The sequence below is a fragment of the Mesorhizobium sp. M0601 genome (assembly GCF_040320845.1).
Lineage (GTDB): Bacteria > Pseudomonadota > Alphaproteobacteria > Rhizobiales > Rhizobiaceae > Mesorhizobium.
Map to the genome: position 1 here is coordinate 1 of NZ_JAMYQK010000037.1, position 55,495 is coordinate 55,495.

General features: G+C 60.0%; 58 protein-coding genes and 3 pseudogenes. 27 read left to right on the top strand and 34 right to left on the bottom strand.

The window, feature by feature from the left end; all coding sequences use genetic code 11:
• Together NKI41_RS25725 and NKI41_RS25730 are read left to right on the top strand one after the other, a co-directional pair.
• A pseudogene (locus NKI41_RS25725) lies at positions 1-161 on the top strand (S-(hydroxymethyl)glutathione synthase); the annotation flags it as partial.
• Between the two features lie 732 nt (positions 162-893).
• A complete protein-coding gene (locus NKI41_RS25730) occupies positions 894-1,577 on the top strand; it encodes a response regulator (protein WP_023679211.1) in 684 nt (227 codons plus the stop codon).
• Between the two features lie 423 nt (positions 1,578-2,000).
• Here NKI41_RS25730 and NKI41_RS25735 read toward each other — a convergent pair whose 3' ends face one another.
• The 4 genes from NKI41_RS25735 to NKI41_RS25750 form a co-directional block, all read right to left on the bottom strand.
• A complete protein-coding gene (locus NKI41_RS25735) occupies positions 2,001-2,144 on the bottom strand; it encodes a hypothetical protein (protein ID WP_352616137.1) in 144 nt (47 codons plus the stop codon).
• Positions 2,145-2,293: 149 nt separating this feature from the next.
• Positions 2,294-2,755, bottom strand: a complete 462-nt coding sequence (locus NKI41_RS25740) for an RrF2 family transcriptional regulator (RefSeq protein ID WP_352616139.1) — start codon at positions 2,753-2,755, stop codon at positions 2,294-2,296.
• Positions 2,756-2,813: 58 nt separating this feature from the next.
• Complete coding sequence (locus tag NKI41_RS25745) at positions 2,814-3,278, bottom strand: group III truncated hemoglobin (RefSeq protein WP_352616141.1); 465 nt, start codon at positions 3,276-3,278, stop codon at positions 2,814-2,816.
• 176 nt (positions 3,279-3,454) lie between these two features.
• Positions 3,455-4,000 carry a PTS sugar transporter subunit IIA gene (locus NKI41_RS25750; protein WP_352616282.1) on the bottom strand — a complete coding sequence of 182 codons (546 nt, stop codon included), beginning with the start codon at positions 3,998-4,000 and terminating at the stop codon, positions 3,455-3,457.
• Positions 4,001-4,415: 415 nt separating this feature from the next.
• On the opposite strand from NKI41_RS25750, the gene NKI41_RS25755 reads away from it, so the two are divergent.
• From NKI41_RS25755 to NKI41_RS25765, 3 genes are all read left to right on the top strand, one after another.
• Positions 4,416-4,829 carry a DUF5602 domain-containing protein gene (locus tag NKI41_RS25755; protein ID WP_352616284.1) on the top strand — a complete coding sequence of 138 codons (414 nt, stop codon included), beginning with the start codon at positions 4,416-4,418 and terminating at the stop codon, positions 4,827-4,829.
• Positions 4,826-5,350 (top strand): plastocyanin/azurin family copper-binding protein, encoded by a 525-nt coding sequence (locus NKI41_RS25760; protein ID WP_352685610.1) that lies wholly within the window; start codon positions 4,826-4,828, stop codon positions 5,348-5,350. The genes NKI41_RS25755 and NKI41_RS25760 overlap by 4 nt, the downstream gene beginning before the upstream one ends.
• Before the next feature lie 109 nt (positions 5,351-5,459).
• The gene (locus NKI41_RS25765; RefSeq protein WP_352685611.1) at positions 5,460-6,290 is read left to right on the top strand and encodes an ATP-binding protein; all 831 of its coding nucleotides are present in this window, start codon (positions 5,460-5,462) and stop codon (positions 6,288-6,290) included.
• A gap of 17 nt (positions 6,291-6,307) precedes the next feature.
• On the opposite strand, the gene NKI41_RS25770 is transcribed toward NKI41_RS25765, so the two are convergent.
• Positions 6,308-7,159, bottom strand: a complete 852-nt coding sequence (locus tag NKI41_RS25770; RefSeq protein ID WP_352616148.1) for a LysR family transcriptional regulator — start codon at positions 7,157-7,159, stop codon at positions 6,308-6,310.
• A 19-nt stretch (positions 7,160-7,178) separates the two neighbouring features.
• Here NKI41_RS25770 and NKI41_RS25775 point away from each other — a divergent pair, with 19 nt between their 5' ends.
• The 9 genes from NKI41_RS25775 (at position 7,179) to NKI41_RS25815 (ending at position 14,589) form a co-directional block, all read left to right on the top strand.
• On the top strand, positions 7,179-8,108 hold the full coding sequence (locus tag NKI41_RS25775) for a gluconate 2-dehydrogenase subunit 3 family protein (protein ID WP_352685612.1): 930 nt from the start codon (positions 7,179-7,181) through the stop codon (positions 8,106-8,108).
• Positions 8,109-8,134: 26 nt separating this feature from the next.
• Positions 8,135-9,904 (top strand): GMC family oxidoreductase, encoded by a 1,770-nt coding sequence (locus NKI41_RS25780; RefSeq protein ID WP_352685613.1) that lies wholly within the window; start codon positions 8,135-8,137, stop codon positions 9,902-9,904.
• A gap of 122 nt (positions 9,905-10,026) precedes the next feature.
• Positions 10,027-10,434 carry a c-type cytochrome gene (locus NKI41_RS25785; protein ID WP_352616154.1) on the top strand — a complete coding sequence of 136 codons (408 nt, stop codon included), beginning with the start codon at positions 10,027-10,029 and terminating at the stop codon, positions 10,432-10,434.
• A gap of 36 nt (positions 10,435-10,470) precedes the next feature.
• On the top strand, positions 10,471-10,692 hold the full coding sequence (locus NKI41_RS25790; protein ID WP_352616156.1) for a hypothetical protein: 222 nt from the start codon (positions 10,471-10,473) through the stop codon (positions 10,690-10,692).
• Positions 10,689-11,060, top strand: coding sequence for a DUF488 domain-containing protein (locus NKI41_RS25795; protein WP_352616158.1), 372 nt, complete (start codon positions 10,689-10,691; stop codon positions 11,058-11,060). Before NKI41_RS25790 ends, NKI41_RS25795 begins: the two co-directional genes overlap by 4 nt.
• 146 nt (positions 11,061-11,206) lie before the next feature.
• A complete protein-coding gene (fsa, locus tag NKI41_RS25800) occupies positions 11,207-11,863 on the top strand; it encodes a fructose-6-phosphate aldolase (protein ID WP_352616159.1) in 657 nt (218 codons plus the stop codon).
• A 252-nt stretch (positions 11,864-12,115) separates the two neighbouring features.
• Positions 12,116-13,651 (top strand): FAD-dependent oxidoreductase, encoded by a 1,536-nt coding sequence (locus NKI41_RS25805; protein ID WP_352685614.1) that lies wholly within the window; start codon positions 12,116-12,118, stop codon positions 13,649-13,651.
• A 79-nt stretch (positions 13,652-13,730) separates the two neighbouring features.
• Complete coding sequence (locus NKI41_RS25810) at positions 13,731-14,027, top strand: hypothetical protein (RefSeq protein ID WP_352616161.1); 297 nt, start codon at positions 13,731-13,733, stop codon at positions 14,025-14,027.
• A 433-nt stretch (positions 14,028-14,460) separates the two neighbouring features.
• Positions 14,461-14,589 carry a hypothetical protein gene (locus NKI41_RS25815; protein ID WP_352685616.1) on the top strand — a complete coding sequence of 43 codons (129 nt, stop codon included), beginning with the start codon at positions 14,461-14,463 and terminating at the stop codon, positions 14,587-14,589.
• Between the two features lie 181 nt (positions 14,590-14,770).
• On the opposite strand, the gene NKI41_RS25820 is transcribed toward NKI41_RS25815, so the two are convergent.
• From NKI41_RS25820 to NKI41_RS25830, 3 genes are all read right to left on the bottom strand, one after another.
• The gene (locus NKI41_RS25820) at positions 14,771-15,391 is read right to left on the bottom strand and encodes a Tim44/TimA family putative adaptor protein (RefSeq protein WP_352685617.1); all 621 of its coding nucleotides are present in this window, start codon (positions 15,389-15,391) and stop codon (positions 14,771-14,773) included.
• A 49-nt stretch (positions 15,392-15,440) separates the two neighbouring features.
• Positions 15,441-17,036 (bottom strand): cytochrome c oxidase subunit I, encoded by a 1,596-nt coding sequence (ctaD, locus tag NKI41_RS25825; RefSeq protein ID WP_352685619.1) that lies wholly within the window; start codon positions 17,034-17,036, stop codon positions 15,441-15,443.
• A gap of 102 nt (positions 17,037-17,138) precedes the next feature.
• Positions 17,139-17,801, bottom strand: a complete 663-nt coding sequence (locus tag NKI41_RS25830; RefSeq protein WP_352685621.1) for a 5-formyltetrahydrofolate cyclo-ligase — start codon at positions 17,799-17,801, stop codon at positions 17,139-17,141.
• Positions 17,802-17,931: 130 nt separating this feature from the next.
• Between NKI41_RS25830 and NKI41_RS25835 the strand changes: the two genes are divergently transcribed.
• Together NKI41_RS25835 and NKI41_RS25840 are read left to right on the top strand one after the other, a co-directional pair.
• Positions 17,932-18,777 (top strand): LysR family transcriptional regulator, encoded by an 846-nt coding sequence (locus NKI41_RS25835; protein WP_352685623.1) that lies wholly within the window; start codon positions 17,932-17,934, stop codon positions 18,775-18,777.
• A 68-nt stretch (positions 18,778-18,845) separates the two neighbouring features.
• Positions 18,846-19,391: a DUF488 domain-containing protein gene (locus NKI41_RS25840; RefSeq protein WP_352685624.1), complete on the top strand. Its 546-nt coding sequence runs from the start codon at positions 18,846-18,848 to the stop codon at positions 19,389-19,391.
• An 8-nt stretch (positions 19,392-19,399) separates the two neighbouring features.
• Here NKI41_RS25840 and NKI41_RS25845 read toward each other — a convergent pair whose 3' ends face one another.
• From NKI41_RS25845 to NKI41_RS25865, 5 genes are all read right to left on the bottom strand, one after another.
• Complete coding sequence (locus NKI41_RS25845; RefSeq protein WP_352685626.1) at positions 19,400-19,963, bottom strand: GreA/GreB family elongation factor; 564 nt, start codon at positions 19,961-19,963, stop codon at positions 19,400-19,402.
• A gap of 161 nt (positions 19,964-20,124) precedes the next feature.
• A complete protein-coding gene (rnk, locus tag NKI41_RS25850) occupies positions 20,125-20,589 on the bottom strand; it encodes a nucleoside diphosphate kinase regulator (RefSeq protein ID WP_352685628.1) in 465 nt (154 codons plus the stop codon).
• Positions 20,590-21,667: 1,078 nt separating this feature from the next.
• Complete coding sequence (locus tag NKI41_RS25855) at positions 21,668-21,895, bottom strand: hypothetical protein (RefSeq protein ID WP_352685630.1); 228 nt, start codon at positions 21,893-21,895, stop codon at positions 21,668-21,670.
• Positions 21,896-21,965: 70 nt separating this feature from the next.
• Positions 21,966-23,306 (bottom strand): ATP-binding response regulator, encoded by a 1,341-nt coding sequence (locus NKI41_RS25860; protein WP_352616179.1) that lies wholly within the window; start codon positions 23,304-23,306, stop codon positions 21,966-21,968.
• 10 nt (positions 23,307-23,316) lie between these two features.
• A complete protein-coding gene (locus NKI41_RS25865) occupies positions 23,317-24,456 on the bottom strand; it encodes an FIST N-terminal domain-containing protein (RefSeq protein WP_352685632.1) in 1,140 nt (379 codons plus the stop codon).
• A gap of 351 nt (positions 24,457-24,807) precedes the next feature.
• On the opposite strand from NKI41_RS25865, the gene NKI41_RS25870 reads away from it, so the two are divergent.
• Positions 24,808-25,125, top strand: coding sequence for a hypothetical protein (locus tag NKI41_RS25870; protein ID WP_023679214.1), 318 nt, complete (start codon positions 24,808-24,810; stop codon positions 25,123-25,125).
• Here NKI41_RS25870 and NKI41_RS25875 read toward each other — a convergent pair.
• The 3 genes from NKI41_RS25875 to NKI41_RS25885 form a co-directional block, all read right to left on the bottom strand.
• A complete protein-coding gene (locus NKI41_RS25875) occupies positions 25,122-25,583 on the bottom strand; it encodes a phasin (protein WP_352616184.1) in 462 nt (153 codons plus the stop codon). The two genes, NKI41_RS25870 and NKI41_RS25875, sit on opposite strands and share 4 nt — an antisense overlap.
• Before the next feature lie 457 nt (positions 25,584-26,040).
• Positions 26,041-26,799, bottom strand: coding sequence for a hypothetical protein (locus NKI41_RS25880; protein WP_352685634.1), 759 nt, complete (start codon positions 26,797-26,799; stop codon positions 26,041-26,043).
• Positions 26,800-26,825: 26 nt separating this feature from the next.
• Positions 26,826-28,775 (bottom strand): CHASE2 domain-containing protein, encoded by a 1,950-nt coding sequence (locus tag NKI41_RS25885; RefSeq protein ID WP_352685636.1) that lies wholly within the window; start codon positions 28,773-28,775, stop codon positions 26,826-26,828.
• Positions 28,776-28,984: 209 nt separating this feature from the next.
• Here NKI41_RS25885 and NKI41_RS25890 point away from each other — a divergent pair, with 209 nt between their 5' ends.
• Positions 28,985-30,526 (top strand): caspase family protein, encoded by a 1,542-nt coding sequence (locus tag NKI41_RS25890; protein ID WP_352685638.1) that lies wholly within the window; start codon positions 28,985-28,987, stop codon positions 30,524-30,526.
• Positions 30,527-30,582: 56 nt separating this feature from the next.
• Here the strand turns inward: NKI41_RS25890 and NKI41_RS25895 are convergent, their stop codons facing one another.
• A complete protein-coding gene (locus tag NKI41_RS25895; RefSeq protein WP_352616192.1) occupies positions 30,583-30,975 on the bottom strand; it encodes a hypothetical protein in 393 nt (130 codons plus the stop codon).
• 212 nt (positions 30,976-31,187) lie between these two features.
• On the opposite strand from NKI41_RS25895, the gene NKI41_RS25900 reads away from it, so the two are divergent.
• Positions 31,188-31,637, top strand: a complete 450-nt coding sequence (locus tag NKI41_RS25900; protein ID WP_352616194.1) for a hypothetical protein — start codon at positions 31,188-31,190, stop codon at positions 31,635-31,637.
• A 1,014-nt stretch (positions 31,638-32,651) separates the two neighbouring features.
• On the opposite strand, the gene NKI41_RS25910 is transcribed toward NKI41_RS25900, so the two are convergent.
• Positions 32,652-34,337 (bottom strand): winged helix-turn-helix domain-containing tetratricopeptide repeat protein, encoded by a 1,686-nt coding sequence (locus tag NKI41_RS25910; protein ID WP_352685642.1) that lies wholly within the window; start codon positions 34,335-34,337, stop codon positions 32,652-32,654.
• Between the two features lie 89 nt (positions 34,338-34,426).
• On the opposite strand from NKI41_RS25910, the gene NKI41_RS25915 reads away from it, so the two are divergent.
• The 3 genes from NKI41_RS25915 to NKI41_RS25925 all read left to right on the top strand — a co-directional run bounded on the left by NKI41_RS25915 (position 34,427) and on the right by NKI41_RS25925 (position 36,790).
• The gene (locus NKI41_RS25915; protein WP_352685644.1) at positions 34,427-34,798 is read left to right on the top strand and encodes a hypothetical protein; all 372 of its coding nucleotides are present in this window, start codon (positions 34,427-34,429) and stop codon (positions 34,796-34,798) included.
• Between the two features lie 149 nt (positions 34,799-34,947).
• Entirely contained in the window at positions 34,948-35,178 is a 231-nt protein-coding gene (locus NKI41_RS25920; RefSeq protein ID WP_352685646.1) for a hypothetical protein, read from the top strand.
• 1,324 nt (positions 35,179-36,502) lie between these two features.
• The gene (locus NKI41_RS25925) at positions 36,503-36,790 is read left to right on the top strand and encodes a hypothetical protein (RefSeq protein ID WP_023679221.1); all 288 of its coding nucleotides are present in this window, start codon (positions 36,503-36,505) and stop codon (positions 36,788-36,790) included.
• A gap of 35 nt (positions 36,791-36,825) precedes the next feature.
• Here the strand turns inward: NKI41_RS25925 and NKI41_RS25930 are convergent, their stop codons facing one another.
• The 14 genes and pseudogenes from NKI41_RS25930 to NKI41_RS25995 all read right to left on the bottom strand — a co-directional run bounded on the left by NKI41_RS25930 (position 36,826) and on the right by NKI41_RS25995 (position 49,995).
• Entirely contained in the window at positions 36,826-37,656 is an 831-nt protein-coding gene (locus tag NKI41_RS25930; RefSeq protein ID WP_352685648.1) for a BtpA/SgcQ family protein, read from the bottom strand.
• A complete protein-coding gene (locus NKI41_RS25935; RefSeq protein WP_352685650.1) occupies positions 37,653-38,561 on the bottom strand; it encodes a ribokinase in 909 nt (302 codons plus the stop codon). Before NKI41_RS25935 ends, NKI41_RS25930 begins: the two co-directional genes overlap by 4 nt.
• A 3-nt stretch (positions 38,562-38,564) precedes the next feature.
• Positions 38,565-39,335: a glutamine amidotransferase gene (locus NKI41_RS25940; protein WP_352685652.1), complete on the bottom strand. Its 771-nt coding sequence runs from the start codon at positions 39,333-39,335 to the stop codon at positions 38,565-38,567.
• A gap of 27 nt (positions 39,336-39,362) precedes the next feature.
• Positions 39,363-40,451 (bottom strand): phosphotriesterase family protein, encoded by a 1,089-nt coding sequence (locus tag NKI41_RS25945; protein WP_352685654.1) that lies wholly within the window; start codon positions 40,449-40,451, stop codon positions 39,363-39,365.
• Between the two features lie 4 nt (positions 40,452-40,455).
• Positions 40,456-41,460, bottom strand: coding sequence for an ABC transporter permease (locus NKI41_RS25950; protein WP_352474303.1), 1,005 nt, complete (start codon positions 41,458-41,460; stop codon positions 40,456-40,458).
• Positions 41,457-42,254 carry an ATP-binding cassette domain-containing protein gene (locus NKI41_RS25955; protein WP_023721835.1) on the bottom strand — a complete coding sequence of 266 codons (798 nt, stop codon included), beginning with the start codon at positions 42,252-42,254 and terminating at the stop codon, positions 41,457-41,459. Before NKI41_RS25955 ends, NKI41_RS25950 begins: the two co-directional genes overlap by 4 nt.
• A 74-nt stretch (positions 42,255-42,328) precedes the next feature.
• Positions 42,329-43,267: an ABC transporter substrate-binding protein gene (locus NKI41_RS25960; protein ID WP_352685656.1), complete on the bottom strand. Its 939-nt coding sequence runs from the start codon at positions 43,265-43,267 to the stop codon at positions 42,329-42,331.
• A 116-nt stretch (positions 43,268-43,383) separates the two neighbouring features.
• On the bottom strand, positions 43,384-43,995 hold the full coding sequence (locus tag NKI41_RS25965) for a cupin domain-containing protein (RefSeq protein WP_352685658.1): 612 nt from the start codon (positions 43,993-43,995) through the stop codon (positions 43,384-43,386).
• A 1,179-nt stretch (positions 43,996-45,174) separates the two neighbouring features.
• A complete protein-coding gene (locus tag NKI41_RS25970) occupies positions 45,175-46,368 on the bottom strand; it encodes an arabinose transporter (RefSeq protein WP_352685660.1) in 1,194 nt (397 codons plus the stop codon).
• Positions 46,369-46,395: 27 nt separating this feature from the next.
• Positions 46,396-46,740 (bottom strand): lipocalin-like domain-containing protein, encoded by a 345-nt coding sequence (locus NKI41_RS25975; RefSeq protein WP_352685662.1) that lies wholly within the window; start codon positions 46,738-46,740, stop codon positions 46,396-46,398.
• Positions 46,741-46,882: 142 nt separating this feature from the next.
• Positions 46,883-47,899 carry a zinc-dependent alcohol dehydrogenase family protein gene (locus NKI41_RS25980; protein WP_352685664.1) on the bottom strand — a complete coding sequence of 339 codons (1,017 nt, stop codon included), beginning with the start codon at positions 47,897-47,899 and terminating at the stop codon, positions 46,883-46,885.
• 25 nt (positions 47,900-47,924) lie between these two features.
• Complete coding sequence (locus NKI41_RS25985) at positions 47,925-48,320, bottom strand: (R)-mandelonitrile lyase (protein WP_352685666.1); 396 nt, start codon at positions 48,318-48,320, stop codon at positions 47,925-47,927.
• Between the two features lie 18 nt (positions 48,321-48,338).
• On the bottom strand, positions 48,339-48,809 hold the full coding sequence (locus tag NKI41_RS25990; RefSeq protein ID WP_352685668.1) for a cyclophilin-like fold protein: 471 nt from the start codon (positions 48,807-48,809) through the stop codon (positions 48,339-48,341).
• A pseudogene (locus NKI41_RS25995) lies at positions 48,806-49,995 on the bottom strand (MFS transporter). Before NKI41_RS25995 ends, NKI41_RS25990 begins: the two are co-directional and overlap by 4 nt.
• A gap of 151 nt (positions 49,996-50,146) precedes the next feature.
• Here NKI41_RS25995 and NKI41_RS26000 point away from each other — a divergent pair.
• The 3 genes from NKI41_RS26000 (at position 50,147) to NKI41_RS26010 (ending at position 52,601) form a co-directional block, all read left to right on the top strand.
• On the top strand, positions 50,147-51,040 hold the full coding sequence (locus NKI41_RS26000) for a LysR family transcriptional regulator (protein ID WP_352685670.1): 894 nt from the start codon (positions 50,147-50,149) through the stop codon (positions 51,038-51,040).
• Positions 51,041-51,418: 378 nt separating this feature from the next.
• Positions 51,419-52,078 carry a L,D-transpeptidase gene (locus NKI41_RS26005; RefSeq protein WP_352474291.1) on the top strand — a complete coding sequence of 220 codons (660 nt, stop codon included), beginning with the start codon at positions 51,419-51,421 and terminating at the stop codon, positions 52,076-52,078.
• 10 nt (positions 52,079-52,088) lie between these two features.
• A complete protein-coding gene (locus NKI41_RS26010) occupies positions 52,089-52,601 on the top strand; it encodes an OmpA family protein (RefSeq protein ID WP_352474289.1) in 513 nt (170 codons plus the stop codon).
• Between the two features lie 337 nt (positions 52,602-52,938).
• Here the strand turns inward: NKI41_RS26010 and NKI41_RS26015 are convergent, their stop codons facing one another.
• On the bottom strand, positions 52,939-53,688 hold the full coding sequence (locus tag NKI41_RS26015; RefSeq protein WP_352503435.1) for an SDR family oxidoreductase: 750 nt from the start codon (positions 53,686-53,688) through the stop codon (positions 52,939-52,941).
• 303 nt (positions 53,689-53,991) lie between these two features.
• Between NKI41_RS26015 and NKI41_RS26020 the strand changes: the two genes are divergently transcribed.
• Together NKI41_RS26020 and NKI41_RS26025 are read left to right on the top strand one after the other, a co-directional pair.
• On the top strand, positions 53,992-54,240 hold the full coding sequence (locus NKI41_RS26020) for a zincin-like metallopeptidase domain-containing protein (protein WP_352685672.1): 249 nt from the start codon (positions 53,992-53,994) through the stop codon (positions 54,238-54,240).
• A gap of 302 nt (positions 54,241-54,542) precedes the next feature.
• Entirely contained in the window at positions 54,543-55,052 is a 510-nt protein-coding gene (locus NKI41_RS26025) for an amidase family protein (protein WP_502901243.1), read from the top strand.
• Here NKI41_RS26025 and NKI41_RS33345 read toward each other — a convergent pair.
• Positions 55,050-55,272: pseudogene (locus tag NKI41_RS33345) on the bottom strand (methylmalonyl-CoA mutase); the annotation flags it as partial. The gene NKI41_RS26025 and the pseudogene NKI41_RS33345 sit on opposite strands and share 3 nt — an antisense overlap.
• Between the last annotated feature and the right edge of the window lie 223 nt (positions 55,273-55,495).

Below are 55,495 nucleotides of genomic sequence, written 5' to 3' on the forward strand. Positions count from 1 at the left end.
TCTCCTCGATCATCGAGTCCGGTGTCGATCCGAGCCGCATGGACGGCATAAGGTCACAGCTGAAGTCGATCGGGCTCGAACCTTATGATTGCCTCAATCCAGGACTGATGGACTATATCGCCACCTGGACGGCCAAGAGATCCGGCGCGTTGCCGGCCTAACGACTGATCAGACACTTTGGGGGCCGGACGAAATCGCCCGGTCCCCAGGCGTTGGAACGAACGCAGGCGAGCGCGTAGACGGACACGCTTCGTAAGTCATTGCTGACGTGCTGTCAGCCTCGGGGGGCGCTGGGCTCAACGGGAATACGCTGAAATTGGTCCAACCGGATCGTACAGCTTCAAGATCAGCGACTGCGATCAGTTGGTTCTGGCTTGGCGCGGCCCAGATCGTGGACTAGCTTGGATATCGCGGGCAAAGTCGCGCCCAAAGCGCGATGGCGGCAAGGTGGTGCTCCTTACCAGTACGATATCGAGCGCCTAGCGGGGCTTGAACGGCAGCACCATCAGCTTGCTGCGTTTTGTACAGGAAACCAGCCCGTATACCAGCGCGACCCCAGACCAGCCGATACCATCGGTGCGGCCGCGAACAGGGCGGGCGTCGGGGAAGCGTCGTGTGGCGGCCGGCAACAGTGCGAAAGCCGGCGGTCACTGGCTGTCACGCGAAGCCGGAAGTCGGTCACGACCTGTCTCTGTTTCAATCGATCCGTCGCCGGCACATTCGGCCGATTTGGGCCACCGGGCAAGGTATTGCATTTCAGAACGGCCACATCTGCCGCGTGGCGCCGCGGAAATCATACGCACATTCTGCTTTAGCCGGCCAAGATGGCAATGTACTATTTGCCAATAAGCTGGCCATGGTTGCAGGACTATTCTAGGCCAGACCAAACCGAAATGAAGCTGATGACCGATCGCGCCAGGTTCCTGATCATTGACGACCATCCGCTGTTTCGCGAGGCGCTGCATAGTGCCGTGCAGATGGCCTATCCGGAGGTCGACACGGTGGAGGCGCGCTCGATTGCCGAGGCGCTCGAGCTTCTGACGGATGCCAAGCCGTTCGACTTGGCGCTGCTCGATCTCAGTATGCCCGACGTGCATGGGTTTGACGGGCTGCTGCAGCTCAGGACGCGTTATCCGCGCCTGCCGGTGGTCATCGTCTCCGGCTATGAGGAACCAAAGATCATTTCCGAGGCGCTGTCCTACGGTGCGGCCGGCTTCATCCCGAAATCGGCGCGCAAGAGCGACCTTGCGGCCGCCATTCGCTCGGTGATGGAAGGCGCGATCTATGTTCCCGAGACTTATGAAGGCCGGCCGCGCGACGCCGACAGCACCGACCGCGCCGAGATGGTGCAGCGCCTGGCTACGCTGACGCCGCAGCAGCTCAAAGTGCTGCAGATGCTGCGCCAGGGCCTGCTCAACAAGCAGATCGCCTATGAGCTGCAGGTCGGCGAGACCACAGTCAAGGCGCATGTCTCCGAAATCCTGCGCAAGCTCAACGTCTACAGCCGCACCCAGGCGGTGATCGAGGTCTCGAAGCTCGACAATGCCGAGCTGTTTCGCGATCCGGCGGGGTTTTGAGAGGGCTCGCTAACAAGCGCACTGTCACCCTAGTCGACCGCACTCGTGTCACCGCAATCAGACTAAGCGACGGCTCTCACGTTCCTGACACCAGCTAAGCAACCCGCGCCTCTCTCCTTCGTCATCGGCTTCCCGCTCGGTGCGGTGAAAACGCTCGTGTCGCCGACCAACCCGCAGCAGGAAATAAAAAGTGGGTATGCGGACCACTATCTGGCACCTCCGTGGCAAGAGTTGGGTTCGTCTCGGTCAGGCACATTCCAGCGGATGAGCGTTTCCGAATTGGGTACTGCCAGTGCAGGTCGCGAAGACCTCTCTAATCTTTAATAGTCAATACCAGCTGTTAGCTCGTGGGCGCCGCGGCATTGCTTGCGGCGCCCAAGTCACGAGCTGCTTTCTCGATTGCGCCACAGCCCTCATTGCGAACTAGACAAATATCATGACTACGATCGCGCCGATCACGATAAGGACAAGGCCGCCGACCAGCATCGGCAACAGACTGTTGTCCGGGTCGATGCCCGATTCAAACTGTTTCGTTATCTGCTCATGGTTCTTCTTTGGTTCAGCCATGGCTCGTCTCCGTGCGGGAAAAATCGAACATACGTCCGGTCTGTGGCGGCCGCATGCGCCGTCCTCACATTGATTACGCGATAAGATAGTGCGGCTCTTGATCCTTCGCGGCGCAATATTTTGTCTCCGATCGTAGAGAGATGTCGACCTTACTCGCCGCTTTGCACCACGCCGGAAACTTGGAGTGGTGACGGCTTGCCAAGGAAATCCTGAGGCATCAGCGTGACGTCGGCCAGCGTGTAGCGGTCAAGGGTGCTCTGGAAGGAGGCGATCGCTTCGCTAAACATACCTGAAAGCTTGCAGGAGCCGGTGAGCACACATTGGTTTCCGGTGGCGAAGCACTCCACAACCGCGAAATCCGGCTCGGTCAGCCGTATCACATCGCCGATTCGGATCATCTCGGGCTGGCGGCCTAGAACAAGACCGCCGGAACGACCGCGGACCGCCTTCAGGTAACCGCCGCGTGTCAGGGTATTGGCGACTTTGTTGAGGTGTGTCTTCGACACCTTGAAGGTGCGAGCAGTCTCCTCGATCGTGATCAGGCGATCGCCGGCGGAGGCCGCGTACATCAGCATCCTCAAAGCATAGTCCGAGAAGTTGGTCAGCCTCACCGGTGCCTCTCTTGGATTGGCGTGCTGTTATGGGAACCACTAACAGACCAATTCGGCATCACAGGTCTTTCTCGGCAATAGGTTCGATGCCAATCGTAGTCTCGCCACGGCTGAAGGCGACGGCGAGACGGAAACTATGAGCGATGCGCAACGCGCGCTTCATAAAGAGCGCTGCCACCTCGGGCGGGCAAATGCGGCGTACCGTTGCGCGAAATAACTTTAACCAGCGACGGAAATGCGCCTCGCCGAGACCGGCTATGGCCAGGTGTGGCGGTAGTGGCCGGCCTTCATATCGCGACGTCCGAAGTAGCGTCGCAGACCAGAAGTCGCACATCTTCGCCAGATGCTGCGGCCACTTGTCGGGCTCAATCCGGTGGTGGAAAATTGGGCCGAGAATGTCATCACGACGAATTTCGTCATAAAAACCGTGGACCACGCCGCGGATCATTGTCTCGTCGAGCACATCCGGCAACAGGACGCCGTCGATGATGATAGTTCTCCTACTCCGGCCTTTCTCACTCATCTGGACGCTCCTGTTTTCCCCGATGCGAGCGGCCTCAAGCCTTGGGTTCGCCCCTCGATGGATGCGACATAAAACATAGATTGTCAATCTATGTTTTGGCGCAACAAAGCACGCATGCAGTGGGAATCCGAAGCTGATGCGGATCTGCCTGGCCCAATCCGCTGGTGACGAGCCTCTTAGGTGGCTGTGGTTCGTGCCGCGGCACTGGATTCTAAGGCATTGCTGAACTGCTTAGGTATTTCGATGCCATGCCCGACGCGGCAAGAATGCGCCGGAAGCGGCTCAGTTTCCAGAATCGCCAACGCCTCATCGGATGACTGTGTCAGTCGGAGTCGCTCCCGAACTTGAGATGTCCGAAGCACCCGGCATATTTGCGAAAGGGCAGGGAGGAAGGCGGAACTGGCAGAGCGCGGCCAGAGTACAGTGTAAATGAGATCGACGGGGTCGTCGTCGGGGCCGTCGAAATCGATAGGCTGGGCCAAGCGTGTCAAAGATGCGACGGGCGAAGAGATCATACCCAGTAGAACGTGGGGGATTGCGACGCCACGACCTATGCCCGTCGAGCCGAAATCCTCGCGGTCGAAGAGACCACGGAGAACCACCTGCTCGTCAAGCCCGGCTCTTCGCGCAATCCTGATCGCGATTTTTGATAAGGCTGATTGCTTTCCCTTTGTCGCAAGGTCAAGCGAAATGTCTTCCTCTGACAAGACGGGGGAGGTCATCAGGGTCAACTCCAAGTCGATCCAAACGCGATCGCAAATCAGCGTTCAGCCGCACTGGCTAAGCAGGGCAAAGGAGGTGTGGAGACGCTGGCTGTCCCGGACGCGGAGCCAAGGCTTTCTCGCGTCCGGGCTAATGACCCGTTTTGAGGTGTCGCGGCCGCCGGGAATCGAGGTGGAAGATATTCATAGCAACTAAGAGGTAGTGAAAGATTTTCCTAAGTCAAGCAAGCAGGTGCGCACCCGAATAGCAGAAATAATGCACTGAAATGCCAGTTAATTTCGTTTGACCATCAGGACAGTCTCCTGCTTGCTGGCTGGACGCGAACAGGCCGCGCCAGCAAGTGAAAATCGGATTTTTGACCTCTTCCAGATCTTCGGCCATCGCGGTTTTTTAATTCAACAAGGAGATACCGTGATGAAAATACTCGCCCTCGCACTTGTCGTGACAATGGGCAGTTCGCTTTGCGCCATGGCGGCGTCTGAGGTCACTAAATCCCCGCCAGCCGCACCTTACCAACAGGTCAGCAAGCTTGTGAAGCTGCCCGACTTCTTACCCGGCATGGGCCAACTTTTTGTCGATCCTACGACGTTGCCGGCCGGTCCGTTCCTTGCCTATGATCACGAAGGCAAGCTTGTCAGCACCATCTATATGCTGCCGATCAAAGGCCTCAATCCGGACAAGCGTTTTGACGACCTCGCCGCGCCCGGCGGCAATGTCGACCATGTCGACGTCTACTACAATGCCGGCCATCCTGGGGTCGAAGAGCCGCATGTCCACTTGGTGCTGTGGCATGTCTCAGCCGCAGACGAGGCGCGGGTCGCAAAATGACACTCACGCGCCGTAAGATCCTAAGCGCGGGCGGGGGCCTTGCCGCCGCCCTCTCGCTCTCTTCTGTCACAGTATGGGCCGGCGAGGCGATCGAAATCCGGATGCAAGGGCGCGACGACGGTTCACACGTTTGGTTCGACCCGATAGGCATTCTGATCAAACCAGGACAGACGGTCCGCTGGACCAATCTCAATCCTGGCAATTCGCACACGACCACGGCGTACAATCCGGCAAACTTCGAGCGACCGCTTCGCATGCCCAAGGCGGCAAAGCCATGGGATTCCGACTATCTCCTGCCCAACGAGAGCTTTTCGGTGACCTTCACCGAGCAGGGGGTCTACGACTATTATTGTATCCCGCATGAGCATGCCGGAATGGTCGGCCGTATTATCGTCGGCGAACCAGAGGCACATGGCTGGGCTGAACTGATCGGGGCAAATGGCGACCTACCGGAGGAGGCCCTCAAGGCATTCCCGACTGTCGAAGACATCATGGCGAAAAGGGTCGTCCGGCGCGCTTAGGTCATGCGCATAAAGGCGCAGCCCTCAGCACAAATGGGAGCGAATACGACGATGCTAATGGGAGCGCGAGTTTCTTGGGTGTCGTCAGTGACCTATAGGGGCGACTTTCATGACAGGCTGCGTGTTTCCGTGTGAAACTCAACCACCCTCTCAGGCCGAATGCGACGCGCACAGCGCGGCGCCGGACACGCCTCTCGATGTCCGAACTGCTGCCGAGCAACGCGAGCGTGCAACGCTCCGGCTTGCTGCGCTAGGCGAAATGACAGGCGGTATTGCCCATGACTTTAGGAATCTGTTGGCAGTAATCGAATCCGGGCTCGGGCTCGCCGCGCGGAGAGCCGAGGCGCCCGAAAGCGTGCGTGCCTACATTGCCGCAGCACGGGAAGGGATCGATCGAGGGATCGAGCTGACCTCACAGCTACTCGCCTTCGCAAAGCATCAGGACCTTGATACCCACGCTGGCAATTTGAATGAGTTCCTCAGGTCTTTCGAGCCTTTCCTGAAGTATGGCGCGGGACCTGATGTCCGCATCAAGCTGGAGCTTGGCTCCGATGTCCCAGACTGCTTGATCGATCCCGCACTTTTCGACAGTGCAGTGCTTAATCTCGTCATGAACGCACGAGATGCGATGCCAAATGGCGGGGAGATCCACGTCACCACTGAGCGATTTGTGCAGACGACCGCGACACCTGACCCGCCCGGGCCGGGTATCTACGTATGCGTTCGCGTCAAAGATCACGGTTGCGGCATGCCTCCGGAAATCTTGCGAAAGGTGTTCGATCCTTTCTTCACGACGAAGGGTGAGAAGGGCACCGGGATAGGGATGTCGCAAGTGCAGGCACTAGCGCTGATGGTTGGCGGCAAGATCCGCATTACGAGTGAACGGGGGCTCGGAACGACAGTCGACCTTCTATTCCCATCAATCCAAGCGGGCACTTAAACGTCCAACAAGAGTTCCTACAATTTCGTCTCGTCGCGTGCGACGGAGTGCAATCCTGCCAAGGCAGCACCTACTACGCTCTCGTCCGCACTCGCGGATTGCACCGCATAAACCGGATAGGAGAACTGCGGCATTTCAGGCACAAGGTGCAGCCGGCCGGCCTCTAAGTGAGGTTGCACAGAACTCATCCTGAAGTATCCGGAGCCGCCAGTCGCAAGAACATAGCTCAGTGCGAGCGGACCGAGATCGAAAGAAAGATCTGGCGCCGCGCTCGGGAAATTCATCCCGTGGTGAAGTCCAAAATCCGGTCCCCAATCCATATAAATATAATCGGATTCGTCCAGCAGGCGCGCTTCGGAGTTGGTGGTCACAAGGACGAGTTTTTCCTCCAGAAGCAGATCGATCTTCAAACCCGGTCTGTGCGGGGGCGCATACATGATGGCTAAGTCGACCATTCCCGACGCGACCTGGTTGATCAAATCCTGCGGCACATCGACGTGTACGCGGAGTGCAATATCCTGAAGCGAGCCGCGCATCCATCGGACCCAATCCAGGAGCAGAGGTTGCGCAAGGCTGACTTCGCTGCCGACCGTCAGAACGGCTCGGCGTCCCGGGGGCACGGCAACCTGGTGAAGGGTGCGCTGCCATAGTTGGACGAACATCGGCGCGTGGCGCAGAAATTGCTCGCCGGCCGAGGTCAGCGAAGCTCCGCCTTTGTGGCGGACAAAAAGGCGCCGGCCCAGTTGCTGCTCGAGGTTGCGGATTCGTGCGCTTACCGTCGTCTGCGCAACATTCAGGCGCTCCGAGGCCCGAATGAAACTTCCGGTCGATACGATCTCGATAAAGGTGCGGGCGAGCTCGATGTCCATGACGGACATAGCATAAAAATTGCGCTTAAATGTCAATCAATTTCGCTTGCCACATAGTTACTGTGAGCACTACGCTCGAAGAATTCCACCAAGCCTAGCGCTGGATGCTGCGCAGCGCCGGTTGGAGCGGGCGCAAGCTCTCTCCATCCTCACACATCCTTTTACCGGCAGCGTCACAGGAGAGATCATGTCGACGAGAGACAAGAGCCAAGGCGATGTGGGGCGTCGCGATTTCTTGAAGCTGTTCGGTGCCGCAGGAGCGGCAGCGAGTACGTTGCCGCTGGCAGGATCCGCATCGGCGGACGAAATGATGGCCGCGCCGACCGGCAAGCCGCAGCGTCACGAAAGCGACGGCCTGAAATCTGCTGTCCGTGGCTCCGGCTATGAATTCTTCAATGTCGACGAATCCGCCTTCGTCGAGGCGGCGGTTGATACGCTCATTCCCAGCGATTCAACCGGCCCCGGCGCCAAGGAACTCGGCGTCGCGATCTACATCGATCGGCAAATGGCCGGCGGATACGGCAAGGGCGACCGGCTGTATCTAGAAGGGCCGTTCGGCGAGGGCACGCCAGAGCAAGGCTATCAACTGCCGATGACGCCATCGGAATTGATCCGGGCCGGCATCGCCGACGTCAGTGCCTATGTGCAAAAAAACCACAAGAGCACCTTCGACGGCCTGTCGGCAAAAGATCGCGCCGCGGTCATGTCCGAACTCGACGTCAAGAAGGTCGAGCTTCCAACCGTGCCAACGGCGACCTTCTTCGGGGTTCTGCTGCAGCTCACGATCGAGGGTTATTTCGCCGACCCGATGTATGGCGGAAACAAGGACAGGGCAGCCTGGAAGATGATCGGTTTCCCAGGCGCCGACGCCATGTACATGGACAAGATCGAACCGTTTCGGAACAAGCCCTATACGGCTGAACCGAAGGGCATCCAGGATCTCGTTTAGTCGACTGAAGAAGAAGGAGATGTAGCATGGTCACCAAACTCAACGCGGTCGATGTCCTGATTGTCGGTCTTGGCTGGACGGGCGGCATTATCGCCAAGGAGCTTGCATCGACCAAGCTGAAGATCGTCGCCCTTGAGCGGGGAGGCCCGCGCGACACCAATCCGGACTTTATCGACCCGCAGATCCATGACGAGCTGCGCTACGCCGCCCGCCATGACCTCATGCAGAACGTGCGGCGGGAAACCATTACCTTCCGCAACAGCGAATCGCAGAGGGCGCTGCCGATGCGCCAACTCGGCTCATTCCTGCCCGGCCAGGGCGTCGGCGGCGCCGGCGTGCACTGGAACGGCGTCACTTGGCGCTGGCTCGAATGGGATCATCAGGCGCGCGCCCGGACGATCGAAAAATACGGTGAGAAGATCATCCCTTCGGACATGCACCTGCAGGACTGGCCAATCACCTATGACGATCTCGAGCCCTATTACGACAAGTTCGAGAAGACCTGCGGCACCTCCGGCAAGGCCGGCAATATTAACGGTCGGAAGATCGACGGCGGCAATATCTTCGAGGGATCGCGCAAGGACGAGTACCCCAATCCGCCGATGATTGCCGCACAGAGCATGGTGATGTTCGAGAAGGCGGCCCGCAATCTCGGGTACCATCCGTTCCCCAACCCTTCGTCTAATGCGTCGCGCGATTACGTCAATCCTGATGGCGTGGCCTTCGGCCAATGTCACTATTGTGGCTTCTGCGAACGTTTCGGCTGCGAGGCGAATGCCAAGGCGAGCCCGCATTTCACCGTCATTCCGCTGGCGCTGAAGAACCCGAATTTCGAGCTGCGCACCAACTCCATCGTGCTGAAGGTCAATCTCGACTCGACCCGCAACAAGGCGGTCAGCGTCACCTATCTCGACGCACGCGGGCGGGAGTTGGAACAGCCTGCCGACCTCATTATCCTGTCGGCCTATGCGCTCGGCAACGTTAACCTGTTGCTGCATTCGGGGATCGGCGTGCCCTATGACCCGACAACGGGAAACGGTGTGGTCGGGCGCAACTATGCCTATCAGTGCGGTGGCGGAGCTACCGCCTTCTTCGACAAGGACACCATCCTGAATCGCTTCATGGGAGCAGGTGCGCTCGGCACCTGCATGGACGATTTCAACGGCGACAATTACGATTTCGTGAAGGCCGGCTACATCGGCGGCGGCGGCATCAGTTGCAGCAACTCGGGCGCCCGGCCCATCCAGTCACATCCTACGCCGCGCGGCACGCAGCGTTGGGGCTCCGACTGGAAAAAGGCAGTGGTCGACAATTATGACCACGCGGCCAGCGTTGGCAATCAGGGCGCCGTGATGGCCTACCGCCAGAACTATCTAAGCCTCGATCCGACCTACGCCGACGTCTTTGGACGTCCACTGATGAGAATGACGTTCGACTTCCAGGACAATGAGGTAAAGCAGATGAACGGTCAGGCCGACATCTGCGTGAAGATCGCCAGGGAGATGGGTGCGACCAAGATCGATCGGAGCATTCCCCCCGTGCCTTATTCGATCGTGCCTTATCAAAGCACCCACAACACAGGTGGAGCAGTCTTCGGAGCGGATCCGAACACTAGCGTTCTCAACAAATATCTTCAGGTCTGGGATGTTCCGAACGTATTCGTCACCGGCGCTTGCGTGTTTCCCCAGAACGCCGGGAAGAACCCGACCGGGCCGGTAGGTGCTCTTGCTTACTGGGCGGTGGATGCGATCAAGAACCAATATCTGAAGAATCCCGGCCCACTGGTTCCCTCCTGAGGCAAGGCCTGCCGGATCCGGATCCGCGGTTTGGATCCGGCAGGCTGAGTTTGTTCGAATCCCGATAATGCCAGGTGCGGACTTGGCCATAACCAAGCCGCCGCTCATTGAAAGCAGAAAACATGAAATCGACCTTGCTTGGATTGGCGACCGCGATTCTCACCGCAGTTGGTTCGGTCCATGCGCAGGACGCATTGTCCAGCAACGCCGAAGCCGGTGCCATCGTCTTCAAACGGTGCATGGCCTGCCACAAGGTCGGCCCTGACGCAAAGAACGGCATAGGTCCGGTCCTAAATGGTGTTGTGGGCCGAGCGGCCGGTGCATATCCCGATTACAGTTATTCCGCGGCGAACAAGAATTCGGGTCTGACGTGGGACGAACCGACGCTGACGACCTATCTGCGCGCGCCGCGCAAACTGGTTCCCGGCACAAAGATGGCGTTCGCCGGTCTCAGCAAGGACCAGGAGATCGCCGACGTCATCGCCTACCTGAAACAGTTCAACGCTCAGGGTCAGAAGGTCGGCCCCTGAGGCGCGACCAGTCACGGGCTGCAAAGCACAACCTGTATGAAGTTCCTTCTGCACCAGGGCCTGGGGTATTCCACGGTTCATCAGATCGGCGACTACCTGCGCAGCCATGGCGCCGGCCATCACTGGATCGAGCGATATCGCGGCGACATCTTCGTGTTCGTGTCGGATGCAGCCGACGAGGCAATCCTCAGAAGCGAATTCTCCGGGCTTCTCGACGCTGTTGACGATACGGAGACGGACAGGACAGGACGTCGATGAGCGAAAAAATCTTTCACGAGAGAGTAAAATTGAAAAGGGCATATGAGAGCCCTGCCGCCGACGATGGCACGCGCGTGTTGGTGGACCGCCTTTGGCCGCGAGGGGTCAAGAAGACCGAGGCCTCCATCGATTATTGGATGAAAGAACTCGCGCCAAGCGCCGAGCTTCGGCAATGGTTCGGACACGATCCAGCACGCTGGGAGGAATTCCGCCGGCGATATGCGGCGGAAATCCATGAGCATCGCGATGAGCTCGACCGACTACGCGACCTGATACGGCAAGGCGCCGTCACACTCGTCTACTCGGCTCATGACGAGGCCCACAACGACGCCGTTGCCCTTAGAGAGATTTTGCTGAGACGTCGATAGAGAGGTCACGTCGCTCCTGCACTAGCACTGCGTTCAAAGACATAGGGCGTGCGATCACGACAGCGACAATAAACTCGTCTCTCCGGAACCAAACCAGAGAAAATTCATCCAATCATCGATGGGCGCGCTCAGTTGAGGAGAAAACGATGAAATTCTTTGTCGATACCGCCGATATATCTGAAATTCGCGAGCTTGCTGCCGCTGGCATTCTCGACGGGGTGACCACAAACCCGTCCCTTATCTCAAAGACTGGCCGACCGATCAGAGATGTGATCAAGGAAATTTGCCAGACGATCGAGAGCCCGGTTTCAGCGGAGGTCACCGCGACCGACTTCGACGGCATGATCGCCGAGGGAGAGCGTTTGGCCGGCATTGCCGCCAATGTAGCCGTCAAGGTGCCGTCGACCTGGGATGGATTCAGGGCTTGCCGGGCACTCAGTCAGCTCGGGCACAAGGTCAATGTCACACTGTGCTTTTCAGCCAACCAGGCGCTGCTCGCAGCCAAGGCAGGCGCGACCTTCATTTCGCCGTTCGTCGGCAGGCTCGACGATCTCGGTCTGGACGGCATGGAAGTGATCCGAGAAATCCGCATGATATACGCCAACGACAAATCCTTCACGACGGAAATCCTGGCGTCCTCAATTCGCACCCCTCTTCATGTCAAACTGGCGGCAATGGCGGGCGCCGATATCGCGACCGTGCCGCCCACAACACTCAGAAACCTTGCCAAACACCCACTCACTGACAAGGGACTCGAGTCCTTTCTCGCCGACTGGGGGAAGACGGGGCAAACGATCCTGTAATCACCCAGGGGAGGGGCGGGGGTCGCAGGCAGCTATCACAAAAGTTGCACTCAAATGCCGATTAAATTCGTTTGCATGACGCCCAAAATGGCAGGAAATTGCGCGTGAAGAGCCGGTTCCGCTTTGGTCGGACGTTACCCGGAAGCGAAATCGAGAATTCGAAGACGCGCTGGCTTTGTGCGCTCACAGGCTGATGAGCCTAGCACCGCTCCCCTAGGGGCGATTTTGTATAAAATCGCCAAGGAGAAGAAAATGGCTGAAACCTATGCTAAATTGATCGGGCCGGATCTGATCCAGGGCATCGCGTTCTCGGACCTTCTAGATGGCGGCAAGCTAGTCGGCCATTGCGGCGATGAGCAGGTGCTACTGGTGCGCCGCGGGACCGAGGTCTTCGCGGTCGGGGCGACTTGCACGCATTACGGCGGGCCGCTTGTCGATGGTCTTGTGGTGGAGGATACCGTCCGCTGTCCTTGGCATCACGCGTGCTTCGATTTGCGTACGGGCGAGGCCTTGCGAGCGCCTGCCTTCAATCCACTCGCGTGCTGGTCGGTGCAACAGCGAGATGGCCGGATATTTGTCGGCGAGAAACTCAAACGGGCGGCACCGAAGCCGCGCGACGGAAGCGCTGGCCAGGCCCCCGAGAAAATCGTCATTGTCGGTGGCGGCGCGGCTGGTTTTGCTGCGGCCGAAACACTGCGGCGCGAGCAGTACCAAGGCAGAATCGTCATGATCAGCGATGACCAAGCCCCGCCCGTCGACCGGCCGAACCTCTCCAAGGACTACCTCGCCGGAAAGGCACCGGAAGATTGGATTCCGCTCCGCGGGGGGAAGTTCTATTCAAAAAACAACATCGACCTGCGTCTCGATACGAAGGCCGTTCGCCTCGACCTGCATTCCCGCGAGGTTGTCCTCGCGGATGAAGGCAGGATTCCTTACGACAGGCTACTCCTTGCAACCGGGGCCGAACCGATGCGCCTGACCATACCCGGCGCCGACCAGCCACACGTACACACGCTGCGCTCGTTCGCAGATTGCAAGGCGATCATCGAGCGAGCCACGACTGCGCGAGGCGCCGTCGTGCTTGGCGCCAGTTTCATTGGCCTGGAAGTTGCAGCGGCCTTGCGCTCGCGCGGCATCGACGTTCATGTCGTGGCGCCAGATAAGCGACCCATGGACCGGGTCCTGGGTCCGCAAATGGGCGACTTCATCCGCGCCCTCCATGAGGAGAACGGCATTGTTTTCCATCTCGAGGACACCGCGGGCAGCATTGACGGCAGGACGGTGAAACTCAACAGCGGCAAGACATTGACAGCCGACTTCGTCGTGGCCGGCATCGGCGTGCGACCGCGGATCGGGCTCGCCGAAAAGGCGGGGCTTAGCCTCGATCGCGGTGTCGTTGTGAACGCGCTTCTGGAGACGAGCGCACCAGGGATATTCGCCGCCGGCGACATTGCGAGGTGGCCAGATCCTCACAGTGGCGAGAACATTCGGGTCGAGCATTGGGTGGTTGCAGAGAGGCAGGGGCAGACAGCGGCGCTCAACATGCTTGGCCATCGCGAGAAATTCGTCGCGGTGCCGTTCTTTTGGAGCCAGCACTACGATGTTCCCATCAACTATGTCGGCCATGCCGGGCAATGGGACGAGATCGCGGTGGACGGTGACATTGCCGCCAAAGATTGCTTGCTCCGCTTCAAACGAGAAGGGCGCACTCTGGCTGTCGCCTCGATCTTCCGCGACGTTGAAAGTCTGGAGGCCGAGGTGGAAATGGAGCGCCAAATGGCAAGCTAGCTTCGGCTTCCGAACAAACGCGCATTCAGGTTCAGAATGGCGAAGCGGAATGTTGGTTGTGACTGAAAGGAGTTCGACTATGTCCACAGTGCAGCAGGAACTAGGTATCACCAGTGGCTTGGACACGTTTGCGCCCGTCCAGCGTTATTCAAAGATCGTGAAATTCGTCGACCAGGTCGCCAAGCAGGCGGCTAACGATCCACCGACCCTGGTTGAAATCTTCTCGGACAGCGGCCGCTGGTATTGCCGTGTTCGTCGCGGCGATGAAAAGACCCGGCCGATGGGTCCATATACCAAACAACAGGCTGAGCGGATCCAGGAAGCTCGGAGAATGTTGCTTGCCAAAAGAGGCGCCGCTCGGATCATGTTCGAGTAGGAAAGGAACCTTTGCGACCACACCGGCCGGCGAACTCCTGCTACAATGATCGTCATGACTTTTTGAATATTTGCAGAGCAGGCCTTCGGCTTGCCGCGTTGGGAAGCCGCTTTTCGCCACGGCACGTCTGCTATAACTCGATGCGATCTAGGCACGGGCGAGGACGTCTCGGGCTGGATAGATGTTCCAGCATAATCAACAGACCAGACGGACCTTGTGCGAGAAATTCTCGAGCTTGTCTAGCTTGTGCGTCTGCAAGTGTGGTTTTGCAATGTCCGCGTCAAATTACAAGATGCGATGTAAACGGCCGTTGCCGTTCTCGACGAAAGATAAGAGCACGACCCCCGCGCGAACGCTTTGCGAGCAGGATTGAGGTTTTGCCACCCTTTATTGATTTTGTACGAAGTACCCATCTACAAACCTGGATCTGATTATGGACGACTACGACAACCAGAAAGGCGCTGAGCCTGAGGACGTACGCGCCGCATTGAAGGGGTGGGCATTGTTTGGTGTTCTGATGAGCATTGTCTTTGGTCTCGCCTACGTCCTGATTGAGATGTAGTGGCCCACGAAGCAGCTAGCCTTGCGGATTGCGCGAGAAGAGGCGCGTTTGCAATGCCTTGGGCTGTGCTCGGTGCTGGTATATTAGAATCGACTTTTGCATTCTAGCAGATTTCCGGCAGCGCTACCCGCTCGCTGCTTGAAAATGGCCGACTGAACCGTGTCATCTCGAATTGATTGCGTTAGTCGCCCTCGGTGGCGATCAACATCCAGTCGCGCTTCGTTGACTGGGTTTCGCGTGCGAACGTCCACGTATCGGTCACCTCAACAATCAGCGTGGGATCGCCAGCGGCGACCGAGTCGTTGGCTGAACAGGTGACACTGACCACCTCGGAAACGAAGCGAACGGCGATCTCTACGGTCCCATTCTCCCCAAGAGCGTCGATGACTTTTGCTTCACTCATGCCGATGAGGGTCAGCTGCAGCGTCTCTTCCCGATCCCGGCGCCCGGCAATCGTTCGTTCGAAGGTCTGAAGCACTTCCGGCCCGACAAGGCGTTTCAACGTTTGGATGTCGCCATGCGCGTAGGCCTGCAGGATAACTTTATAAGCCGTTCTGGCGCCGGCCAGAAACGCCGCCAGGTCAAAATTGGGATCGATGTCCCGGATCATATCGACGGGCTGGCCCGCCGATGAACTATAATCGGCAACGTCGCTTCCTTGCTCAGTCACGGCGTCGCCCCGCCTGGTCTTGTCTTCGCCCGAGCGCGGCAGCAGTTGGTCCCAACATCCCAGTAGTGCCCAATAGAACGCGACGATTGTTACGAGCAGGATCTGGTTGTTTGGATCTGTGGTCTCGTTCATGACGTTCTCCCGACAATAACAGACGCCGATTTGGAACTGGAGGCGAGTGTTAGAGAATGCGCGGCAGCTTTTCCCATTGGTGGAAGGGTGGCGGCGACGGCAGCAGCCATTCGAGGGTGGTCGCCCCTTCGCCCCATGGATTGGCGCCAGCCTGGCGTTTGCGGCTGAAGGCTTCCGCTACCGTGATGAAGAAGACGATAAGGCCGGCCGTTGAAATGTAGGACCCGATCGACGAGACAAAATTCCAGCCGGCGAAAGCGTCGGGGTAGTCGGCATAGCGTCGCGGCATGCCGGCCATGCCGAGAAAATGCTGCGGGAAAAAGGCCAGGTTGACGCCAATGAACATCACCCAGAAATGCAGCTTGCCCATGGTTTCGTTGTACATGTAGCCGGTCATCTTCGGAAACCAGTAGTAGAAGCCGGCGAAGATGGCGAAGACCGCGCCCAAAGACAGCACATAATGAAAATGAGCGACCACAAAATAGGTGTCGTGATACACGCGGTCGATACCAGGGTTTGCAACCATGATGCCGGTGACGCCCCCGATGGTGAACAGCAGCACGAAACCGAGAGCCCACAGCATCGGTGTCTTGAACTCTATCGATCCTCCCCACATGGTCGCCAGCCACGAAAACACCTTTACGCCGGTTGGAACGGCGATGACCATCGAGGCGAAGGCGAAGTAACGCTGGGTGTCCACGGACAGGCCAGTCGTATACATATGATGCGCCCACACGACGAAGCCGATCGCGGCGATCGCCACCATCGCGTAGGCCATGCCGAGATAGCCGAAGATCGGCTTTCTGGCGAAGGTCGAGATGACATGGCTGATGATGCCGAAGCCGGGAACGATCATGATGTAGACTTCGGGATGGCCGAAGAACCAGAACAGATGCTGGTAGAGGATCGGATCACCGCCGCCGGAGGGCGCGAAGAAGGTCGTCCCGAAATTGCGATCGGTCAAAAGCATGGTGATGGCGCCGGCGAGCACCGGCAGCGACATTAGAAGCATGAAGGCAGTAACAAGCATCGACCAGGCGAACAAAGGCATCTTGTGCATCGTCATGCCAGGCGCGCGCATATTGAAGATGGTGGTGATGAAGTTGATAGCGCCAAGGATTGAGGAGGCACCCGAAAGGTGGATTGAAAGAATGACGAGGTCGACCGCGGCGCCTGGCTGGCCATCAGTCGACAAGGGCGGGTAGAGCGTCCAGCCGCCGCCATGGCCAAGCGTGCCGGGCGCTCCTGGAACGAACATTGAGGTGATGAAGAGGATGAATGACATCACCAGCAGCCAGAATGAGATGTTGTTCAAGCGCGGAAAGGCCATATCGGGGGCGCCAATCATGATCGGCACCATCCAGTTGCCGAAGCCACCAATCAGTGCCGGCATGAGGACGAAAAAGATCATGACCAGCCCGTGGGCACTGACGACGACGTTGTAGACCCCCGGATCGCCAAATATCTGCAGGCCCGGCTCCTGCAACTCCATGCGGATCAACACGGAAAGCGCTGTGCCGAAAACCCCGGCCATGATCGAGAACAGCAGGTAAAGGGTCCCGATATCCTTGTGGTTGGTGGAGAACAGCCACCTGACGACAAACCGGGGCTTGTGATCGTCCAAGGCCGTGGCTGGATTAGACATGATGTGCTTCCTGCTCTTCACTGTTGGCAGGCAAGACGACTCAACGATGGACGGCATCTGCAATCGGCCGTCACAAGGGGATCAGGCCTTGCCTGCACTTACTCATTCATCGGTGACGATCACATCCATCGGAATGTCGTGCGGCTGCGGATAGATGGTCGGGATCCTGCTGCCGGTGTAGCCGACGCCGATGACGAGAGGCCGCTTCGGCGCGGCTGCCAGGGTTCGGTCGAAGAAGCCGCCGCCATAACCCAAGCGATAGTTGGCCTGGTCGAAACCGACAACGGGCGCGATGACCACATCTGGTTGGACCGAAGGACCGTGTGACGGGACAAGAATGTTCCAGATGCCGCGTTCCAGAGGGTCTCCCGGTCCCCAGACACGAAACTCCAGCGGCCAGCCTTTCTTGATGACGACCGGAAGCGCAATCCGCCCGCCGCGCTCGATCACCTTTATCGCCCAGTTGCGTAGATCCGGCTCACCGCGGAATGGCCAATAGCCGCTGACGATCCGCCCACTCACCCGGCCAACAGCCAGATCGAGAGCGGAAGCGATACGCAAAGACCTCGCATTGCGTTCGTCGGCGTCGACCGCAAGACGCTCATCGATCAGACGCTTGCGTTCCGCCTTGCGCCATCGACAGACATCCGGCCAGGCTTCCTGCACAACCGACTCGATGCCGTATCCTGGAACAAGTTCGTGCATGAAGCACGGAGGAGAGGCGTACTCTCGCGTTTCCAAGGAAACATCTTCCTGATCAGACATTGCGCGCTCCATTGACCGTTGCAGTGGAAACTATCTCGCCCTCATCGACGGTGCGCTGCGTAAAATAGGAAGGCAAATGGAATTAAATGCTGTATTGATGCAAGAATATTGCACTGAACCGAAAGCCAGAATGGACATCGACCGCGCTCGCACGTTTTTGGAAATCGTTCATTCCGGCAGCTTTCTGAAAGCCGCCGACCGGCTCCACGTCACCCAGACCACGGTAAGCGCGCGGATACGCACGCTGGAGGAAGAGCTTGGACGTCAGCTCTTTATCCGCAACCGCAATGGCGCGCAGCTGACGCCGGCGGGCCGGGAGTTCGAGCGGTTCGCCCAGTCATTCGTGCAAATCTGGGAACGGGCACGGCACCAGCTCGCCATCCCATCGGGACGGACAAGCGTCGTTGCCTTGGGCGGAGAGCTCAGCTTATGGAACCCACTGCTGCTCGACTGGCTGGTCTGGATGAAGAAGGCCAGGCCGGAAATCGCCATCCAAGCCCAAGTCGGCGTGCCGGACCAGCTCCTCGAGCAACTGAGGACTGGGGTTCTGGACATTGCGGTGCTCTATGCGCCGAAGCTGCTACCGGGTTTCAGGGTAGAGCTTCTCGTCGAAGAGCAGCTCGTTCTGGTTCGGACCACGGACAGAGAGGGGGGACCGGTCGGCTCCAAGGACTATGTCTATGTCGACTGGGGGCCGCTGTTTGCAGCCCAGCATGATGCCAGTTCTTCTGCCTTCGGCGAGCCGGGATTGATGGTCGGCCTTGGGCCGCTTGGACTGAGCTACATTCTGCGCGCCGGCGGAATGGGTTATTTTCGCAGGGGCGCCGCAGCTCCCCATGTCGAGGCGGGGCAGCTGGAGGTCGTGGAAGGCGCGCCGGAATTCACCTATCCGGCCTATGCCGTCTATCCGGAAGCAAGCGAGGCGCGAGCCGACGTGCAGGAGGCGCTACGTGGATTGAAGCAAGTTGTGAAATGATCGTACCTCCAAGCGTGAAGCCACGGTTCGCGTGCCTGGAAGGATGGATCGCCACGGATTGACCGAACATGCCTTATCCGTTCCACACCATCGGTCACTCGACCCGGTCGATTGCCGGATTCGTCGCCCTGCTGCGGGTCGGAGACATCGCCTTGGTGGTCGATATCAGGACCGTTCGACGATCGCGGGCGAACCCGCAATTCAACAGCGAGATGCTTACGGAAAGCCTGGCAGCGTTCGGGGTCGGATATGAATACATCGCCGAGCTTGGCGGACTGCGCGGCAAGGCACACGACGTTCCGCCGACGCTCAACGCATTCTGGATCAACCAGAGTTTTCACAACTACGCCGACTACGCGCTGTCGGCGGAGTTTCTTGGCGGCTTGGATCGGCTCGTGGCCCTCGGCAGGCAGCGGCGGTGCGCCATCATGTGCTCGGAAACGCTCTGGTGGCGCTGTCATAGAAGGATCGTCGCGGACTACCTGATCAGCCGCGGCGAGTCCGTTTTTCATCTGATGAGCCATGACAAGGTCGAGCCGGCGAAACTCACCGACGGCGTGAAGGCACGGGACGACGGAACGCTTGTCTACCCGCCTGCACAGCCTTCGGAATAGTCGAGATCTCAGGCGGCCGATGGACCAGGGTCGTTGAAGCCGGAGTTGAAGGCCGCCACGACTTTGTTCTCCGCTTCGTCCTGCAGTTCCTCCAAACGATGGACGACGCGGAGAACCGGTCCGTCCAGTCGCGACGAGCCCGGCTCTAGACCCTCTGCCAGCTTCAATCTTTCGCGCCTTGCGGCTTCCGGCTGATAAACCACTTCTTGGACGGTCAGCGTTTCAAGGCCGCCGTCTGCAGTCGGAATGGACCTGGACTGGCCTTCGGCCAGACCGAGCAGCGCAAGGCCGCGCGGATTGGTGATCGGCAAAAGCATGCCAACCAGACCGCGCATCTCGTCATGTGCGACGATGCGGATCTCGGCAGGGCCGTCGTTCACCCGATAAGCCACGCGGCTGCTGAGCGTCACAACGGTTGCGGGAATGTCATCCCGAAACATTACAACCGCGCCCGAAATCTTCCGGTCGAGGATAGTCGAGAGGATTTCGCTGCGGGCCGGACGGCGTTCCCGCATCACCTCAAGAATGGTGTAGTCCTTGGTGGTCAGTTGGCAGCTATCGATAGTGGGCATGGTGCGTCTCCAGCCGGCCCGTGAAACGGGATACGGCATCAAGCGATTGATCGGGTGTGGAAAGCTACCCCTGTGCCGGACCTGGATAGGCCGGCGCAGGGGTCAGACTCCCGCGATCAGGCTGCCTGCATGATTGAGGAGACGGATGGAAACGCCCATACCTAGATGCCCGCCACAATCGTCGAAGACGCTGGTGCGCGCCGATCGGCTGTCTCGCCTTGCAGAGCGGGCTGGCTCACGGCAAGCACGCAAAGCTCGTGCCGGCGCCCGTCGCGTGCGGTCCACGTAATCGATTGCCCGGTCGAGAGTCCGATCAGCGCCGTGCCGATCGGCGTGAGGATTGAAACCTTGTTTTCGGAGATATCCGCATCGCCGGGAAAAACCAGCGTAACTGTTTTCGCGTCGCCCGTATCGGGCTTGAACGTCACCGACGAACCCATCTGGACGGTGTCAGCGGAGACCGAACCATGGGCGACGATACGCGCCCGCTCGAGTTCGGCGAGCAGTTCATCGGAAGCCTGCGGATTTCGTACAGCCACAGTCCTCGCAAGCGCCGATAGACGCGCATGATCCGACTGCGAGATGCGGATGTTCGGCTTGCGCCGGGTTTTCGTGTTGTCTTGCATTTGAATACTCGTGCTTCTGCCCGGACCAGCCGCGCACCAAGGGTGCCGGAACTGAGTCAATTCGTGAAAAAAACTTGCTGAAAACGCCGATGCCCCAGAGGCTCGCGGCCCTGCGGGATCATCCCATGTTGGTCAATGCACCGCCCCTCGGCTCAGGGCGTATGGCAACTGAGCCGGGGGCTACATTCCCGCTATGGGGCAAACCCGGAAAAGAAAATCGCGATGAATTTTGACTGCGGCGTTCATAAGACCATAGTTGGTGAAGCAATCCGGGAAGTCAAGCCAGCCACCTCGGTGCACCTTGGTGGGCATCAAACCCTAAGTTAGTCAGGGCGAGCACCAAGCAGCGTAGTTATCACCAGCTCTCTTCCGGCCCTGTTTATCCCGGTCCCGCTCGGTCTTTCTTCCGCCAATCCGAGGAAGACAAGGCGTTCGGCCAAGGCTTTTGATAGAGATGGGTAAGGCCCGCGGTTCATTCGCTTGAGTGCCGTTTGCTCCTCCTCAGTTAGCGCGTCCCAGATAACCGTCATGACGGCCACCTCCCTTGTTTGCATTGTCCAGCCAATGCGAATTCTGGATTGTCGAGCCACGCGCTGTGGCCGTGAATTCATCGAGCCCGAAAACCTTGAGTCTATGGAACGGCGTCTGGCCGTCAATGACACCGGCGCTCGGGCTCGCTAAAAGCGCACTGTCCACCCTAGTCGACCGCACTCGTGTCACCGCAATCGGACTAGCGACGGCTCTCACGTTCCTGACACCAGCTAAGCAACCCGCGCCTCTCTAGTCAGATCAAATTCACGCGGCGATTGCTCTGCAGCAGTTAGCCGCTTTCCCTCGTCTAGTAAAATGGCGGCCCCGGGTCCAACGTAGAATGCTTTAGATTTACTAAATTGCTTTTTGAATGCTCTATTAAAAGTCATCATTAGGTCCTGAGCGAGCGGCGTGTCGGAGACCGTAGCCACGCGGCCATTTATCACAACATCTTCAGCCAATCGCCCACCAGGCGAAAAAGTTACTGTGTCCGGATTGCCAAGCTGATCTAACGAATACCGGATGCCGAAAGGTGTTTTTATCGGCCTCACCTCAATGGGCACAGCGTGGCCGGTGACAAGAAATGCTCGACCGCTGGAAGCCGATCCTGTGGTTGATTGCCCAAGAGTTGGAATTTGCATTCTATTGCTAAAAGAGTCGAACTCCATCTTGGGAAAATGACCATGAAGATGTATTTTACCGAAATTTCAAGTTCTACTGCTTCCAATACGGGAAGAAGATCACCCTTTAGCGCGAAGAAGAGAATCTGCTTCATATGAATTATCGCCTAGGCACAAGTAATGGCTGGAATACGCTGATCCGTGTGCTGGGAAGATACGGCCAGTTCAAGCCAGCAGATGTGCCAGCAACGCCCTCAGTTGCGCTGGCTTCAACGGTTTGCGCATCAGTTCGATGCCGGCGGCGCGGGCGGCGTTGGCGATTGTCTCCGAACCATCGGCGGTGACGATCAGCGCCGGCACCGCACGGCCGAGACAATCACGGACTTTGGCGATTGTGGTGGTGCCGAGGTCGCCACCGTCGAGATGCTGGTCGGCTATGACAATATCTGGCAACCAGTCCGTATCGCCAAGCATGTCGAGCGCGTCACCGGTCGAGGTGGCGGGGCGCACCAGGCATTGCCAGCGCTCGAGCAGGGAGGTCATCGCCTGCAGCACGTCGATGTCGTTCTCGACCAGCAGCACCCTTGTGCCGAACAGACCGTAGCCGCGCGGCCGCTCCATGTCGACGGTGCTGGCGATTGGATCGGCCGTGTCGCCGATCCCGACCGGAACGTCGATATGGAAAATCGTGCCATGTCCGACCTTCGACGAAAACGTGACGGGATGGCCGAGTGCCGCGGCGATGCGGCGCACGATGGCCAGCCCCAACCCCAGCCCGCCGGCGGCAAGCCCGGCATCCGTCGGGATCACGCCGCGATGGAATTCCTCGAACACCGCCTCGCGCTGGTCGTCGGGGATGCCGCAGCCGGTATCGGCGACGTCGATGCGGATGGTGTCGCCGCGATGCCTGGTGCCGACCAACACGCCGCCCGAGCGGGTATAGCGCAGTGCATTGGACAGGATGTTCTGCAGGATGCGGCGCAGCAAGGTTCGGTCCGAACGAACGAGCGCATCGACCGGCCGGAACTTCAGCGTCAGCCCCTTCATCTCCGCGACCGGCTGAAAATCCGAGCGCAGAGACGAAAACAGCGTCTCCAGGCTGACATCGGTGATGTCGGGCTGCACGACGCCGGCATCGAGCTTGGAAATGTCGAGCAAGGTGCGGAGCAGGTCCTCCATCGTCTCCAGCGATCGCTCGACCTGGCGGACCAGCTTTCTGCCTTCCTCGCTGGTCTGTACTTCGGCAAGCGCCGAGACCGACAGATGCGCGGCGTTCAGCGGCTGCAGCACGTCATGGCTGGCGGCCGCCAGGAACCTGGTCTTGGACAGGTTCGCCAGCTCGGCGTTTTCCTTGGCTGCGTTCAAGTCGATGTTCGACTGCTCCAGCCGGCGCAAGGTCGAATGCAGCTCTTCGGTGCGGCTGCGCACCCGGCTCTCAAGCGAAATGGCGGTCTGGAACAGCGAAAAGGCATTGCCTTGCTGGTCCATGGAACGCTCGACGCGGCTGATCAGCGCGGCGTTGATCTTCTTCAGCCTTTCCAGGTCGTCGATGTTCCTGAGCGGCATCCCGGATTTCCTACTCCGCCGCTTCGGCCGCCTTGCGTTCGCCGAAGGCGATGCCGGTGAAGGTCTGGTTCAGATGCATCGAACGGTACTGTTCGCCATAGGTGCCGAAGCCGAGGACGTTGTTGACCTTGTAGAGTTCCGAAATCTCGCGATAGACCTGCCGATTGCGCGCGTCGAGCCGGCGCAGCACGCAGTCGAAACCGAGGATCAGGTCGATGCCGCCAAGCCTTTCGCTGACGTCGCTGAGCGCGGCGCGGGTCGCCTCGACCATGTCCTTAGGCTGGGCGACGGCAAGCACGACACCATCGTCGATGGCGCAGAAGAACGACAGCGAGCCGTCCGCGTGCATCTTCTGGATTGAACGGCAGTAAAATTCGCCGCCGACTTTCACCACCACCGGATGCGAGGCAAAACTCAATGGCGTCAGCATCTGCGCGACAACGCCGACCGAGGCGGCATATTCCTCGGCGGCAATGGTGGCGTTGAATTCGCGCACGATGCGATGGTCGGGATCGGATGCCGTCACCACCAGCTTCTCGTCGGTGGGAACGAAATTGTCGGTCTTGAACACGTGGAAAGGAATTTCCGTGGTGACCAGCACGATGATGGCGCTGTCGGAGGTCACTTTGCCGTTCGAGATCAGCCGTGTTGTCTCGAATTTCAAATCATCGCCAGCCGACCCACCGATCAGTGGGATGTCGTCGAGCCCCCAATGGATGGCGGAGGTCACCGCTTCTTCGGCATAAGACAGGCCGTCGATCAAGCAGAGCGCGAAAGTGGTGTCGGCCCGCTCGTGCCCGAGGCGCTCGTGTAACGAACGCCTCAGCGCCTCGACTTCGCCGGTAATCCCGTCCATGCCCGATGAGGACAGATTTTCGACCATGGTGCTGGCTGCCGAAAACGATACGGAGGGAAGCAGCATAGCCAGGATCTGGCCTTCCTCCAGCCCCTTGGGCGTTATCTCACCGGCTGTCGAGCAGCCGGCATAGTGGAGCGCCGGTGCGTGGGTCTTCAGCGCTTCCGACAGGGCGACGGCCTCTATGAGGCTCTGCGAGAAAAACAGGAGGGCAAACCCGGCGTCAATGGCCGCTGCTTCCGCTGCCACCGCCCGGGCGAACGCATCCGCGTCAGATTCGTCGGTGGTGAGCACCGAAACGCCGCATGCATAGCGCGTCCGTGACTTGGCCAGCGGCTTCCTCCTCCATTTCCTCCAACGCTCTTTTTTGTGCGCGTCTGGCGCGCCGGCGTCGAGGTCATTGTTGTCTTGAAGCGGCGCTTTGGCAATGAGCCAACATGATGGATTTGAAGTTTCTGCCGTTTGACGGCGTCCGCGCTGCCGCTCACAGACGAAAGGCCGCGTCGCACCGCCATCCGTGCAACGAAGGCCCAGCTGAATTTGCCGCAGGCGAATGTCAAGGCTCGACGTGCCAAGAATGGGGCAGGATATCGCGCTTAGCCGTTGCCGCTTTGGACAGGGTGTTAGTCTAGTCTGGCGGTTGTCGTGGTCAATCCGGGGCAGGTGACAGCCTACGCCAATGCGCTCGGCAAGCGGGCCAGGACCGACACCACCGATGCTGCTGTAACGCTGCCTTCGTTGGGTCGAGCAAGCGGCAAGTGCCCGTTGCGCGGCACCGAAGCCGAGGCCCTGGCCGGGCTCGTCGCTCGCCGCCGTCAGATTGTGCGGATGATCGCAGCCGAGAGAGCCATGCCCGCACCGCCATGGCAACGCAGGCACCAAAGAGCATCCAGCCAAAAGGAAAAAGACCGGCTGGAGAAGGTGTTGTTTCGCGGTTATTTCCGATCGCTTAGACTCAATTAGGCGACTTTGAGATCTTTCATCGCCTTTTCAACGACATCCTTGATCGGCCTCGATACATCTTCGGCAGCCTTGGTCGTCACGGCCTGAAATTCCTTGGCCTGCTCGACGGTCTTTTCGAGCTGCGTGCGCAAGAAGGCAGTCTGCAGTTCGATGAACTCGGACGGCGACTTCACGGCAACCAGGGCTTCGAGGTGCGAGAAGCCGGCTTCGGCATTGGCGCGCAGAGCAGCAATTGTCTTCAGCGACAACTCGTTGCCGACGGTCTTGGCGGTTTCGAAGCTCGACTGCAGAGCCTTCTGGGTCGTCTCGGTGCCTGACGCAAATTTCGCATAGGCTTCTTTCGACTGCTCGACGCCCTTTTCGGCGACAGCGCGGACCTGGTCGGCAGCCTTCGACGCGTCGAAGGTGGGGAATGAGGTATTTTCAACGGTGTCAGCGGTCTTGGCCATAGTTTCCATCCTTTCCGGTGGACGGCCTTTCACAAAAGCCGTCTCGTTCATTTACGAAACTGACGTTACGGCATTTATAGTGCATTGCAATATTTTTGTGCGACGCACCATCCCTCTTCCAGCGTTCCGAGGGGGCATGCGGAGGGTCGGTGGCATCTCGAGATCGCCGGTTCTGCAGGAAGAACTCTTCTGGACGGATCACCTGATCCAGCATAGCCTCGCAACAGCGCACGACGTTTTGCCACCTGCGTATCTACTTCAGCCGCTATTCGGCAAGCGTCCAAGTCTACGTCAACGAAAGCGTTAAATTCGTGCGCCGCAAACTTTCAGTCGGCGTACCCGCTGGGCACAAGGCGATCGCTTTCCTTAGCGCGCCATCGAGAAGTTGCCTCGATATGGCGGTGGTTGACGCGAAGGCGCGCCTCTACCGCTTCCAGTGCGCCGTGAAGTGACCACCCCTGGTGGTCTATCGGTTAGCCAAGTTCCGGATCAGTGCGGATGCCTGAAGAAGACAACCGCTTCCTATCATCCAGGCATACAGTCCCACATGATCCGACGGGCTGAAGCCGGTGGGCAAATGCACGATAGGCATTCGAAACGACTTATCGTCGATCACCAACCCAACGGATCGAAGATCCGGTGGCACGTTTCCGGGAATTGCCAAAATTGGGGTATCCTTGTCCCAGACCAAGCTTGTCGCCCGCGACTCTTCATTATAGGCAACCGAAACATCCGCCCTGTGCCCCGGTGGGCGCCAAAGCTCCAGTTTGAGGTCATAAACGCAGCCTGTCAGACCATTTTCGACCGGCACCATCCAAGGTTCCAAGGTGGCGGCCGTCGTGTCGGAAACGCCACGAGATCCACCTATGGTTTGGAGCTGACCAGCGGCATTCCCCAATAGATCCGAAATCGCAGTCAAACTCGAAGAAGCGCCTGCCGCCCCGTTAGACGTTGATCCAGAATCCGATGCGTCGTCAGTCACCACAATATCCGCAGGTCCCGGCAACGCAGTGACCGAGCCATCGTCACCCATCAAAGTGACAGTCGATCCACCCTCGATATGCACGAGGTCGCCCAGTCTGAACAGTTTGCCGAGCTGAGGGCTGTCCGCGGGAGGATCGACAGCGACAACGACATACTCGCTGGCCGCAAGAGCGCTCGAGCAGGAACCAACTGCTGCGATGGCCGCAGCCAGTAGGAAAATGATTTTGGGTTGCCGATACATGACGCACGTTCAACCATACGCTTGTTTTACTTGCCTTCAAGATAGATCCTATCGCCAGCCTCACCCTGCTTCAGTCTCCCAAGGTGATAAGCAACGAGGCCATCGTTGGGATATTGAATGGCCAGCGATGCAAAGGCAGCAGCGGCAGTCTTGTCGCGCGCGGACATCAGCAAGTAAGCTTGCGAGTAAGCCTCCACCATCTCGCGATTCATACGCCCGTCTTCCAGCAACTCGAAGGCTGAGATCCACTCAGTCTTGCCTTTCAGACACAACACACCGGACGGCCGAAGCAGGTAGTCATCGGAAGAGTTCGCCACCTCCTCGCTGATGCAGTTCACGGTACCTAGAAACTTGTTCGCGCCTTCGAGCCTGGCAGCGGTGTTCACCGTATCGCCCATGGCCGTGTAGTTGAAGAATCGATTGCCCCCAAAATTTCCGACAACTGCAGGTCCTCGATGGACGCCGATACGAGTGACGCCAACGTCATGGCCTCTAGACTTTAGATCTGTCCGAAATCTTCGAGACATCGCGACGGTAGCAAGCGTTAGTTTTAGCGCCCTTTCGGCTTGGTCCTCCTGCACACCCGGTGCACCAAAAAAACCAATGACTGCATCGCCTATTAGTTTGTCTATCGTGGCGCCATGTTCAATGAAGAGACCACAAACCGCCTCGAGGTATTCATTCAGAACCGTAGCAAATACCTCTGGTTCCGTCCGTTCGCCCAAACTGGTGAATCCCTCAAGGTCGGTGAACACGCACGTTATCAAGCGTTCGGATCCGCCGAGGCGCAGCGACGCCGGCTTGCTGACTAGCTCTGCCACGACTGCCGGGCTGAGATACTGCGAGAACGCGTTCTGGACGAAACGCCTTTCTTTCGAGTCCCGGTGCCATGCCAGAATGGCGACGAATCCGGAGAGCCCTAGCAGCAGCATCGACGGCGCGACCATAGGTAACAGAATTCCGGCCTTGGCAAACGCGGTTGCTTCTAAGATCAAAACCAAAACGACTGCGCCGATGATGACCACAGGTTTCACCAACACTGATATGCGGAGCCAAGCGACCCAGATGCAGAGCGCCGTCGCGAGAACGAAGGGCGCAAACGCCGCCACCGCCTCTGGCGTAATGATTTTGTCGCCCTTGATCAGTCTCGCCAGCGCATTGGCATGAATAACGACACCCGGCAGCGCTCCGGCAACAGAGCCGTTCAGCACGGCAAAGGGGGTTGCATGACGATCCTGCAGCGGGAGGTCAACGCCGATCAAAACGAACTTCCCGGCGAACCAGGCCGGGGGCGCGAAAGCGGCGGCGTGTGCCGGATATATTGTCCATCGTGCCGGATGAATGCCTGTAGCCCGATAGTAGACCATCTTCTCCGCAGCTTGCGATGCCGATATGCCGGCGGTCTGCGCAAGCGCTGACGCAAAGCTAGGTTGCCAGTTGCCATTCACCACGCGCCCGGGAAATTCTTCCCGCACAACCCCGTCGACCCTATCATGAGACAGGGCGGCCAGTCCGCGGATGGCGCTTGGCGCGAAGCGACTAAGATACGACAGTTGCTTGTCGGTAAGGTCGTCCCCGTGTGATGCAGATGCGACAATTACCGGACTTTCGGCCGCCTCGATAACCTCAGCTAGGCGCCGATCCTTTTCCGCCTCGGTTGGCTGATCGAAAAGCAAGTCGATGCCTATTGTTCTCGGATGAGCCTTATCGATTCTCTGCACGAGGTCGGCCAAGGCACCCCGATCCAGCGGCGATCTATAGGGAAACCTTTCCAATGTCTGCTCTGTGATCGTTACGATCACGATGTCTGTCGGGGGCGCGACGAAGGGCGAGATGGTCGTCATCAAGACGTCGCGCAGCAGTTTCTCGCCTGAGGGAGAGAATGTGGCAATGCAGGCGCCCAGAATGAAAAAGAATCCGAGCGAGGCGAGAAGGCGCCCTTTTTGAACCATTCCGATCGGCGTGAAGACGGCCAAGCTGCGTGCAATTCGTTTCGGTGTCTATCGGCGTGAATCTACACAGCATAGACCGCTGACGAACTATGGGCTAGCGGTGGGCCCTTCGCTAGATCCGCTGGACTTGACACTGCGAAGCACCGGGCTCAGTCTCGCAAGACTGCTCCGGTTTTATCCTGTCCATCGACTGGTGAATCCGCTGCATGAGCTGAGACTAAGGATATACAGCCATGATGGCGCTTCGCTTCGCCATTGCGCTTCTTCTAGTTTCGCTGAGCGCCCAAGCGTGGGCAGAACGGCGCGTCGCGCTGGTCATCGGTAATTCTGCCTATAGATACGCGGTTCCACTTTCCAATCCAAAAAATGATGCGGTGGATATGACCGCAAAACTGCAGGCGTTGGGCTTTGAGGTGGTTGCAGGCGAGGACCTCGATCTGAGCGGGATGCGCGGCACGGTTCGAGATTTCATCGGCAAGCTGGATGGTGCCGACATGGCGCTTCTCTTCTATGCCGGCCATGGCGTCCAGGTGAACGGCACCAACTACATGGCTCCCGTTGATGCGCGGCTATCCACATATAACGACCTCGACTTCGAAGCCGTGCCCATGGACCTCGTCTTGTCGGCCATGGAGCGAACCACGAAGGTCAACCTGGTATTTTTGGATGCTTGCCGGGACAGTCCTTTCTCACAGAACCTTGGGCGCTCGATGGGTACGCGATCAGGGTCGGTCGGTCGGGGCTTGGCAAAGCTAGGCACGGGCGTTGGATCGCTCATAGCCTTTGCAACGCAGCCCGGGAACGTTGCGCTGGACGGCGAGGGAAGGAACTCGCCGTTCACATCTGCGCTGCTGAAGAATCTTGGTACGCCTGGCCAGGACATCTCCCGCGACCTCATCAACGTCCGTAGGGATGTGCTTGAAGCAACCGACGGCAAGCAAGTGCCATGGGACAACTCCTCGCTGACGGGCGACGTCATTTTGCAACCGTTGTCCGGAAACACCGCTGTCACGGCGGGTGCGAAAGGAGGGGACGTAGAAGTCGCCTATTGGGAGACCATCAAGGAAAAAACGGACAAGCGCTTCTTTGAGGCCTATCTCAGACAGTATCCAAGCGGCGCCTTTGCGGCGTTAGCCAGCTTGAAGATCGACGAGATCGAACAGGCAGCAACAGATCGTGGCAAAGCCCCCTCGATTTCCATCGCGGGCGTGGTGGTTGCAGAAGCTCATCCTGATTTAGATGTGACGCAAGCTTTGGCTGATCCGCGCGCGTTGACAAAGGCAACGCAAACAGAGCTAACGCGAGTCGGCTGCCTTGTCGGACAGGCAGACGGCAAATGGGGACCGGGAAGTCGGAAAGCTCTTCAAGCCTTTGCCGAGCAGCGGGGATTGAAGCTTGCCAGCCTGGAGCCGACGAAAGAGGTGTTGCGCGCAATCAAGAATATGCCAGAACGTGTCTGCGCTCCGGTCAAGGTAAAGGCTTTTGATGGCGCGTGGGCACTGACGCGGCGCGCAGGTAATTCCGCCTGCGATTACACTGAACAGTCAACGACAATCTTTATCGATGGAACGGAAATTTCCGCGATGGTGCCGTTGGCCGGAACAATCACCGCCGACGGGGCATTCGACATCTATTTAAGTTTCGTCGATGACGATGGTGCGCCAAGGCAAAACCATATCATCGGCAGGCTTCAAGGTGCGAAAGGCAGCGGTGAGTTTTCTCGAGTCGGAGGCGAGTGTGCAGGTGTCGTAAGACTTGACAAGCGTACTGAATAGGGCCGGCATTTGCGGGTCCGTGCAAACGCCGACCAAACCATCGGACGTGGTCCGTCTCATTGAACCAACGTTGAAGTCGCGTGGACTTTGCCGTCGTCGCGTACCTCGTAAAATTTGTCGTTGTCAATGTAGATAAGATGACAAACTGGTTTACCTTGGTCTTGTGAACAGGCCTTGTCGCCGTCTAAAGTCAATGGAACTTTGACCTTTATCTTAGTTTTGTTGTTCACCAAAGCTTCACCAATGATCTGTTTTTTCTTCCAGTTCCAGACAAGAGTGGCAGTTATGGCGGCTCCAGCGTCGTATATAATTACATTTACCTTTTTCCCATCAGCAAAAGTCTTAAATTCTTCCATCGATGCTTTCTTCGCGCTACTTGGTAGATCCTCGGCCCAAGCGGACATAGCAAGTGAAAACGTAGCTGCGACAACAAGCGATAACAGTTTCATCCTATCCTCCCCATCCCCCGCCGGTTTGACTGACATGTCTATATATTCTTAAGCGAGGAGACTGAAAATTATCATGATAACAAGCTTTCAAGAAGCGGAAATCAGCGCGTCCTAGATGTCGTTGGGGACATTTGCTCAAGTTGAGCGGAGCCGCACATTCTAGCATGTTCCCTAGGATTTGCGCTTAAGCCAACGCGTTCTCGGTGTTTACAATGCGCAGACCGCCCGAGCGTGTGATGCGTGGTGTTTGGATTGCGAGCCTCTTTGCACTTACCGCCGCGTATGTTGCCGACCAAGCGGGCCTTGAGGGCATCGTCTCGAAGCGCGCCGACAGCCCGTATCGAAGCGGCCCGACGACGAATTGGCTGAAGACGAAGAGCTTCACAGTCCAGGAATACGAACTATTGGGCGTCGAGCGCGAGCCGGGCACGGCGGCATTCGCCTTGCTGGCGAAGCCCGGTACCGGAAAACATGCCGGTTCGGCTTTCATCACCTTGAACCAGGAGATGCGCGAACGGCTGTGGAAGCGTGTCCAAGAGCACGCCGGGCCACCGCCGAAGGCCGGCGACCATGGGTCAGGCCGGGCTGAAAGCCCACGTCAAGCAACTACGGGGCGAGTTCGGACTTCGCCACGCCTCACTGCAGGATTCAGAGAGGAGTGATACCTCCAGCGAACACGGCACGAATTAGCCGGCAAACCGCGGCGGGCGGGTGCCTCGGGGACAAGATGGTAGATTGCCAATGCGTTTGCGGGTGTGGCCTTAAGTCGCAAACTATTGGCTTCAGAAGCAGGGCGTCGGGCTTCATTGACGGTGCTGCCAACACCATATGGTGATCCATAGCCTCCCAAACGAGAGAAGCTCGCCCCTGACGGGTCGCACTGCGGCCGTCACCCGGCAATTGCTACGAACTAGGAAACCATCATGCCTGAAAATATCAGACTAACTTCGAGAGATGTCCCCCTCATTCAGCTAGGCCTCTATCAATGCCGCTTCCCGGTGAGCGAAGACTCGTCAGTACCCGGTGGTTATCGTTTTTGTGCTGGGCCAACTTCGCCGGATCGCGTCTACTGCGATCACCACCATAACATTGTGACCGCCGTGGACCCTCGTCGAGCCCGTTCGGGTCTCCACCTCGCTCAACGACGCGCCGCGTAAGTCTGACTGGCGGCGGCCTCCCGGCCAGGCGCTATGCGCTCCAATGGCTACGACCTTTCCGTCGGCTCGGTCTGGCCCATCCTCCCTTATGCCGTCTTCGCCGATGTATCCCTCCGTCGCCCGATTGAGAACGACGACTTCGCGCCGAAGCGATCGCTTCGTAGCCCGACTGGAAGCTCAGTGAGCTTTTGTAGAGGTCGAGGGTCCAATCCAACGTCTGGACTCCACTGGAGTGCCTGCACTCGAGAGCGATTGGCTCTGCGGCAGCCGATAAGGACCAAATGCGCCATCTGCGGAAGTTCGAGGCATCGCCGATGAACGGCAGCCATCGGGCCCGTCGCAGAAGTTGGGGTGCGAGCGCACTATGGCGCAAGTCGGCCCCATTGCCGACTTTCCCGCACCCAATATTCCTATGAAGGATGATCTTGCTTTGAGGGCAACCACCGTCCACAACACAAAGGCTTCAACGGTTTTTATGCGGCCAATCGGACTTCTGCCGGGCCACAACCGGACAGCCGTTCACTCCGGCAACCCCGCGAACCGCATGTGTCCGATCCAGCGATCGAGGGCCCCGGGGGCGAGGTAGTTTTTCTCCCATTGCCTGCGTTGTTTGCTGATGGAGTCGCCGGGCGAGTCTTTGAGGAAAACCGCAAGTGCTTCCTTTGCTTCCCGCTTGTTTCCCAGACAAGCGTGGATCCCGGCAAGCATGCGCTGTGCGCCGCTCGGGATTCTAGACATTTTCCGCATCGCCGTCAGCGCAGCCCCGCAATCGTTCTTTTCGTAGAGCGCCCAGCCCATCTGCCAGTGGAACCAGTCAGGGTGGAAGGGATCGATGCCCTTGGCCTGCTCGATCCGATCAATCGCTTCGTCCGTGCGGCCAACGTTCAGCAGCACGCCTGCACTCATGACGAGGATATTCGAGTCGCTGGGGTTCAGGGCGATCGCCTGATCGTACCGGGCAAGGGCCTGCTCCATCTCGCCGGCTTCGGTGTGGATGCTGGCGCGGATGTTATGCGCCTCGGAATCGTCGGGAGCGAGTAGAATAGCCTTGTCGGCGTATTCGGCGGCCCGCTTCAACGCCTCGTCGGGGTTATTTTCCTGCTTGTGCCAGAATACCGCGTCATTGCGATAGGACCAGGCCATCCCGATATAGCCGAACTGGGCGTTCGGATCCGCTTCGATCGCCTTGAGGCTGAACTGCCTTAGCAGATCGTTCCCCGCGGCAGAGAAATTGATCTCGGCCCTTCCCATCAACTCGGCCCTTCCCATCAGGTAGTAGCGGAGCGCGCTGACCTGCGCGGCGTCACTCCTTGGCAGCGGGCGCTGGATTCTCTGCCCGACCCGATCCGCAAGCGTGCGGATGATTTCCTCCTGGACGACGAAAAAATTGCCAATCTCCCGGTTGTAGGTGTTGGCCCAGACAGGCGATCCGTCATGCGCATTCAGCAACTGGGCGGTCACTTTCAGCCGGTCTCCGACCTTCTGCTGGCTGCCTTCGAGCAGGTAGTCGACGCCGAGTTCATCTCCGATCTTCCTGGTGTCGACCGGCTGGTCGCGGTACCTGAAGCTCGAGTTTCGGGCGATGACGGCATAAGTCTTGCTCCGCGAAAGCTCGGTGATGATCCCCTCGGCGACGGCATCGCTGAGATATCCCTTATCCGCGCCGGTACTGAAGTCGTCGAAGGGAAGGATCGCAATCCTCGGCATGTCGCTCGAAGGAACTGGAGCGGCTCGCCATATTTCGGCGCCGTAGTATGCGCCGATCGCTGCCGGGACGAGAACGATTGCAGCAAGAATGAAGCCGCGCTGCGAGAATCGTGTCTTGGCACGTTCCGTGTCGGCTGCGGCGTTTGCGTCCGCCGCGTCCGACGGATTGGCATTCAGCCGGTAGCCTCGCTTGGGGAGGGTTTCCACGATCACGTGCGCGTCGTCCCTCAATGCGCGGCGAATATCGGCAATGCATTGAGTGAGGCTGTCGTCGGTCACGAAGGTCTCGGGCCAAACCGCCTGCATCAGCGCATCCTTGGACACGATTTCGCCCGGTCGCGCCGCGAGCACCGAGAGCACCTCGGCGGACTGGCTGCGAAGATTGACCGCTTTGCCTTCGACGGTTCGGAGTTCTTTACTTTTCGTCAGGAAGGCAAAACCGCGAAACGTGATCGTTTCAGCAGATTTCAGGTCAATTTCAGGGGCCGTTCGGGACATTTCACCTTCCTGGCGCGCTTCCTAGTTTAGCCCATTCGGCCTTCGCCTCCAAGCGATCCCAGCAGCACCGGATGAAACGGAGGACGACATTGAATCGCACCAAGCTCATCATCGCTCTCGCTCTTCTTTTGGCAACGCAAACGGCTGCAAAACCGGATCCCCGCATCGCGAGATTCTGTGGTCCTGACCATGTCAACAAGGTTGCCTCAGACGACGTCCGTCCCAACCCCGGCGGTTATTGTGTCGCCAGCCTTAAGTCGATGGATAACCGGGCCATGTTCACCGCCATCGCTGTCACAATCCTTCTGACCAACCAGGGGGAGCTAATCAGGCTCCCCGACGTGAAACCCATGACCTCCATGGCGGAGTGCAGAGCTTGGACCCATCAACAGGAGTTCATGCGTGTACTCCCCGGCTATCTCGCCACCTTCCATTACTGCGACAACGCATCAGAACCATGATTTTGCAAGGCCTGGCTGTTCAGGCTCGGATCGAAGGATGGCACCACTCCTGCCGGGACCAAGGTCGTCGAGATCGGGCCCGTTCCGCCGATCAGTGCGAGCGAGTATTTGCTGCGCGTCAACGGCCCGGTGGAGCGCCCGGTGCCAAGATGCCGATCCATACACATCCGGGACCGGAGGCCTTCTATGTCCTGGGCGGCAAGCTCGGCCAAAGAACGCCCCACAGAGTGAGCTATGCCGAAGCGGGCACGACCATGGTCGGACACGGGGTCGACATGCCGATGGAGGTGTTCAGCGCCGGCACAACCGCTCTTGATGAGCTGGCCATCTTCATGGTGGACGCCAATCGGCCGTTCTCGTCGCCGGCCAGCCTCGACTGAGGCGACGTTTCGCGGGGTGGCGCGCATGTTTGGTACGAACTGAGGCGGCACCCCAGCGAAGATCCGCAAGATTCGGGAAATTTGGATTTTCGCTTACACGCATCATCGAAGCCGTCGGGCGGCACTGGGGCGCGGCGCTATCCGCATCTCAGCCGCAGCTCGCGCTGGCTCCCGGATCATATCGAGTCCGGCGGGACAAGAAAACAGTTCTCATGCTCTTGGGTCGGATGGAAGGCATATATGATAGTCGCCGTCCTGCGACGGAATCTCATCACCATATGGGATGAAATATCGCTGTTGCCGCGTGATCTTCCGATGACCCCCGGGCCTCAGGATCACAACCCAGCCACCGGGACGAACATGAACCGCGCCGTTTGGGATTCGCTGACACTCGCCATGTTCGGCGTCGCCGTGACAGCAGGCCGGCGGATAGCCCCATCCGGACGGGCATCATGTGCGCTCGAGGGAACCAAGAATCCTAGCGACGAAAGGGCCGCAAGGACGACCGCGGCAGGGGCTTGGCGCCGCGGCATTCCCTTTTCCGATTGCCGCTTCGGCCACATGTTAATGCAACTATACGCCTGTTATTAGCATTAGCTAACAAAAAGGTGCTGACGCGTCATCTTATGCACCCGTTCTTGCGTTCCGTTTCGGCTGCTGTCTACCCGGTTCTATCCCGGTAGTGTGTCTCAGTTTGAAATTTCGCGTTCGCTTCGTTACGCCGTTTCCTGCCTTTGCGTGACAACTGCGTCATCCAGCGGGCAGTGCAAGTAAAGCGCCACATCACGACCGATGCGGAATCCGTCAAAGAGGTGCGAAACTTCGTAGGAGCAAGGTCTTCGCGAGTGCCGAGCAGGGGATATTTGTCACCACCGCCTCTCGTTCTCGAAAGTAGCGCGAGCGCTACCGAGGAACGCCCGAGAGACGAAGTTAAAGCTGCACCTGGAGCTGATCGACGGAGAGCGGTTGCTTGAGATGCTTTACACAACCAACGCGCCGAAGCCTGCCTTGCCTCCGCCGCAGGTCAAACTCGACCAGGAATGGCGGGACGTCCATGGCCCGGGTCATTCTCGCACTCGACTTTTTACTGATTACATGAGCGGATGGCCCCGTTGGGGGAGCCGCAGACGCGCTCGGCCGAAGGTGTCTGGCATTTGGTCTGAGATCGATCGGGTCGAAGCCAATTTCCGCCTGCTGCGCTTCACGCTATTGCAAGACATTCAAATTTGAGCTTCCGCACTCATGCTTTGTCGAGAGTATCTCCGTAAGTTTTAGCCGTTCTGAATCGCCGTCGGCGACGATGACGACGAAATAGGAGAACGCAATGGCTCGCAATCACGTTGAACGTCTTGGAGAGTTTAGGGAAATCTTGGTCGCGACGCGGCGCGAAGGAGTCCGTAACGTGCACCATACTCGCGACGCAATGCGGGCAAGTGGCTTTCAGATCGGGGACAGCGACGGCTCCAGCTACGGAGCCGAGCTGAAGGTGCTCCAAGAGGAAATTGAGGCAGTCGATCGCGCCATCGAAGACGAGAAGCGGTTGGCCCTGGCCCTCGAGAGCGCGGCTCAATCCCGCCGACCGACTAAACCGAGAATCGTGAAGGGAACATAGAGTCAGGTAAGGCCCTTGGCTGGTAGGGTAGTCGGCTATCGCTTCAGACCACCCATGAAAGCCTTTACTCGAGCAGAGTCGACTTGGTTCCACCAGACGCCGTCGTGCTTCAGCGCGCTGGCGATGATGACCCCGTCGACAATGGCGAGAATATCCTTGGCATTGTCCGGCGTGACACCGCTGCCGACCAGCGTCGGCAGGCCGGCGGCCTGCTTGATCATACTTATGTAGCCCAAATCCGCGGCGTGGCCGGTGCGCTGGCCAGTGGCGATGATGGCGTCGGCGTCGAAGAAGACCAGGTCCTTGACCAGTTCCTCCACCGGGCGGTCGGCAACGATGGCGTGTGCGCCGTGCTTGACATGGGCATCGGCGAAAATGCGGATGCCGTTGGCGCGCAGCCTGGCGCGGTAGCGTGCCGCGCGGCCCGATTCGCCTTCGACAAAGCCCTCATTGGCGACGTAGGCATTCGCCCATTGATTGACTCGCACGAAGCCGGCGCCGGCTGCGCTGGCGATCGCCAGGGCCGGGATCGCGCCATTGGCCAGCACATTGATGCCGATCGGCCTGCCGAGTTCGCGGCGGATGCGGTCGGAAACCACGGCCATATAGGCCGCCGTCTCCGGGCCGATATCATCAGGCTTGGCGAAGGGGATGTCGCCATGGTTCTCGACGATGACGCCGTCGCAGCCGCCGTCGAGATAGGCCTTGGCGTCGTCGAGCCCGCGCTGGTAGATCGCCTCGATAGCCTCGCCGTCATAGCGCGGCGCGCCGGGCAGCGGCGCCAGATGAACGACGCCGATCACCACCTTTGTGCGGCCGAAAAGGTCTACGAGCGCGTCGCCGCCAGATTGGCCGAGCTGGGTCATGAGAGCTCCATTTGATCGATGAGCGCCGCCATCTCGGAGGCGGAAGGACAGGATGCCAGCGTGCCCGGCCGTGTCACGGCGATTGCGGCGGCGGCGAGCGCCAGCTTCAGCGCCGAGATGACCGGCATGCCCCGGGCAAGCCCACCGGCCAGACAGCCGCAGAACACATCGCCCGCGCCGCTGGTGTCGAGCGCTTCGACTCGCGGCGCCGGCAAACGAAGCGGCTCTTCATGGCCCGGGCCAAGCAGGAGACAGCCTGCGGCGCCGAGAGTGATGACGACGGTGCCTGCGCTTTTGGCCACCAGCGCATCGGCCGCCGCCGCGATGTCACCCCTGCCGGTCAGGGTTTTCGCCTCAGATTGGTTGACCACCAGAACCTCCGCCAGGCCGAGATCGGGCAGCGAGGCCGTGTCGATCGGGCTGGCGTTGAGAACGGTGCGCGCACCGTTTTCCTTTGCTGCTCTGAGGCAGGCATTGGTCACGGCAGTCCGCAAATTTCCCTGGCACACGAGGATGTCGCCGGGGGCGATCCAGCGGACAAGTGCTGTTTGCGCCACCGGATCGAAAGCTTCGCTGCAGGCGACGCCGCTGACAATGAAATTCTCTCCGCCTTTATCGACGACGATGGTCGAGCGGTCGCTCGGCAGCTCGAATTCGCTCACCTCAAGGTCTGACAGCTCGCTGTCGAGGCGGCTCCTGATCCATGCGCCTGCGGGGTCCTTGCCGAGCGCCGTCCAGAACGTCATCTCTGCACCAGTCCGTGCTGCTGCGACCGCCTGGTTGGCGCCCTTGCCGCCGAGACCGTCGGCGTAGCTCACGGCATTCAAGGTCTCGCCCGGGGCAGGGAAGCGGCCGACACGAAACATGGTGTCGACGCAGGCATTGCCGACGACGTGGACATGCATGGCTCAGCTCTCACCGGTCGCCCAGCCCAGCATCTGTTCGAACAGGGTCTTGTAGCCTGGCCAGGCGATGAATTGCGGCGGCAGCCAATGCGGCCCGACATCGGATGTCCAGGCCACGGTGCGGCCCTTGCCGTAACGGCCGGTGACAAGCAGCGGCAGCGAGCCATAATCCGACGACACACTGGCCAGGACCTCGGCCCCGTCCTTCAGCGTCACCTCGTTAAAACCCAGCAGGATCGGCCAGTCCGAGCCGAGGCCCCTGAGGATGGGATGGCTCGACCCTGGTTTCGGCACGGGCGCAAAACCTTCGGGAACCTCGACGCGGTCGTCGTAGGCCAGGCAATTCACCGGCAGCACGTCCTCGACCGGGGTCTTGCGGTAGCGCGCGCCGCCGTTGATGCCCTGGAAGCTGTAGTAACCGCCGAACATCAATAGACCGCCGCCGCCGCTGACGTAATCGCGGAGCAGGCGCAGGCGGTTCGGCGTCGGCTTGGAGTGGACCCAGGTGTCGGGATGCAGCAGCAGCGTGTTGGCGCCGATGTCGGAGAGCACGACCGCGTCATAGGCCGACAGCGCCTCCATGGTCTGTGGAAAGCCGCGCTGCGCTTCATGCGCCGGCATGAACGTGACGTCGAAGTCGGTCGCCTTCAGCGCGCCCAGCAACTCGTCTGCGCCGGTGTGGTAGGTAACGGTCGGAAACTGGTCGAAACCCTTGATATGGGTCGCGGTCGACACCCAGGATTCGCCGGCAAGCAGGATCTTCTTCTTGGACATTTGAACTCCAGTGTAATTCCAGGCCGCTTAGAGCCGCGCGAATACGCTTTTCGGATTGGCGATCAGCATGCGGTCGATGGCCGGCTGCTCGACGCCATGGCGTTTCAGGCGCGGTATGAAATGCTTCAGGATATAGCCATAGCCGAAGCCACCGAAGCGCGTCAGCATGATCTTGAGGAACACATCCTGCGACAACAGCAGGCGGTCGCCGAAGCCCGCCTCGACAAGGCCGGCGACGGCGCGTGCGTTCTCTTCGTCCGAGGGCGATTGCGCGTCCTGGTCGGCATAATAATAGTCCATGCCGATCATGTCGTATTCGAGGAACGCGCCGCGCCGGGCGAGGCTTTTCTGGTAATCGGGATCGTCGTGGCTCGGGTTCATGTGGCAGAGCACGGTGTGGCGAAGATCGGCGCCCTCGGCCTCGACGATATCGAGCACCTCGTGTGCCAGCCGCTCCCAGCCAGGCAGATGGATCGACAGCGGCACGCCGGTTATGCGCGAGGCGCGCGCCGAAGCCCGCAGCGACTTGCGTTCCTCGGCGGTGAAATCCTTGCTGACGCCGACTTCGCCGATCAGCCCGGCCATGATCGGCGGCTGCGTCTCGCCGCCGCCGACATCGTTGACGATGAACTCGGTCACGGCGTCCACATCCATCGCCTTCAGCCATTCGGGATGGGTGTGCTCGAGATAGAAGCCGGTGCCCATGACGATCTTCAGGCCGGACATGCGGCTGATGCGAGCGAGCTTTTCGGGGGCGCGGCCGATGCCGATATTAGTGGCATCGACGACGGTGTGGCCGCCCAGCGCGCGATAGCGCTGCAGCTCAGACAGCGCCAGGTCGGCGTCGTCGAGCGAGACGTTGTCGCGGTTGACGTATGGGTTCATGCGCAACTCGCCGATGATCTCGATGTTCACCGGCTGCTCGGCGATCGCCATGTCATCGGGACGGCAGGGGCATTTCCAGCTGCGCGCACCATCGAGCAAGATGTGCTCGTGCATCAGCGTAATGCCCATCTCCTCGACCGGAACCGGGCCGAGCACGGTCATCACATGGCCGGTTTCGACGCCGATTGGCAGCCGTCGCCTGGGCACCGCGTCATCGAACAGATCGCTCATCGGCTCAACGGCTCCGCACGGCGCCGCGAAACAGGCGGAAGTTCAGCCAGATGGCGATCAGGATGATCGTTCCAGTGACTATCGGCGTCAGGAAAGGCGACAGATGCGCCAGGATCAGGCCGTTGCCGATGACGGCCACGGTCAGCGCGCCGAGCACCGTGCCGATGATCGTTCCGCGGCCGCCGAACAGGCTGGTGCCGCCGAGCACGACGGCGGCGATGACTTCCAGCTCGAAACCCTGGCCGGCATTCGAAGATCCCGATCCAAGCCGGGCAGCAATAATGATCCCGGCGAGGGCTGCCGCGGTGGCGGAAATCACATAGACGAAGAGCGTCGTCTGCCGCGTGTTGACGCCGGCGCGCCGCACCGCCTCGGCATTGGCGCCGATACCGGTGACATAGCGGCCGAATGGCGTCTCGTTGAAGGCGAGATAGGCGATGGCCAGGATCGCCAGCGCGATCAGCGCCGGCACCGGCACGCCAAGAAACCAGGCGCGGCCCAGCACGGTGAAAGCGCTTCCGGGCTCGATGGGGATGGAATAGCCGCCGGTGATCAGCAGCGCCACGCCACGGATCACCGAAAGCCCGGCAAGCGTGACGATGAAGGACGGGATGCCCTCATAGGCAATGAAATAGCCCTGTACCGCCCCAAGCAGGGCACCGAGCGCCAACATGGCGAGGATAACGACTGGCCACGGCAGGCCAAACTGCAAAAGCGTCGCCGACAGCGTCGCCACCAGCGCCAGCACGGAGCCGACCGAAAGATCGATGCCGCCAGTGGTGATGACGAAAGTCATTGCCGCGGCGACGATCAGCAGCGGCGCCGACTGCCGCAGGATGTTCAACAGATTGGGCGATGTCAGAAACGCGTCGGTCGCAACCGAGAAGATGATGCAGACGACCAGAAAGAACAGCGCGATTGAGACGACGCTGCCATTGGCGAGCAGCGCATCGCGCCAGGTGCCCCTGCGTACTCGTGAGGGCTGGGCGGTGTGGATCGCGTCGCTCATGCCGGCGCTCCGCCGCGATAGCCATTGGTGGCGGAACGCGCACTGAACTTGCGGCCGACGATCAGATTGACCACGTCTTCGATATTGGTCTCGCCGATCAGCCGCTCGGCGACATTGCGCCCTTCATACATGACCTGGATGCGATCGCAGACGAGGAACAGATCCTGCAGCCGGTGGGTGATCAGGATGACGCTGACACCGCGCGCACTGACCGCGCGGATCAGTTCGAGCACCGCCTCGACTTCGGCCACGGCAAGCGCTGCCGTCGGCTCGTCCATGATCAGCACGGCCGGCTCGAACGAGGCGGCGCGGCCGATCGCGATCGACTGGCGCTGCCCGCCGGAGAGGTTTTCGACCTTGAGCCGCGTGTCGGCAATGACGATGCCGAGCCGATCGAGCATCTGGCGCGTCTCGTCATGCATGCGCTTCTTGTCGAGAAAGGAAATGCCTGCGATGCGGCGGCGCGGCTCGCGGCCGAGAAACAGATTGCCGGCAACATCGACCGTGTCGCACAGCGACAGGTCCTGGTAGACCATCTCGACGCGCGCCGCACGTGCGTCCGCCGGCGAGCTGAAGATCACCGGCTTGCCGTCGATCTCGATGGTGCCGGCGTCGGGAACCACTGCCCCCGACAGCACCTTGCTCAATGTCGACTTGCCGGCGCCATTGTCGCCGACCAGCCCCAGCACCTCGCCCGGCTTCAGCGTTAGCGACACGTCATCGAGCGTCTGGATGGCGTTGTAGCGCTTTGAGATGCCGCTCATCCGCACCCGATAGGTCTGGCCACTGCTCATCTGGAATTCCACGCGATTGCAAGGGATCCGCGGCGCAGCCTCGGGCGGCGCCGCGGCTCGGTCGCCGACGCAGTTTACTTGAACATCGCGCGATATTGGTCGACATTCTTCTTGGTCACGATCGTCACCGGGATATTGATGATCGGGTCGATTTTCTCGCCCTTCTTGATCTTGCCCAGCGCTTCGACCGCGGCCTTGCCTTCGCCGGCCGGATCCTGCTGCACGACCGCCACCACCCAGCCGTCATCGATGCCCTGAACGGCCTGCTTGGTCAGGTCCCAGCCGAACACCTTGACGTCGCCGGTGCGGCCCTGGCTGGTCACCGCCGAAACGGCGCCGAGCAAGGCCGGCTCTCCGGTCGCATAGAGCGAGTTCATGTCTGGATTGGCCGTCATCAGGTTTTCCGAAGCGCTCAACGCGGTCTCCTGAACGTTCTGGCCGTCGACTGTGTCGAGGAAGGTGACGCCCTGGCCGCTTTCGGTCACCGCCTTCTTGAAGCCGTCGAGGCGCTGGTTCTGGATGAATGAATTGAGTGCGCCGACGATACCGATCTTGGCCTTGCCGGCCATATCGGTCTTCACATAGTCGGCGTAGAATTTGCCGATGTCCTCGCCGGCCTTGGTGTTGTCGACGCCGATGAACGAAATATTGTCGCCGTCGGGGATCTGCGCGTCGATGGCTATGACGGGAATGCCGGCCGCCTTGGCTGCAGTGATCGCAGGCTTGACGCCGTTGACGTCGATGGCGACCAGAATGATGCCGTCGACTTTCTGCGTGATGTAGTTCTCGATCGCGTCGTTCTGCGCGCTCGGCACATTGTTGGCGTTGAAAATGACCAGCTTGGCGCCAGCGGCGTCGGCTGCCTTTTGCGCGCCCTCGTTGATCTGGTTGAAGAACAGGGCCTGCTGGTTGATGTTGACGAGAGCGAACGTATCGGCAAGCGCCGATCCCATGGCTGCCGAGCCCATGGCAATGACGGCGGCACAGCCGGCGAGAAGTTTGAACAGACGCATTTCGGTTCCCCTTGCTTGCGGACCAGACCTCGGCTGGTCCCGTTGGTGCTACAGGCACGAGGCAAGCATTCAAGAGACTTGAATATTTGTCAATCCAAATGAACGCACAGCGTTGCTCAGAAAGTCGCCGGCGTGTTGACCCAGAAAATGCTAGCGCGTTCCTCGCCGATGTTGCGGTAATGATGCGGCAGCTCCGACCTGAACACGAAGGCATCACCCGTGGCGAGAGCATGGCGCTTGCCGTCGACGATCAGTTCGACCCGCCCGGCGAGCACGTAGCCGACTTCCTCGCCGGCATGCTGGATCGGACCTTCGCTCGAGCCCTCTGCCTCGATGTGATGGATGTTGCATTGTAAGAGGTGTCCAGGCGAATACGGGATGATGCGTTCGAGCGAAATTCCTTCGCCACGCCGTAGCGCGTCGAGCGCGATCAAAGGCCTTGCGCCTGCCCGGAATACGATCGCCTCATCGTCGTCGACTTGCTCGAACATCCAGCCGATATTGGTGTCGAGAACCTCGACCAGACGGTGAAGCATGGGCAGTGACGGCGAAGCCTTGCCGTTCTCGATCTTGGACAGCAGGCTTTCCGAGCAATTCGCAGCCGCGGCCAGCGTCTTCAGCGTCATGCCGCGTGTCTGGCGGGCGAGGCGCAGCCGAGTTCCAAGTCTTGCGGCATTTACTGTGGCGTCCGTTTCTGATTCTGGCCGCCGTCGATCGATTTTGTTCATCTGTTCGCCAACCATTCAACGGTCAAGGGCAACTATCGCGCGAGCAAAAGACCTCGGCTGACGATTTGCAAGTGCTGATGCGTCAAATTCGAGGCCGCAGCCGCAGCTGCCTCATCCGGCGAATGCCGCGCCCGCATGAACCGTGCTGATGATCCCGCGCCAGTTATCCCCTATCGCTTGGCTGTCCATCGTGGTCGAAATCGCCAGCCGTTACCGCGTTTGCGTCACGTGGCGAGTGGACTTGGAACGACAATGCGGGCAAGGCGGGCCACGCAGCCAATCTACACAACACGGCCGCGCCGACACGATCAAATCTGGACTGTCACCGAATTGCGGAGCGCGCCCAGAAGTCACCTGCGGAGCGCCCATGGAGTTACGCCCAGGGGCGCAGGCTCTCGATAGCCGCGACGTATCCAATGAAATCCCTGAGGCAGTCGCGCACCGCTTGAGCTTCGGCAATTTTGAAGAAAGTCCAACAGAATTAATTGGACTAGCACATTGCATATGTAAGTTGCGGAAGCGACGCGCGGTTAATGCGTTAGAAGTATAGATACATCGACACGAGGCGCGAAGAAGCAACGCCAATACAGCTGGTTGGTTACAACATATTTATTTTCGCAGATATGGTATTGCCCGTCCGGGGATTCCTGTACCCGGTCCCGTGGGATGGTGAAATTATGCGGCAAATAAGTGTACCCGCCGTCTACCCTGGACCGCACCGAAGACCGAGGTATGGCGCGGCAATCTGAACCGCCGCAGCACTTGAATTTGGTCTGTGGGTCAATCTTATCTTCGTACCAATCATGGGCGTTAGCGGCTGTTGCGGCGGCGATACACATCGCCGTGAAGATGAGCCTTCGCATGGCATTCCTCAGGTATCTGGCAGGCGCTGCTCGTTGGGTTTCCATGCATATTAGCTTTCCATTGAAAATACCATTGGCCTCCGACCGACTTAACGCAGCTCCAGCAAGCGACGCTCGCAACGGAAGACGCATTGGGTCACGTCAGGACGACACTTGCGCCGACCAAAGGTCAACTCTTGTCGCTCCGGGTTGGAAACCCGACCGTCTGCTCTGCGCCCTATGTCGGCCGTAGACGTCGGTCTTGTCATTGCCCGGAAGCAGACGTCGCCCAAAGCGGGAGCGATCGTGGTTGCGCGACATCTCGAGCACAGACTAGCTATAGTGGAGCGTTACGGCGACCCAGCAGCAGAGCGATGCCCAAGGCCGGAAGCGTTGCCGTCGCAACGACGAGGAAGACGAATTGCAGCCCGGCCGACCCAGCGACCAAGCCGAGCGCCGGACTGCCGAAGCCGAGCGCCACGTCGAGGAAGACGGTGTACAGTCCCATGGCCAGGCCGCGGCTGCGTTGCGGAAGACGGCTTACGGCCTCGGCACCGAAACCGGGATAGACCAGGGAGTAGCCAAGGCCAGTCAGGCCCGCTCCGATGGCGGCGAGAACAGGCCCGGGCGCAAGCCAGGTCAGCATCAGCCCTGCCGCCTCGACCGCCACGAAGATCACAGCGACGCGCGCGCCCCCCAACCTGTCAGGCAGGTGGCCGAAGCACAGCCTTGCCGCGATCAGCGACGCGGCATAAGCGGTGAAGGGAAGCCAGACCGGCTGCCAGCCGCGTTCGGCAAAGAGCAGCGCGCCAAAGGACAGGATCGCGCCATAGCCAAGGCTGCTGAAAGCAGCTCCGACGCCGGGAAGCCAGACCGCTTGCGCCACGCTCGTCCATGACTGTCGCGCGGCGCTCGCGGCGAGGCTGGTGCCACGCATAGGCAGGATGGCAAGCAGTGTCGCAAGCGGCAGGCCGACCGTCGCGAGTGCGACCGCGGCGAAGCCGCTCGCCGCGTAAAGCGCAGATCCGATCGGCGCGCCTAGCGCGAGCGCCGCAAACATCGCCGTGCCCACCCAGGCTATGACCTTTCCGGAGTTCTGTCCGCCTGCAAGGGAGAGGCCCCAGGCGACGCCGCCGGTGATGATGAAGCTCTCAGACGCGCCCAGTACCGCCCGGCCGGCGAAGAGCGCCGATGCGGACGCTACCGGCCGGTCGAGCAATGCCAGCGAGCCGAGGTAAATGAACCCCGCCAGGGCAGCGGCAATGAGGCCGACGATGACGGCCCGCTTGCCGCCGCGCCCATCGGCATAATTTCCGGCTCCAATGCGCGACAGCATCGAGGCGACGAACTGGCTGCCCGTCACCAGCCCGACTGCGAAGGGGCCGAAGCCGAGCTGCTGGTGAAGATGCAGCGGCAGGACGGGTAGCGCCAAGCCGATCAGGAGGAAGCCGGCGAAGACAGCCGCCATGATTGGCACCAGTTCCGCCATCGCGCCATTTCGGTCAGAAGTCCGCGCCATTGTGGCCACCATGACATGTTGACAGTCGGGCTGTTCCGATCAGTAACGTTCGTAGGTCACGCGCCAGCCTTCGGCCGGATTGTCCGGGGTGAGGACCAGTTTGTTGTCCGAGACTTCGAATTTGCGTTTCATGCTCTTCCCGACAAGGTTGCGGACCAGGGAGGACTCGATCGTGATGACGAAGGTCTTGTCCTGGTCGTTGATGGCGACCGGCCCGTAATAGGCTTCGTAGCCATTCGCTGTATAAGGCGTGTCCGGCGCCTTGGCATCGGGGTTCTGGGCCTGCACCGAGAGGGTGCCGGCCTCGGTGAAGATGACCGGCCGGAATATGGCACGGGCTTGAGGTTTCCATCGGCACCGGCCTCGAGCGACCTCATGCGCCATGCGCCAATGATCGGGGACTCTTGCGAGAAAGCCGGCGTGATAACTGAAAGCGCAAGGGCGGCGATCTTCAATCTCATCGTCATATGCGTTGTTCCTTTTCTGATTGTTGTGGGTGCGCACAGGCCGTCCGTCCAATCTTCGCTCACACCGAAAGCATGACCTTGATGGCGCGCCGCTCGTCCATGGCGCGGTAGCCTTCAGCGACCTCGGCCAACGGCAGCTTGAGGTCGAAGACCTTGCCGGGCTTGATCCGACCTTGCAGCACACGGTCCATAAGGTCGGGCAGGAAGCGGCGCACCGGCGCCGGGCCGCCCAACATGCGCTTCTGGCCGAAGAATAGTTTTTGGCCGTCGAAGCTCACGCCGTGCGGCACGCCGACATAGCCGATGGTGCCGCCGGGGCGAGAGCAGGCCAGCGCCTGGTCGAAGGATTCCGCCGTGCCGACGCATTCCAGGACGGAGTCCGCGCCGACGTCCTTGGTGAGCTCCTTGATGCGCGCGACGCCTTCCTCGCCACGCTCGGCCACAATGTCGGTGGCGCCAAACTCGCGGGCGAGTTTTTGGCGGCTGACGTGCCGGCTCATGGCGATGATGCGCTCGGCGCCCATCTCCTTGGCCGCAAGCACGCCCATCAGGCCGACCGCACCGTCGCCGACCACCACCACCGTCGATCCCTCTCGGACCTCGGCTGCGTCGGCCGCATACCAGCCAGTACCGAGCACATCGGACACGGCCAGCAGGTCGGGGATGAGTTCGGCCGGCGGCACCTCGGCGGTGGCGACCAGTGTGCCATCCGCCAACGGCACGCGGGCATAAGGTGCCTGCGCGCCCGACATGAATTCGCGTTGCACGCAGGACGACTGGAAGCCGAAGCGGCAGTGCGGGCAGGTATTGTCGGAGAGACAGAACGAGCCGACGACGAACTGGCCGGGACGGACCGTGCGCACCTCTGCGCCGACCTCGATGACGATGCCACAATATTCGTGGCCCATATGCATCGGGCCGTCGACCGGCTGCAGCCCGCGATAGGGCCACAGGTCCGAGCCGCAGATGCAGCTTGCCGAGAGCTTGATGATGGCGTCCGTCGGCCGCATGATTTTCGGATCGGCGATTTCCTCGCAGCGGATGTCGCCCGGTTTGTGAAGAACAGTTGCGAGCATTTTGGTTCCTTTCGAGTGGAGAAGATCAGGCGCCGTAGTCGGCGTCGCTGACATGTTCCAGCCAGTCCACGACCTTGCCGTCTTTGACCTCCTGGAGGGCAATGTGGGTCATGGCGGTCTGAGGCGACGCGCCGTGCCAGTGCTTTTCTCCGGGCGCGAACCAGACGACGTCGCCCGGACGGATTTCTTCGACCGGGCCCCCCTCGCGCTGCACGCGACCAAGGCCGGAGACGACGATCAGCGTCTGGCCGAGCGGATGCGTGTGCCAGGCGGTGCGGGCGCCGGGCTCGAAGGTCACCTGTGCGCCTTGGACCCGCCCGGCATCGAAGGGATTGAAGAGCGGATCGATCCGCACCGTGCCAGTGAACCAGTCAGCCGACCCCTTGGCGGAAGGCCTTGTGCCTGCGCGAAGAATGTCCATGGTGATGTCCTTGTGTCCTCAAATGCGTTCGATGCGAAGCGGGAACTCGCCGCGAATGTGCAGGGCCTGCTCGCCCCCATCGAAGCGGCCGAGCCTGATCAGCCCGGGATGGCGATAGTCGGCGTAGAACATGGCCAGGTTGCCCCAGGGCATGAAATAGCAAAGGTCATAGGGCTGCTCGTTGGCGAACGGACCGCTTCCCTCTTCAGTCAGCTTGCGCGGCAGATAGGCGATCTTCTCGTTATGCGCGTAGTCCTCGATCTTGAGGTCGAGCGGCAGCATGGAGAAGAAGTCGCGCGCCGACGGATTGTCGTAGAGCGTGGCGGTCATGGTGCGGCCGTTGAAAATCATCCTGATCTTCATGTCAGTGGGCTCCTGGCTGACTGAGGCTTCGCCTTCTTGGCCGGCGGCTGCGCGAGGCAGGGCCGCCACCGCGAGCGCGGCGCCGAGCAATGTCCGGCGGCTAAGCGGCGCACGCTCGATGGTCATGGCAAAGACCTCCGGGCCATATGCGATGCGGCAAAGGCGGCGAGCGCCGATCCGCAGAGCAGCACCGCGCCGAAAGTGAATGCACCCCACCAGCCGATCGTATCGAAGAGCGTGCCGCCGATCGCGGCGCCGCCTGTAATGGCGAGCTGGATAACCGCCACCTGCAGCCCGCCGCCGGCCTCTGCGTCGTCCGGCAACGTCCTGCTGAGCCACGTGCCCCAGCCAACGGGCGCGGCCGTGCCGAAGAAGCCCCAGGCAACGAGCAGCAGCGCTGTGGGAACCGGCAAGGCACCGAGGGCGATGAGCGCAGCGGCCAGCGCAGCCATGACCAGCGGGATGACGACGAGGATGCCGAACAGGCGCGTGCGCAAAAGCCGGCCGACGCACCATGTGCCGAGCACCCCCGCCAGCCCCATCGCCAGCAGGACCGCCGAGAGGGCAGCGATGTCGAGCCGGGTGACGCTCGCGAGGAAGGGCCGCAGATAGGTGAAGAGCGCGAACTGACCCATGAACAGCATCATGATTGACGCCATGCCGGTGGCGACAGGAAGACGGCCGAGGAGCGCCAGCGGATGCCAGGACGCTTCCTCCGGCGCGGGGGCAGCCCCGGCAGGCTTGTCCACTGCCAGACCAGCGCCAGGACCCCAAGCGGCACGACGAGGAAGAAAGCGCCGCGCCAGCCGACATAGGCGCCAAGAAAACTGCCCAGCGGCGCGGCGATGGTGGCCGCAATGGCATTGCCAGCGTTTAGCATGGCGAGACCCTTCGGAACCATGTCTTGCGGCACGAGGCGCATGACGATCGCGGTCGACATCGACCAGAATCCGCCGATCGCGATGCCGAGCAGCGCCCGGCCGACCATGAGGAACGCGTAGTTCGGCGCGAAGGTGACAGCGAGCCCGGACACGATGAGGAGAAGGGTGAAGCCGGTCACGACCAGTCGGCGGTCGATCCGGCGCGTGAGGCCGGTGACCAGCAGGCTGGTCACGACGGCGAAAGCGCCCGAAATCGAGATCGCCTGTCCCGTGCGGCCCTCGGTGATGCCGAGATCGGCCGCTAGCGGCGACAGCAGGCTGACCGGCATGAATTCCGACGCGATGAGCACGAAAACACACAGCGCCATCGACAACACCGCGCCCCATGCGGCGCGGTCTTCGACAAGCCTTGTGTCGTAGGTCGTCTCCATGATTGGCATCCTTGCAAGGCGACTGGGGCGGATCAGCCGCCCATCCCCGTCGCCATGCCGGAAGATATTGCAGAGGAACCCATTCTATTAGACCAAGTAATTCGCATGGACTTATCTGCTCATGATATAAATGTCCGACCGGAGGTGCCCTATGCAGCGCGATGGCATGAAGGATCTGCTATGGTTCGTGGCGGTCGCGCGGGAGCGCAGCTTCACCAAGGCGGCGGCCAGGCTCGGAACCTCGCAGTCGACCCTGAGTTCGACAATCAAGGAGCTTGAAGCTCGTCTTGGCGTCCGCCTGCTGACACGTACGACGCGGAGCGTCGCACCGACCGAGGCCGGCGAGCGACTTTTCCAATCTCTTGTACCACGCTTCGAGGAAATCGAAGCCGACCTCGCAAGCCTGGTGACCTTTCGCGACAAACCCTCCGGAACGGTCCGCATCACGCTGTCCGACCATGCGCTCCAGACGACCGTCTGGCCGAAGCTGCAGCCCTTGCTCGGCGACTATCCTGACCTGTGCGTCGAGCTCTACAGCGACAACGGCTTGAAGAACATTGTGGAAGAGCGCTTCGACGCAGGCGTGCGGCTTGGTGAGAGCATCGACAGGGATATGATCGCAGTGCGCATCGGGCCGGATTGGCGGCTCGTCGCCGTGGCTTCGCCCGAGTACTTTTCCCGCCATCCGGTTCCGACCGCACCGCAGGATCTGGTCGATCATGACTGCATCAATATGCGGCAGGCGACGTTCGGCGGATTATATGCCTGGGAATTCGCCAGGGATGGCCGCGACCTTCGTGTGCGGGTGGAAGGCCAACTCACCTTTAATTCGTCCATTCCCATGATCGAGGCTGCGATAAGCGGTTTCGGGATCGCCTATGTCCCGGAAAACCTCGTCAGCCAGCACATCGCCAAGGGATGCCTTAGGCTCGTGCTTGACGACTGGAGTCCGCCGTTTGCGGGCTATCACCTCTACTACCCGAGCAGGCGACAGCTCTCGCCTGCGATGGCGGTGATCGTTGAGGCGCTCCGCCATCGCATCTGACGGGAGGTCGGGCAGTTTGCGTCTCAGCGCCGCAAGGCCCGATCTGGCTACCTCGGGGGTCGTCCAGAGTGATCACTAGGGCCTTTGCGCTGTCAATTTTCGCGGCGGCCACCATCTCCTCCTGCGAAGCGTTGCCGAAAAGACCGGTAGACGTTCTTTCCGGGACCGCTCTACATTTTTGGCGTCGAGGTCGACCGCAACCCACCTGTATCCACGCTCGTCGAGCAATCTGCCGATCACCCGGTCTACCCACCCGAACCCGGCAATGACGAATGTCCGGACACGGCGGACTGAAGCAACGCAGCATTTTCCACTTTGAGGCGAAGTAATTCTCAACTATGGTCCGCCAGGCTTTTGGCATGAGGGGGAATATTGCCGATGGTTTTATCACGCAGGGGTGTCGTGCTCGGCGGCCTGGCGCTGGTCGCGATGGGTGCAACCGGCAATATTGCTCAAGCAGCGGCGGCAAAATCCTTTTTCGCCGGTACCGCCAGCGACAACAATTTTGTCTATCGCAAGACCAACTTCGCCAAGATCGACAAGAGATGGCATCGCCAGATCGTCAAGTATTTCAGTAGCGAGCCGGTCGGCACCGTCGTGGTCGATACCCGCCACCATTTCCTCTACGTCATCATGGAAAACAAGACTGCCATCCGCTACGGCGTCGGCGTCGGCAAGGACGGCTTCAAATGGTACGGCCGCGCGACGATCGACCGCCGCGCGCTGTGGCCGGACTGGGTCCCGCCTCCCGAAATGCGCAAGCGCAGGCCGGAGCTACCGGACATGATCGCAGGCGGCGCGTCCAACAATCCGCTCGGGCCGCGCGCGCTCTATCTGCACCGCGACGGCGCCGACACCGGCTACCGCCTGCATGGCACGCTGGAGCCATGGAGCATCGGCACCGACGCTTCCAGCGGCTGCATCCGCATGTTCCCGGAAGACATCATCGACCTCTACCAGCGCTGCCCGATCGGCACCGCGGTCCAGGTCCTGCCGCACATCGCCGACCAGGCGCCCGCTTCCACCACTGTCGAATGATTGGCGCCTCATGAACCGCATCATTGAAAACACGCGCCGGCTGCTCGCCGCCGGCCTGCTGCTGCTGGCCGCATCCTGCTCGACCAGCAACACGCTGGCCCCTCCCACACCCGACGTCACCAACACCGAGGTTGCCGGCTTCCAGAACGTGCAGCCGGGCAGCGAGGAGGATTTTATCCTCAATGTCGGCCGCCGCACCTATTTCACGCAAGGTTCGGCCGCGCTCGATTCCGTCGCCAAGGCCACCCTCGACACCCAGATCGCCTGGCTAGCAAAGCATCCGCGCTGGCTGCTCAAGCTGCAGGGTTTCGCCGACGATCCCGGCGCGAAGGAAACGGCGCTGTCGCAGCAGCGCGCCGATGCGGTGATGGACTACCTCGCCGCCGGCGGCATAGACCGCAACCGGATGTGGGCCAAGGGCTACGGCAAGGACAGGCTCGTCCGCGAGTGCCCCGACACCGCCTGCAGGTCGCAGAACCGCCGCGTTGTGTCTAATTTGCGCGATGTGAGGGACGAGCCGTAGGGGGCTGCTGTTCTGCTTGTGACCCGAAGCAGAGTCTCACACGCGGCGGCGGCATGGCGGCTTTGCGCCGTACAGATCCGCTTTGCCGTTCCTGAAAGCTGACATCGCAGGCGACGGCGCTGGAGGTCGTGGTGGCGCCACTTGCGGACTAGGCCAGTGTTGGCGCGAATGGCAGCTTCGCGCGCAATCTCGAACTTGCCCAGCAGGATGGATCGGCAGGCCGGAAAGACTGGGCGTTCGAGAAGCCTTGCCCCACAAAGTGATCTGCCTTGGCGCTCTCTCGCCACTACCGAGTTGGCGTGAGCCGCAGTTCGAGACCCATCGCTGGGCCGAGTTCTCACATGATGTTCATGCCGCCATCGATTAGCATTTCAGAACCGACCATGAAACGGCATTCGTCGGACGCCAGAAACACCACCGCATTGGCAATTTCCTCGGCCGTCCCAAAGCGGCCTGCCGGGACCATCCCGACGACAGCGTTCGCCCGAGCCTTCGTTTCCGCCGGACCCAGACCAAGCTTGTCGTTGAGCGGCGTGTCTATCGGGCCCGGGCTGATCACATTGGCGCGGATGCCGCGCCCTATCAGCTCACCAGAGAGCGTTCGCGCCAATGAAATCATTCCGGCTTTTGCCAACGAATAGACGTGCGTTCCAGCCATTCCCATGTGTGCGTTGACGGAGCCGCTGAGAATGATGGAAGCCGGATTCGAAAGGAGCGGGACCAAGGCCTTGACCAGGAAGTAAGGTCCTTTCAGATCGATGGCAACGCTCCGGTCAAAGGCCGCCTCGCTCCAGTCGGCAAGCGGACGCAAGTCAACGATGCCAGCGTTGACGAAGACAGCATCGAGCTTGCCGAATGCCGCTCCCAGCTGTCGGGCGATATCTTCCTGGGCGGCAACGCTGCCCGCATCGGCAGCGATGATGAGCACATTGTCGCCGAGAGTCTTGCGGGCTTCTTCCAGACGGCCCTCGTTGGTGCCGGTGATCGCAACGCGAGCACCTTCCTCGAGAAAGCGGCGTGCTGTTGCGAGCCCGATGCCGCTGGTGCCGCCGGTGATCAGCGTAGCTTTGTTCCGCAGTCTGTGCATGACGGAGTTCCTCATACGGTCGCCCCCACCCGAGGGCCTTCTTACCTACAGTCGCGTTTAGCATTACGCGTCCAACAGGACAGCAGCCATCCTTGGCCAAATGAAAAATCGCGGGACCGATGACTGAGTGGCAACATTCCACCTGTCGAGACTTTCGTATCGCAGGTCATCTTACAGCACTGGGTCAGGCCACGACGATGTTCGCGACGACCTGAATGTCCGCTCTCCTGTATCCCCGCCTAAGACGGCCGGTCCGCAATCGCCCCAAAAGTTGACGTCAGAATCCATGGAAAAGCCGACAGTGTGAAATGGGACTTTCACACTGAGTTCATTGGCGCTTGTCGCCGACGAGCCCTACTTGCAGACCTCATGCACGAGCTTATTCACGCCACCGCTCATGAGAAGCTGTGCGGCCGGACGGTCGGCAAACGCTTCGGAGACGAGCAATACGCGTTTGAAAAATATTATAGCGGAGTTGGGCAGCGCCATCCTGCGCACCTGGCTTGGCATCGAGGCAGGATTCAGGTCAGCCATCCAGCGACAACTGGCTAAAGGTGCTGAAGCAGGACACCCGTGCGATCTTCGTGGCCAACAGCTATGCCGGGCAGGGCGCCGATTATCTTTGGAATCAAGCCTACTCGAAGGTTCGGAGGACGAGTAGTTAGCCGCTGCCGAATTGCGAAATGCTTTGGCGCGTGTCTTGGGCCGCAGCATGGGGCGCGCTTCGCGATGACGAGGGCAGAGACGACGCGCCAGTACGAAAGATCGGGTTCGATCCCGTTTGGCTGCACGAAGCTGACGCAAGAGGATGCTTTTGCTCAAATCCTTGAACTCCTGAAAACAAATGGGGTAGAATGCCAGGAGGTTCAACTTCCCAATCTCGACGAGATTTCCGAGATGCACGGACGCATCTTCTTTGTGGAGGGAGCCGCGTACCACTACGCCAATTTCAAGGATCATATTGGGAGCTACCCGACGATTGCCCAAAGCTGGTTTGCTGCGGCTCTTCAGGCGCGCCGGTGGGTGATTATGTCAATGCATCTGAGAAGAGGGTTCGATTTGCCAGCCAGGTCAATCGCCTGTTGGAGGAGGTCGATGTCATACTGACGCCGACGCTCTCGGTGTCACGTCCGCGACGCGATGCGAAAGAACTGATAGTCTCGGACAAGTCTTACGACTTTACGATGGCACTGGTCAGACAGACATGCCTTTTCGATCACACCGGACATCCTGCGCTTGCGATGCCTATCAACGTCGATGCCGCGTCTCTGTCTCCGAGCCTTCAGATTGTCGGACGCCACCAAGGCGAAAACAATATTCTGAAGTTCGCTGGAGCACTCGAGCGCATTCTGTCGGCGAGATGAAAGAGTTGCCGCCTCGTCCGACGTCTGGAAGAACGGCCCGATGACGTCGTCGAAGCAGATGTCCCAATGCGATTACCTTGGCGCCGCAGTCGTGCCCATCCTGGCCGAGTTTGGCGACAAGCACCCTCGGCATTTCGCCACATACAGTTGTAAATGCCCGTGGCCGAGAGACCAAACTGTCGTATTCCGGCTCGCCCGCATAGGAGTTGCCGTAAACCTTGTCGGGTGCATTTTGATCGCGACATACGGGACTTGGATATGTTTCGAGGGCTGGCAGCAATCGAGTCCCGGCCGCCAAAAGCTATTGTAGCGCTGCTTTCAGTGTTCCTCGGGCTAGTAAGCGCGTGGGGCGGATACCTGTCGCTGAGGAGCATACTCAGCTCCCGAACCAGGGCAACGCGCGCCCCTTCACATGCAAATCCGTAGGTGTCCTCGATCGCTTT

Excerpts from the sequence above, each read along its gene's own strand:
- NKI41_RS25895 (WP_352616192.1), bottom strand. The coding sequence starts at position 30,975 with ATGAAACTGTTATCGCTTGTTGTCGCAGCTACGTTTTCACTTGCTATG.
- NKI41_RS26000 (WP_352685670.1), top strand. The coding sequence starts at position 50,147 with ATGCAGCGCGATGGCATGAAGGATCTGCTATGGTTCGTGGCGGTCGCG.
- NKI41_RS25955 (WP_023721835.1), bottom strand. The coding sequence starts at position 42,254 with ATGAGCAGTGGCCAGACCTATCGGGTGCGGATGAGCGGCATCTCAAAG.
- NKI41_RS26025 (WP_502901243.1), top strand. The coding sequence starts at position 54,543 with ATGCCAGGAGGTTCAACTTCCCAATCTCGACGAGATTTCCGAGATGCA.
- NKI41_RS25790 (WP_352616156.1), top strand. The coding sequence starts at position 10,471 with ATGAAGTTCCTTCTGCACCAGGGCCTGGGGTATTCCACGGTTCATCAG.
- NKI41_RS25970 (WP_352685660.1), bottom strand. The coding sequence starts at position 46,368 with ATGGTGGCCACAATGGCGCGGACTTCTGACCGAAATGGCGCGATGGCG.
- rnk (WP_352685628.1), bottom strand. The coding sequence starts at position 20,589 with ATGCAAGACAACACGAAAACCCGGCGCAAGCCGAACATCCGCATCTCG.
- NKI41_RS25795 (WP_352616158.1), top strand. The coding sequence starts at position 10,689 with ATGAGCGAAAAAATCTTTCACGAGAGAGTAAAATTGAAAAGGGCATAT.
- NKI41_RS25930 (WP_352685648.1), bottom strand. The coding sequence starts at position 37,656 with ATGACCCAGCTCGGCCAATCTGGCGGCGACGCGCTCGTAGACCTTTTC.
- NKI41_RS25730 (WP_023679211.1), top strand. The coding sequence starts at position 894 with ATGAAGCTGATGACCGATCGCGCCAGGTTCCTGATCATTGACGACCAT.
- NKI41_RS25835 (WP_352685623.1), top strand. The coding sequence starts at position 17,932 with ATGGACATCGACCGCGCTCGCACGTTTTTGGAAATCGTTCATTCCGGC.
- NKI41_RS25810 (WP_352616161.1), top strand. The coding sequence starts at position 13,731 with ATGTCCACAGTGCAGCAGGAACTAGGTATCACCAGTGGCTTGGACACG.
- ctaD (WP_352685619.1), bottom strand. The coding sequence starts at position 17,036 with ATGTCTAATCCAGCCACGGCCTTGGACGATCACAAGCCCCGGTTTGTC.
- NKI41_RS25820 (WP_352685617.1), bottom strand. The coding sequence starts at position 15,391 with ATGAACGAGACCACAGATCCAAACAACCAGATCCTGCTCGTAACAATC.
- NKI41_RS25950 (WP_352474303.1), bottom strand. The coding sequence starts at position 41,460 with ATGAGCGACGCGATCCACACCGCCCAGCCCTCACGAGTACGCAGGGGC.
- NKI41_RS25985 (WP_352685666.1), bottom strand. The coding sequence starts at position 48,320 with ATGGACATTCTTCGCGCAGGCACAAGGCCTTCCGCCAAGGGGTCGGCT.
- NKI41_RS25830 (WP_352685621.1), bottom strand. The coding sequence starts at position 17,801 with ATGTCTGATCAGGAAGATGTTTCCTTGGAAACGCGAGAGTACGCCTCT.
- NKI41_RS25975 (WP_352685662.1), bottom strand. The coding sequence starts at position 46,740 with ATGGCGCATGAGGTCGCTCGAGGCCGGTGCCGATGGAAACCTCAAGCC.
- NKI41_RS25945 (WP_352685654.1), bottom strand. The coding sequence starts at position 40,451 with ATGAGCGATCTGTTCGATGACGCGGTGCCCAGGCGACGGCTGCCAATC.
- NKI41_RS25760 (WP_352685610.1), top strand. The coding sequence starts at position 4,826 with ATGACACTCACGCGCCGTAAGATCCTAAGCGCGGGCGGGGGCCTTGCC.
- NKI41_RS25940 (WP_352685652.1), bottom strand. The coding sequence starts at position 39,335 with ATGTCCAAGAAGAAGATCCTGCTTGCCGGCGAATCCTGGGTGTCGACC.
- NKI41_RS25845 (WP_352685626.1), bottom strand. The coding sequence starts at position 19,963 with ATGCCCACTATCGATAGCTGCCAACTGACCACCAAGGACTACACCATT.
- NKI41_RS25910 (WP_352685642.1), bottom strand. The coding sequence starts at position 34,337 with ATGTCCCGAACGGCCCCTGAAATTGACCTGAAATCTGCTGAAACGATC.
- NKI41_RS25935 (WP_352685650.1), bottom strand. The coding sequence starts at position 38,561 with ATGCATGTCCACGTCGTCGGCAATGCCTGCGTCGACACCATGTTTCGT.
- NKI41_RS25815 (WP_352685616.1), top strand. The coding sequence starts at position 14,461 with ATGGACGACTACGACAACCAGAAAGGCGCTGAGCCTGAGGACGTACGC.
- NKI41_RS25770 (WP_352616148.1), bottom strand. The coding sequence starts at position 7,159 with ATGGACATCGAGCTCGCCCGCACCTTTATCGAGATCGTATCGACCGGA.
- NKI41_RS26010 (WP_352474289.1), top strand. The coding sequence starts at position 52,089 with ATGAACCGCATCATTGAAAACACGCGCCGGCTGCTCGCCGCCGGCCTG.
- NKI41_RS25785 (WP_352616154.1), top strand. The coding sequence starts at position 10,027 with ATGAAATCGACCTTGCTTGGATTGGCGACCGCGATTCTCACCGCAGTT.
- NKI41_RS26015 (WP_352503435.1), bottom strand. The coding sequence starts at position 53,688 with ATGCACAGACTGCGGAACAAAGCTACGCTGATCACCGGCGGCACCAGC.
- NKI41_RS25980 (WP_352685664.1), bottom strand. The coding sequence starts at position 47,899 with ATGCTCGCAACTGTTCTTCACAAACCGGGCGACATCCGCTGCGAGGAA.
- fsa (WP_352616159.1), top strand. The coding sequence starts at position 11,207 with ATGAAATTCTTTGTCGATACCGCCGATATATCTGAAATTCGCGAGCTT.
- NKI41_RS25755 (WP_352616284.1), top strand. The coding sequence starts at position 4,416 with ATGAAAATACTCGCCCTCGCACTTGTCGTGACAATGGGCAGTTCGCTT.
- NKI41_RS25880 (WP_352685634.1), bottom strand. The coding sequence starts at position 26,799 with ATGTATCGGCAACCCAAAATCATTTTCCTACTGGCTGCGGCCATCGCA.
- NKI41_RS25855 (WP_352685630.1), bottom strand. The coding sequence starts at position 21,895 with ATGAAGCAGATTCTCTTCTTCGCGCTAAAGGGTGATCTTCTTCCCGTA.
- NKI41_RS25745 (WP_352616141.1), bottom strand. The coding sequence starts at position 3,278 with ATGAGTGAGAAAGGCCGGAGTAGGAGAACTATCATCATCGACGGCGTC.
- NKI41_RS25750 (WP_352616282.1), bottom strand. The coding sequence starts at position 4,000 with ATGACCTCCCCCGTCTTGTCAGAGGAAGACATTTCGCTTGACCTTGCG.
- NKI41_RS25735 (WP_352616137.1), bottom strand. The coding sequence starts at position 2,144 with ATGGCTGAACCAAAGAAGAACCATGAGCAGATAACGAAACAGTTTGAA.
- NKI41_RS25960 (WP_352685656.1), bottom strand. The coding sequence starts at position 43,267 with ATGCGTCTGTTCAAACTTCTCGCCGGCTGTGCCGCCGTCATTGCCATG.
- NKI41_RS25925 (WP_023679221.1), top strand. The coding sequence starts at position 36,503 with ATGGCTCGCAATCACGTTGAACGTCTTGGAGAGTTTAGGGAAATCTTG.
- NKI41_RS25900 (WP_352616194.1), top strand. The coding sequence starts at position 31,188 with ATGCGCAGACCGCCCGAGCGTGTGATGCGTGGTGTTTGGATTGCGAGC.
- NKI41_RS25860 (WP_352616179.1), bottom strand. The coding sequence starts at position 23,306 with ATGCCGCTCAGGAACATCGACGACCTGGAAAGGCTGAAGAAGATCAAC.
- NKI41_RS25805 (WP_352685614.1), top strand. The coding sequence starts at position 12,116 with ATGGCTGAAACCTATGCTAAATTGATCGGGCCGGATCTGATCCAGGGC.
- NKI41_RS25965 (WP_352685658.1), bottom strand. The coding sequence starts at position 43,995 with ATGAACAAAATCGATCGACGGCGGCCAGAATCAGAAACGGACGCCACA.
- NKI41_RS25780 (WP_352685613.1), top strand. The coding sequence starts at position 8,135 with ATGGTCACCAAACTCAACGCGGTCGATGTCCTGATTGTCGGTCTTGGC.
- NKI41_RS25890 (WP_352685638.1), top strand. The coding sequence starts at position 28,985 with ATGATGGCGCTTCGCTTCGCCATTGCGCTTCTTCTAGTTTCGCTGAGC.
- NKI41_RS25990 (WP_352685668.1), bottom strand. The coding sequence starts at position 48,809 with ATGACCATCGAGCGTGCGCCGCTTAGCCGCCGGACATTGCTCGGCGCC.
- NKI41_RS25765 (WP_352685611.1), top strand. The coding sequence starts at position 5,460 with ATGACAGGCTGCGTGTTTCCGTGTGAAACTCAACCACCCTCTCAGGCC.
- NKI41_RS25920 (WP_352685646.1), top strand. The coding sequence starts at position 34,948 with ATGCCGATCCATACACATCCGGGACCGGAGGCCTTCTATGTCCTGGGC.
- NKI41_RS25840 (WP_352685624.1), top strand. The coding sequence starts at position 18,846 with ATGCCTTATCCGTTCCACACCATCGGTCACTCGACCCGGTCGATTGCC.
- NKI41_RS25875 (WP_352616184.1), bottom strand. The coding sequence starts at position 25,583 with ATGGAAACTATGGCCAAGACCGCTGACACCGTTGAAAATACCTCATTC.
- NKI41_RS26005 (WP_352474291.1), top strand. The coding sequence starts at position 51,419 with ATGGTTTTATCACGCAGGGGTGTCGTGCTCGGCGGCCTGGCGCTGGTC.